53 protein-coding genes and 1 pseudogene (1 of these 54 running past the window's edge) are annotated in these 57,671 nt (G+C 73.5%); 37 read left to right on the forward strand and 17 right to left on the reverse strand.

From position 1 onward, the window contains the following. From ftsW to ABD358_RS25330, 9 genes and pseudogenes are all read left to right on the forward strand, one after another. Positions 1–1,375, forward strand: a 1,375-nt coding sequence (gene ftsW, locus ABD358_RS25290) for a putative lipid II flippase FtsW (protein WP_425576420.1), incomplete at its 5' end; no start/stop codon positions are given. 6 nt (positions 1,376–1,381) lie between these two features. Continuing rightward, positions 1,382–2,476, forward strand: a complete 1,095-nt coding sequence (gene murG, locus ABD358_RS25295; protein WP_344633461.1) for an undecaprenyldiphospho-muramoylpentapeptide beta-N-acetylglucosaminyltransferase — start codon at positions 1,382–1,384, stop codon at positions 2,474–2,476. A gap of 26 nt (positions 2,477–2,502) precedes the next feature. Further along, positions 2,503–3,324: a cell division protein FtsQ/DivIB gene (locus ABD358_RS25300; RefSeq protein ID WP_344633462.1), complete on the forward strand. Its 822-nt coding sequence runs from the start codon at positions 2,503–2,505 to the stop codon at positions 3,322–3,324. A gap of 276 nt (positions 3,325–3,600) precedes the next feature. After that, positions 3,601–4,860, forward strand: coding sequence for a cell division protein FtsZ (ftsZ, locus tag ABD358_RS25305; protein WP_344633463.1), 1,260 nt, complete (start codon positions 3,601–3,603; stop codon positions 4,858–4,860). Positions 4,861–4,872: 12 nt separating this feature from the next. Then, positions 4,873–5,598: pseudogene (pgeF, locus tag ABD358_RS25310) on the forward strand (peptidoglycan editing factor PgeF); the annotation flags it as partial. A 116-nt stretch (positions 5,599–5,714) separates the two neighbouring features. Beyond that, positions 5,715–6,434, forward strand: a complete 720-nt coding sequence (locus tag ABD358_RS25315) for a YggS family pyridoxal phosphate-dependent enzyme (protein ID WP_344633464.1) — start codon at positions 5,715–5,717, stop codon at positions 6,432–6,434. Positions 6,435–6,616: 182 nt separating this feature from the next. After that, positions 6,617–7,261, forward strand: a complete 645-nt coding sequence (locus tag ABD358_RS25320) for a cell division protein SepF (RefSeq protein WP_344633465.1) — start codon at positions 6,617–6,619, stop codon at positions 7,259–7,261. A gap of 70 nt (positions 7,262–7,331) precedes the next feature. Beyond that, positions 7,332–7,616 (forward strand): YggT family protein, encoded by a 285-nt coding sequence (locus tag ABD358_RS25325; protein WP_344633466.1) that lies wholly within the window; start codon positions 7,332–7,334, stop codon positions 7,614–7,616. A 48-nt stretch (positions 7,617–7,664) separates the two neighbouring features. Then, positions 7,665–8,750: a DivIVA domain-containing protein gene (locus ABD358_RS25330; RefSeq protein WP_344633467.1), complete on the forward strand. Its 1,086-nt coding sequence runs from the start codon at positions 7,665–7,667 to the stop codon at positions 8,748–8,750. 205 nt (positions 8,751–8,955) lie between these two features. On the opposite strand, the gene ileS is transcribed toward ABD358_RS25330, so the two are convergent. Beyond that, positions 8,956–12,105, reverse strand: a complete 3,150-nt coding sequence (gene ileS, locus ABD358_RS25335; RefSeq protein WP_344633468.1) for an isoleucine--tRNA ligase — start codon at positions 12,103–12,105, stop codon at positions 8,956–8,958. Positions 12,106–12,609: 504 nt separating this feature from the next. Between ileS and ABD358_RS25340 the strand changes: the two genes are divergently transcribed. The 3 genes from ABD358_RS25340 (at position 12,610) to ABD358_RS25350 (ending at position 14,904) form a co-directional block, all read left to right on the forward strand. Beyond that, a complete protein-coding gene (locus ABD358_RS25340; protein ID WP_425576421.1) occupies positions 12,610–13,227 on the forward strand; it encodes a TraR/DksA family transcriptional regulator in 618 nt (205 codons plus the stop codon). 33 nt (positions 13,228–13,260) lie between these two features. Then, complete coding sequence (gene lspA / locus ABD358_RS25345; protein ID WP_344633469.1) at positions 13,261–13,875, forward strand: signal peptidase II; 615 nt, start codon at positions 13,261–13,263, stop codon at positions 13,873–13,875. An 87-nt stretch (positions 13,876–13,962) separates the two neighbouring features. Further along, a complete protein-coding gene (locus tag ABD358_RS25350; protein ID WP_344633470.1) occupies positions 13,963–14,904 on the forward strand; it encodes an RluA family pseudouridine synthase in 942 nt (313 codons plus the stop codon). A gap of 46 nt (positions 14,905–14,950) precedes the next feature. Here ABD358_RS25350 and ABD358_RS25355 read toward each other — a convergent pair whose 3' ends face one another. Continuing rightward, positions 14,951–16,108 (reverse strand): mechanosensitive ion channel family protein, encoded by a 1,158-nt coding sequence (locus tag ABD358_RS25355; RefSeq protein WP_344633471.1) that lies wholly within the window; start codon positions 16,106–16,108, stop codon positions 14,951–14,953. Between the two features lie 137 nt (positions 16,109–16,245). Here ABD358_RS25355 and ABD358_RS25360 point away from each other — a divergent pair, with 137 nt between their 5' ends. Then, positions 16,246–16,836 carry a dienelactone hydrolase family protein gene (locus tag ABD358_RS25360; protein WP_344633472.1) on the forward strand — a complete coding sequence of 197 codons (591 nt, stop codon included), beginning with the start codon at positions 16,246–16,248 and terminating at the stop codon, positions 16,834–16,836. Positions 16,837–16,910: 74 nt separating this feature from the next. Here ABD358_RS25360 and ABD358_RS25365 read toward each other — a convergent pair whose 3' ends face one another. The 3 genes from ABD358_RS25365 to ABD358_RS25375 form a co-directional block, all read right to left on the reverse strand. Further along, the gene (locus ABD358_RS25365) at positions 16,911–18,578 is read right to left on the reverse strand and encodes an alkaline phosphatase D family protein (RefSeq protein WP_425576422.1); all 1,668 of its coding nucleotides are present in this window, start codon (positions 18,576–18,578) and stop codon (positions 16,911–16,913) included. Positions 18,579–18,794: 216 nt separating this feature from the next. Continuing rightward, positions 18,795–19,601 (reverse strand): thioredoxin domain-containing protein, encoded by an 807-nt coding sequence (locus ABD358_RS25370; protein WP_344633473.1) that lies wholly within the window; start codon positions 19,599–19,601, stop codon positions 18,795–18,797. Between the two features lie 46 nt (positions 19,602–19,647). Next, positions 19,648–20,343: a hypothetical protein gene (locus ABD358_RS25375; RefSeq protein WP_344633474.1), complete on the reverse strand. Its 696-nt coding sequence runs from the start codon at positions 20,341–20,343 to the stop codon at positions 19,648–19,650. Between the two features lie 239 nt (positions 20,344–20,582). On the opposite strand from ABD358_RS25375, the gene dnaE reads away from it, so the two are divergent. Then, positions 20,583–24,125, forward strand: coding sequence for a DNA polymerase III subunit alpha (gene dnaE, locus ABD358_RS25380; protein WP_344633475.1), 3,543 nt, complete (start codon positions 20,583–20,585; stop codon positions 24,123–24,125). Between the two features lie 107 nt (positions 24,126–24,232). On the opposite strand, the gene ABD358_RS25385 is transcribed toward dnaE, so the two are convergent. After that, positions 24,233–24,403 (reverse strand): hypothetical protein, encoded by a 171-nt coding sequence (locus tag ABD358_RS25385; protein WP_344633476.1) that lies wholly within the window; start codon positions 24,401–24,403, stop codon positions 24,233–24,235. A 291-nt stretch (positions 24,404–24,694) separates the two neighbouring features. Between ABD358_RS25385 and ABD358_RS25390 the strand changes: the two genes are divergently transcribed. From ABD358_RS25390 to ABD358_RS25405, 4 genes are all read left to right on the forward strand, one after another. Next, positions 24,695–25,966, forward strand: a complete 1,272-nt coding sequence (locus ABD358_RS25390; RefSeq protein ID WP_344633477.1) for an NYN domain-containing protein — start codon at positions 24,695–24,697, stop codon at positions 25,964–25,966. A 30-nt stretch (positions 25,967–25,996) separates the two neighbouring features. After that, positions 25,997–27,022, forward strand: a complete 1,026-nt coding sequence (locus ABD358_RS25395) for an ABC transporter ATP-binding protein (RefSeq protein WP_425576423.1) — start codon at positions 25,997–25,999, stop codon at positions 27,020–27,022. Continuing rightward, positions 27,019–27,954, forward strand: coding sequence for an ABC transporter permease (locus tag ABD358_RS25400; RefSeq protein ID WP_344633478.1), 936 nt, complete (start codon positions 27,019–27,021; stop codon positions 27,952–27,954). The genes ABD358_RS25395 and ABD358_RS25400 overlap by 4 nt, the downstream gene beginning before the upstream one ends. 67 nt (positions 27,955–28,021) lie before the next feature. Then, positions 28,022–28,723: a DUF2567 domain-containing protein gene (locus ABD358_RS25405; protein WP_344633479.1), complete on the forward strand. Its 702-nt coding sequence runs from the start codon at positions 28,022–28,024 to the stop codon at positions 28,721–28,723. A 65-nt stretch (positions 28,724–28,788) separates the two neighbouring features. Here ABD358_RS25405 and ybaK read toward each other — a convergent pair whose 3' ends face one another. The 3 genes from ybaK to ABD358_RS25420 all read right to left on the reverse strand — a co-directional run bounded on the left by ybaK (position 28,789) and on the right by ABD358_RS25420 (position 31,849). Next, positions 28,789–29,307 (reverse strand): Cys-tRNA(Pro) deacylase, encoded by a 519-nt coding sequence (gene ybaK, locus ABD358_RS25410; RefSeq protein ID WP_344633480.1) that lies wholly within the window; start codon positions 29,305–29,307, stop codon positions 28,789–28,791. A gap of 47 nt (positions 29,308–29,354) precedes the next feature. Next, on the reverse strand, positions 29,355–30,110 hold the full coding sequence (locus ABD358_RS25415; RefSeq protein WP_344633481.1) for an LON peptidase substrate-binding domain-containing protein: 756 nt from the start codon (positions 30,108–30,110) through the stop codon (positions 29,355–29,357). 119 nt (positions 30,111–30,229) lie between these two features. Next, complete coding sequence (locus ABD358_RS25420; protein ID WP_344633482.1) at positions 30,230–31,849, reverse strand: oxidoreductase; 1,620 nt, start codon at positions 31,847–31,849, stop codon at positions 30,230–30,232. Positions 31,850–32,018: 169 nt separating this feature from the next. On the opposite strand from ABD358_RS25420, the gene hisD reads away from it, so the two are divergent. The 7 genes from hisD to hisF all read left to right on the forward strand — a co-directional run bounded on the left by hisD (position 32,019) and on the right by hisF (position 37,454). After that, positions 32,019–33,338 carry a histidinol dehydrogenase gene (gene hisD / locus ABD358_RS25425; RefSeq protein WP_344633483.1) on the forward strand — a complete coding sequence of 440 codons (1,320 nt, stop codon included), beginning with the start codon at positions 32,019–32,021 and terminating at the stop codon, positions 33,336–33,338. Beyond that, positions 33,335–34,450 (forward strand): histidinol-phosphate transaminase, encoded by a 1,116-nt coding sequence (locus tag ABD358_RS25430; protein ID WP_344633484.1) that lies wholly within the window; start codon positions 33,335–33,337, stop codon positions 34,448–34,450. Before hisD ends, ABD358_RS25430 begins: the two co-directional genes overlap by 4 nt. Beyond that, positions 34,447–35,037, forward strand: a complete 591-nt coding sequence (gene hisB, locus ABD358_RS25435; RefSeq protein ID WP_344322846.1) for an imidazoleglycerol-phosphate dehydratase HisB — start codon at positions 34,447–34,449, stop codon at positions 35,035–35,037. Before ABD358_RS25430 ends, hisB begins: the two co-directional genes overlap by 4 nt. Further along, entirely contained in the window at positions 35,034–35,198 is a 165-nt protein-coding gene (locus tag ABD358_RS25440; protein ID WP_344633485.1) for a hypothetical protein, read from the forward strand. Before hisB ends, ABD358_RS25440 begins: the two co-directional genes overlap by 4 nt. Then, the gene (gene hisH, locus ABD358_RS25445; RefSeq protein WP_344633486.1) at positions 35,195–35,836 is read left to right on the forward strand and encodes an imidazole glycerol phosphate synthase subunit HisH; all 642 of its coding nucleotides are present in this window, start codon (positions 35,195–35,197) and stop codon (positions 35,834–35,836) included. Before ABD358_RS25440 ends, hisH begins: the two co-directional genes overlap by 4 nt. Positions 35,837–35,856: 20 nt before the next feature. Next, positions 35,857–36,588 (forward strand): bifunctional 1-(5-phosphoribosyl)-5-((5-phosphoribosylamino)methylideneamino)imidazole-4-carboxamide isomerase/phosphoribosylanthranilate isomerase PriA, encoded by a 732-nt coding sequence (gene priA / locus ABD358_RS25450; RefSeq protein ID WP_344633487.1) that lies wholly within the window; start codon positions 35,857–35,859, stop codon positions 36,586–36,588. 95 nt (positions 36,589–36,683) lie between these two features. Continuing rightward, a complete protein-coding gene (gene hisF / locus ABD358_RS25455; RefSeq protein WP_344633516.1) occupies positions 36,684–37,454 on the forward strand; it encodes an imidazole glycerol phosphate synthase subunit HisF in 771 nt (256 codons plus the stop codon). A 45-nt stretch (positions 37,455–37,499) separates the two neighbouring features. Here the strand turns inward: hisF and ABD358_RS25460 are convergent, their stop codons facing one another. Together ABD358_RS25460 and ABD358_RS25465 are read right to left on the reverse strand one after the other, a co-directional pair. Then, on the reverse strand, positions 37,500–38,192 hold the full coding sequence (locus ABD358_RS25460; RefSeq protein ID WP_344633488.1) for an MBL fold metallo-hydrolase: 693 nt from the start codon (positions 38,190–38,192) through the stop codon (positions 37,500–37,502). A gap of 345 nt (positions 38,193–38,537) precedes the next feature. Continuing rightward, entirely contained in the window at positions 38,538–39,176 is a 639-nt protein-coding gene (locus ABD358_RS25465; protein ID WP_344633489.1) for a TIGR03085 family metal-binding protein, read from the reverse strand. Positions 39,177–39,329: 153 nt separating this feature from the next. Here ABD358_RS25465 and hisI point away from each other — a divergent pair, with 153 nt between their 5' ends. From hisI to trpA, 8 genes are all read left to right on the forward strand, one after another. Then, positions 39,330–39,713, forward strand: a complete 384-nt coding sequence (gene hisI, locus ABD358_RS25470; RefSeq protein ID WP_344633490.1) for a phosphoribosyl-AMP cyclohydrolase — start codon at positions 39,330–39,332, stop codon at positions 39,711–39,713. Beyond that, positions 39,710–41,275: an anthranilate synthase component I gene (locus tag ABD358_RS25475; protein WP_344633491.1), complete on the forward strand. Its 1,566-nt coding sequence runs from the start codon at positions 39,710–39,712 to the stop codon at positions 41,273–41,275. The genes hisI and ABD358_RS25475 overlap by 4 nt, the downstream gene beginning before the upstream one ends. Further along, on the forward strand, positions 41,272–41,955 hold the full coding sequence (locus tag ABD358_RS25480) for a TIGR02234 family membrane protein (RefSeq protein WP_344633492.1): 684 nt from the start codon (positions 41,272–41,274) through the stop codon (positions 41,953–41,955). The genes ABD358_RS25475 and ABD358_RS25480 overlap by 4 nt, the downstream gene beginning before the upstream one ends. Positions 41,956–42,003: 48 nt before the next feature. Beyond that, positions 42,004–42,246, forward strand: coding sequence for an HGxxPAAW family protein (locus tag ABD358_RS25485; RefSeq protein ID WP_344633493.1), 243 nt, complete (start codon positions 42,004–42,006; stop codon positions 42,244–42,246). A gap of 278 nt (positions 42,247–42,524) precedes the next feature. Then, entirely contained in the window at positions 42,525–43,334 is an 810-nt protein-coding gene (gene trpC / locus ABD358_RS25490; protein WP_344633494.1) for an indole-3-glycerol phosphate synthase TrpC, read from the forward strand. 14 nt (positions 43,335–43,348) lie between these two features. After that, positions 43,349–43,501 (forward strand): tryptophan biosynthesis modulator TrpM, encoded by a 153-nt coding sequence (trpM, locus tag ABD358_RS28510; RefSeq protein ID WP_425576424.1) that lies wholly within the window; start codon positions 43,349–43,351, stop codon positions 43,499–43,501. A 225-nt stretch (positions 43,502–43,726) separates the two neighbouring features. Further along, positions 43,727–44,977 (forward strand): tryptophan synthase subunit beta, encoded by a 1,251-nt coding sequence (gene trpB / locus ABD358_RS25495; protein WP_344633495.1) that lies wholly within the window; start codon positions 43,727–43,729, stop codon positions 44,975–44,977. Beyond that, positions 44,977–45,798 carry a tryptophan synthase subunit alpha gene (trpA, locus tag ABD358_RS25500; RefSeq protein ID WP_344633496.1) on the forward strand — a complete coding sequence of 274 codons (822 nt, stop codon included), beginning with the start codon at positions 44,977–44,979 and terminating at the stop codon, positions 45,796–45,798. Before trpB ends, trpA begins: the two co-directional genes overlap by 1 nt. A gap of 56 nt (positions 45,799–45,854) precedes the next feature. On the opposite strand, the gene ABD358_RS25505 is transcribed toward trpA, so the two are convergent. The 6 genes from ABD358_RS25505 to ABD358_RS25530 all read right to left on the reverse strand — a co-directional run bounded on the left by ABD358_RS25505 (position 45,855) and on the right by ABD358_RS25530 (position 51,836). After that, the gene (locus tag ABD358_RS25505; RefSeq protein ID WP_344633497.1) at positions 45,855–47,336 is read right to left on the reverse strand and encodes a sodium/solute symporter; all 1,482 of its coding nucleotides are present in this window, start codon (positions 47,334–47,336) and stop codon (positions 45,855–45,857) included. Continuing rightward, positions 47,333–47,707, reverse strand: a complete 375-nt coding sequence (locus ABD358_RS25510) for a hypothetical protein (protein WP_344633498.1) — start codon at positions 47,705–47,707, stop codon at positions 47,333–47,335. The genes ABD358_RS25505 and ABD358_RS25510 overlap by 4 nt, the downstream gene beginning before the upstream one ends. Next, positions 47,704–48,486: a LytR/AlgR family response regulator transcription factor gene (locus ABD358_RS25515; RefSeq protein WP_344633499.1), complete on the reverse strand. Its 783-nt coding sequence runs from the start codon at positions 48,484–48,486 to the stop codon at positions 47,704–47,706. Before ABD358_RS25515 ends, ABD358_RS25510 begins: the two co-directional genes overlap by 4 nt. Continuing rightward, on the reverse strand, positions 48,483–49,589 hold the full coding sequence (locus ABD358_RS25520) for a sensor histidine kinase (protein WP_344633500.1): 1,107 nt from the start codon (positions 49,587–49,589) through the stop codon (positions 48,483–48,485). The genes ABD358_RS25515 and ABD358_RS25520 overlap by 4 nt, the downstream gene beginning before the upstream one ends. Positions 49,590–49,755: 166 nt before the next feature. After that, complete coding sequence (locus ABD358_RS25525) at positions 49,756–51,450, reverse strand: solute symporter family protein (RefSeq protein ID WP_344633501.1); 1,695 nt, start codon at positions 51,448–51,450, stop codon at positions 49,756–49,758. Continuing rightward, positions 51,447–51,836, reverse strand: a complete 390-nt coding sequence (locus ABD358_RS25530) for a DUF485 domain-containing protein (protein ID WP_344633502.1) — start codon at positions 51,834–51,836, stop codon at positions 51,447–51,449. Before ABD358_RS25530 ends, ABD358_RS25525 begins: the two co-directional genes overlap by 4 nt. A gap of 254 nt (positions 51,837–52,090) precedes the next feature. On the opposite strand from ABD358_RS25530, the gene ABD358_RS25535 reads away from it, so the two are divergent. The 4 genes from ABD358_RS25535 to gltB form a co-directional block, all read left to right on the forward strand. Continuing rightward, complete coding sequence (locus tag ABD358_RS25535; protein ID WP_344633503.1) at positions 52,091–52,819, forward strand: DsbA family protein; 729 nt, start codon at positions 52,091–52,093, stop codon at positions 52,817–52,819. A gap of 105 nt (positions 52,820–52,924) precedes the next feature. Next, the gene (gene lgt / locus ABD358_RS25540) at positions 52,925–53,911 is read left to right on the forward strand and encodes a prolipoprotein diacylglyceryl transferase (RefSeq protein WP_344633504.1); all 987 of its coding nucleotides are present in this window, start codon (positions 52,925–52,927) and stop codon (positions 53,909–53,911) included. Between the two features lie 230 nt (positions 53,912–54,141). Beyond that, positions 54,142–54,897, forward strand: coding sequence for a VIT1/CCC1 transporter family protein (locus tag ABD358_RS25545; RefSeq protein ID WP_344633505.1), 756 nt, complete (start codon positions 54,142–54,144; stop codon positions 54,895–54,897). Positions 54,898–55,229: 332 nt separating this feature from the next. Further along, positions 55,230–57,671: the 5' portion of a glutamate synthase large subunit gene (gltB, locus tag ABD358_RS25550; RefSeq protein ID WP_344633506.1), read on the forward strand. 2,118 nt of this gene lie beyond the right edge of the window; 2,442 of the gene's 4,560 nt are visible here — the first part of the coding sequence; the start codon lies at positions 55,230–55,232; its stop codon lies beyond the right edge, outside the window.

Below are 57,671 nucleotides of genomic sequence, written 5' to 3' on the forward strand. Positions count from 1 at the left end.
CCGCACCCCGCGCCCGGCCGCCTCCCCCGGGGCGCCGGGCGCCCCGGGCACCCCGTCGCGCTCCCCGGCCCCCGCTCCCCGCCCCCCGCGCCCCGCCCCGCGCGGCCCGCGCCGGGCGGTGGAGGGCGTACGACGGCCGTACCTGCGGGCGAAGCGGGCCTGGGACCGGCCGCTGACCGCGTACTACGTGATCCTCGGCGGCAGCCTGCTGATCATCGGCCTGGGCCTGGTGATGGTCTTCTCCGCCTCGCAGATCGAGGCGCTGCGCTCGGGCCTGCCCTCCACCTACTTCTTCCGCAAGCAGCTCCTGGCCGCCGCCCTGGGGGCCCTGCTGATGCTGGCCGCCGCCCGGATGCCCGTCGCCCTGCTGCGCGGACTGGCGTACCCGCTGCTGGCCGTCTCGGTCTTCCTGCTGTGCCTGGTCCAGGTGCCGGGGATCGGGCACGAGGTGAAGGGCAACCAGAACTGGATCCACCTCGGCGGCCCGTTCCAGTTCCAGCCCAGCGAGTTCGCCAAGCTCGCCCTGGTGCTGTGGGGGGCCGACCTGCTGGCGCGCAAGGGCGACAGGCGGCTGCTCGTCCACTGGAAGCACCTGCTGGTGCCGCTCGTCCCGGTGGCCTTCCTGCTGCTCGGCCTGATCATGCTGGGCAGGGACATGGGCACCGCGATCGTCCTGGCGGCGATCCTGACCGGCCTGCTGTGGCTGGCGGGGGCGCCCGTGCGGCTGTTCGGCGGAGTGCTGGCCCTCGTCGCCGTCATCGGGGCCGTCCTGGTCGGGACCAGCCCCAACCGGCTGGCCCGCTTCAACTGCCTCGGCGCCACCGAACCCGGCCCGAACGACGCGTGCTGGCAGGCGGTGCACGGCATCTACGCCCTGGCCTCGGGCGGCTGGTTCGGCTCCGGACTCGGGGCGAGCATGGAGAAATGGGGACAACTGCCCGAACCGCACACCGACTTCATCTTCGCCGTGACCGGGGAGGAACTCGGCCTGACGGGGACGCTGTCGGTGCTCGCTCTTTTCGCGGCTCTAGGCTATGCGGGTATCCGCGTGGCCGGACGCACGGAGGACCCCTTCGTGAGGTACGCGGCGGGAGGTGTGACCACCTGGATCATGGCGCAGGCCGTGATCAACATCGGCGCGGTGCTCGGTCTGCTGCCGATCGCCGGTGTTCCGCTCCCGCTGTTCTCCTACGGAGGTTCCGCCCTGCTGCCGGCGATGTTCGCCGTCGGACTGCTGATCGCGTCCGCGAGGACGGAGCCCGCCGCGAAGGCGGCACTGGCCATGCGGCAGCCTGCTGTGAGAAAGAAGCTGGCTGGGGTGAGACGGAAGACGATGCGACGGAGCGCCACACGGCGCCCGTCCGGAGAGCGGTGAATTTCGGTGCATGTCGTACTCGCCGGTGGGGGGACCGCCGGCCACATCGAGCCCGCGCTCGCCCTCGCGGACGCCCTGCGCAGGCAGGACCCGACCGTGGGGATCACGGCACTCGGCACGGAACGCGGACTTGAGACCCGGCTCGTCCCGGAGCGCGGCTACGACCTGGAACTGATCCCGGCCGTGCCGCTGCCGCGCAAGCCCACCCCTGAGCTGATCACCGTGCCGGGGCGGCTGCGCGGCACCATCAAGGCCGCCGAGCAGATCCTGGAGCGGGTCAAGGCGGACTGCGTGGTCGGCTTCGGCGGCTACGTGGCGCTGCCCGGCTACCTGGCGGCCAAGCGGCTCGGGGTTCCGATCGTCGTGCACGAGGCCAACGCCCGCCCGGGCCTGGCCAACAAGATCGGCTCCCGCTACACCCGCTTCGTCGCCGTCTCCACCCCGGACAGCAAGCTGCGGCACGCCCGCTACGTCGGCATCCCGCTGCGCCGGTCCATCGCCACCCTGGACCGGGCGGCGGCGCGCGCCGAGGCCCGGGCGGCCTTCGGACTCGACCAGGGCCTGCCGACCCTGCTGGTCTCCGGCGGCTCCCAGGGGGCGAGGCGGCTGAACGAGGTGGTCCAGGCCATCGCCCCGACCCTCCAGCGCTCCGGCATCCAGATCCTCCACGCGGTCGGCCCGAAGAACGAGCTGCCGCAGGTGGACAACATGCCGGGGATGCCCCCGTACATCCCGGTGCCGTACCTGGACCGCATGGACCTCGCCTACGCCGCGGCGGACATGATGCTCTGCCGGGCGGGCGCGATGACGGTCGCCGAACTGTCCGCCGTGGGGCTGCCGGCCGCCTACGTCCCGCTGCCGATCGGCAACGGCGAGCAGCGGCTGAACGCCCAGCCGGTGGTCAAGGCGGGCGGCGGTCTGCTGGTCGACGACGCCGAACTGTCGCCGCAGTGGATCCAGGACAACGTCCTGCCGGTGCTCACCGACCCGCACCGGCTGTACGACATGTCCCGCGCCGCCGCCGAGTTCGGCCGCCGCGACGCCGACGAACTGCTGGTCGGCATGGTGTACGAAGCGATCGCGGCGCGCGGCCGGGACTGACGCCGGGGCGCGGAAGGGCAGGGGACGTGGCCGGACGGACACCGACCGCCGAGCGCGGCGCCGGAGGCCCGGCGCGGCCGGGGCGGGGCGCCGCCCCGGCCCGGACCGCCCGGCCGGGCGACCGCAGGCGCCGCCGCCTGCTGCTGGTGCTCGCCCTCGCCCCCGCCCTGGTGCTCGGCGGCTTCGCGCTGTGGCTGCTCTACGGCTCCCCGTGGCTGAGGGTGGAGGGCGTCACGGTCGAGGGCGAGCGGGTGCTGACGGAGCGGCAGGTCCTGGAGACCGCCGCCGTCCCCGTCGGCGACCCGCTCGTCTCGGTCGACCCGGAGGAGGTGGAGCGGCGCCTGCGGGACGGGCTGCTCCGGATCGATTCGGTGGAGGTCGTGCGCTCCTGGCCGCACGGCATCGAGGTGAGGGTCGCCGAGCGCAGGCCCGTGGCCGTCATGGCGGAGGACGCGCATGACGGGGGTGATCGCGGGTACGCCGAGGTGGACGACGAAGGAGTGCGGTTCGGCACGGTCGCCGAACGGCCCGCGGGGGTCCCCCTGCTCGTGGTGGACCTCGCCGACTCGCCCAGCCGTCACCGCTTCGGCGCCGAGCGGATGCGCCGGGAGGCCGTGAAGGTCGCCTCGGCGCTTCCCGGCGGGGTGCGCGGGGACACCCGGACCATCCGGGTCCGTTCCTACGACTCCATCACCCTGGAGCTGACCGGCGGACGCACGGTGGTGTGGGGGAGCAGCGAGCGGAGCGCCGCGAAGGCCGATTCGCTCGTCCTGCTGATGAAGGCGGCGGACGGGGCGGAGCGGTTCGACGTGAGCGTTCCCGGCGCTCCGGCGGCGTCGGGGAGTTGACGCGCGCGCAGGCGGGCCAGCACCCTGGTTGGCTACCGCATTGCCTGATCACATAGGGTGAGAAGAAAAACGGGAGGTTCGGCGTGTTCGTTGAACGCGCACCGCAAGTCGACCTAGTGTCCGTTCCGAAGAACCCGAGGAACGACAGACATTGGTAACCCTAAACTTCACCCTTAGGGTTCGGGTCGGCGTCCGGACCGTCCCACTCGGCATAGGTCGGCGCACCGCAAGCACCGTGGAGCGGCGACACGTAACTCGAGGCGAGAGGCCTTCGACGTGGCAGCACCGCAGAACTACCTCGCAGTCATCAAGGTCGTCGGGATCGGCGGCGGTGGCGTCAATGCCATCAACCGGATGATCGAGGTCGGTCTCAAGGGCGTCGAGTTCATCGCGATCAACACTGACGCACAGGCCCTGCTGATGAGCGACGCCGACGTCAAGCTCGACGTCGGCCGCGAACTCACCCGCGGCCTCGGCGCAGGTGCCAACCCCGAGGTGGGCCGGAAGGCCGCCGAGGACCACCGCGAGGAGATCGAGGAGGTCCTCAAGGGGGCCGACATGGTCTTCGTCACGGCGGGCGAGGGCGGCGGCACCGGCACCGGCGGTGCGCCCGTCGTCGCGAACATCGCACGCTCCCTCGGCGCCCTCACCATCGGCGTCGTCACCCGTCCCTTCACCTTCGAGGGCCGCCGCCGCGCCAACCAGGCCGAGGACGGCATCGCGGCCCTGCGCGACGAGGTCGACACCCTCATCGTCATCCCCAACGACCGGCTGCTGTCCATCTCGGACCGCCAGGTGAGCGTGCTCGACGCGTTCAAGTCCGCGGACCAGGTGCTGCTCTCCGGTGTGCAGGGCATCACCGACCTGATCACCACCCCGGGCCTGATCAACCTCGACTTCGCGGACGTCAAGTCCGTGATGTCCGAGGCGGGCTCGGCGCTCATGGGCATCGGTTCGGCGCGCGGCGACGACCGCGCGGTGGCCGCCGCCGAGATGGCGATCTCCTCGCCGCTGCTGGAGGCGTCCATCGATGGCGCCCGCGGCGTCCTGCTCTCCATCTCCGGCGGCTCCGACCTCGGCCTGTTCGAGATCAACGAGGCCGCCCAGCTGGTGAGCGAGGCGGCGCACCCCGAGGCGAACATCATCTTCGGCGCGGTCATCGACGACGCCCTCGGCGACGAGGTCCGGGTCACCGTCATCGCGGCGGGCTTCGACGGGGGGCAGCCCCCGGCGAAGAACCGGGACAAGGTGCTCGGCTCCTACGGGAGCAAGGAGGAGAGCACGACGGGCACGCGCCCGGCGCCCTCCGACACCGACCGCCCGTCCTTCGGCGGGCTCGGCTCCGTCACCCCGCGCGAGGACGAGCCGTCCCCCGTGTCCCCGCTGAGCGACCCCTCGCCCGTCTTCGGCACGGGCGCCCCGTCCACGGGGACCGGCGAGACCGGACCGTCCACCGGGCCGCAGGTGCCCCCGGCCCGGCCGTACCCGGTGGAGGGACAGGCCGAGGAGCTCGACGTGCCGGACTTCCTCAAGTAAGCACCGTGTGACGTGATAGGACAGCACGACAGCGTGAGCGGCGCGCACTTCGCCTTCACCGACCGGTGGGGCGGGGTGAGCGCCGCTCCGTATGACGAACTCAACCTCGGCGGCGCGGTCGGGGACGACCCCGGCGCCGTACGGACCAACCGGGAGATGGCCGCGAAGGCGCTCGGCCTGGACCCGGCCTCGGTGGTCTGGATGAACCAGGTGCACGGCCGCGACGTGGCCGTCGTCCGGGGTCCCTGGGGGACCGGGGACGTGCCGTGCGTGGACGCGGTCGTCACCGACCGCCCCGGCCCGGTGCTCGCGGTCCTCACCGCCGACTGCGTCCCGGTCCTCCTCGCCGACCCGGTCGCCGGGATCGCGGGCGCCGCGCACGCCGGACGGCCCGGGCTGGTCGCCGGGGTGGTGCCGGCGGTGGTCGAGGCGATGGCCTCCCTGGGCGCCGACCCGGCGCGCGTCGTCGCCCGCATCGGCCCCTCGGTGTGCGGGCTCTGCTACGAGGTGCCGGAGCGGATGCGCGAGGAGGTCGCGGCCGTGGTGCCGGAGGCGTACGCCACCACGCGCCGGGGCACCCCGGCGGTCGACGTCGGAGCCGGGGTCCGCGCCCAGCTCGCCCGGCTCGGCGTCCCGGAGCCGCCGCGCCCCTCCGTGTGCACGCTGGAGTCGCGGGACCACTACTCGTACCGCCGGGAGAAGGTCACCGGACGGCTGGCGAGCTACGTCTGGCTGGACGGAACGGGAACCCGGCAGGGGCCGGATGAACCGGGCGCTCCGGGGAACCCGGGTCGTGGAGGAGGCCGGACGGCGTCCGCGGACGGTGCCGGAGCGGCGGACGGGGAGTGTGGGGAGTGACCGACCGCAAGGCCCAACTGGCCGCCAACCTCGCCCGGGTGGAGGAGCGCATCGCCCGCGCGTGTGTCGCGGCGGGGCGCGCGCCCGAGGACGTGACCCTGATCGTCGTCACCAAGACCTACCCCGCCGAGGATGTGCGGCTGCTGGCCGAACTCGGGGTGCGGCACGTGGCGGAGAACCGCGACCAGGAGGCGGCGCCCAAGGCCGAGGCCTGCGCGGACCTGCCGCTCACCTGGCACTTCGTGGGCCAGTTGCAGACGAACAAGGCCCGCTCCGTGGTGCGTTACGCCGACTTCGTGCACTCGGTGGACCGGCCCCGTCTGGTCGCGGCCCTCTCCTCGGCGGCCGAACGCGAGGGGCGGCGGATCGGCTGCCTCCTCCAGGTCGCGCTCGACCGGGAGTCGGGCGCCGCCGGACAGCGCGGAGGCGTCGCGCCCGACGGTGTGGAGGAGTTGGCGGCCGAGGTGGCCGCCGCGCCGGGCCTGCGGCTGGCCGGTGTGATGACGGTCGCACCTCTGTCCGGCCCGTACGCCGGGAGGCCGGGAGCGGCGTTCGGGAGACTGAGGGAAATCTCAACCCGCCTGCAGGCGGGGGATCCTGCTGCGAACATGGTGTCGGCGGGGATGAGCGCGGACCTCGAAGAGGCGGTGGCCGCCGGTGCGACACATGTGCGTATCGGCAGTGCGGTACTCGGAGACCGACCCGGGCTCCGGTAACGTCGCCAAGCAGGTCGGACCACAACAGAAAATATGGTCATTTCCGCACGGAGCGGATGGCCGCGTGGATCCAAGGCCGCCGGTGACGGGGCCTTGGGGCCTCCCGCCGGAGGCACCGGAGGCAGGCATGGGGCCTCCCCGCCGAAGGCAGGGGAACCACCACAGAGCGGAGGACGCAGAGAATGGCCGGCGCGATGCGCAAGATGGCGGTCTACCTCGGCCTCGTGGAGGACGATGGGTACGACGGCCCGGGGTTCGACCCCGATGACGAGTTCGAGCCCGAGCCGGAGCCCGAGAGGGACCGGCGTCATCAGGCACACCAGCCCCTGGGGGTCCCCGCGGCGAAGACCGGCGGGGAGGCCGAGCCCGAGGAGCCGGTGCGGGTCGTCCATCCTCCGGCTCACCGGGAGCGGGAGCAGCCTCCCGCGATCGTCACCGAAAGCGGCGGCCACGGCAGGATCGCGTCCGTGGCATCCATCACATCCGAACGCCAGAACCTGGAGAAGAACGCGCCGGTGATCATGCCCAAGGTCGTGTCCGAGCGAGAGCCCTACCGGATCACCACGCTCCACCCCCGGACGTACAACGAAGCCCGTACCATCGGGGAACACTTCCGCGAGGGCACCCCGGTGATCATGAACCTGACCGAGATGGACGACACGGACGCGAAGCGGCTCGTCGACTTCGCGGCCGGTCTGGTGTTCGGTCTCCATGGGAGTATCGAGCGGGTGACACAGAAGGTCTTCCTGCTGTCTCCTGCTAACGTCGATGTCACGGCGGAGGACAAGGCCCGCATCGCAGAGGGCGGGTTCTTCAACCAGAGCTGAGAGTCAGTACGTACGGACAGCCCGGTCGGCAGGCGGCCGGACACGACCGAAGGGGAGAGGGAAGCGCACGATGGGTGTGGCACAGCAGGTGGTCCTCATTGCGCTGCAATGCTTCCTCTTCGTGCTGATCTTCCGCCTGGTCATGGACTACGTCTTCATGTTCGCCCGCTCATGGCAGCCCGGCAAGGCGATGGTGGTCGTTCTGGAGGCCACCTACACTGTCACTGATCCGCCACTCAAGCTACTGCGGCGGTTCATACCGCCGCTGCGCTTCGGGGGTGTGGCGCTCGACCTGTCCTTCTTCGTGCTGATGATCATCGTCTACATCCTGATCAGTGTCGTGGCCGGGCTGTGAGCGATACGGTCTTGCCGATATGCCGATGACTTACGTTGAGGTGAAGAGATGCCGCTGACCCCCGAGGACGTGCGGAACAAGCAGTTCACGACCGTCCGCCTGCGAGAGGGCTACGACGAGGACGAGGTCGATGCCTTCCTCGACGAGGTCGAGGCCGAGCTGACCCGGCTGCTCCGGGAGAACGAGGACCTGCGCGCCAAGCTGGCCGCGGCGACGCGGGCCGCGGCGCAGAACCAGCAGCAGCAACAGCAGGGCATGCGCAAACCCGAACCCCAGGAGAGGCCGGGGGCTCCCGTCCCCGCCGCCATATCGGGTCCGCAGCCGGTCCCGCCGGGGCAGATGGGCGGCCCGCCCCAGCTGCCCGGCGGTGCGCCGCAGCTGCCGGCCGGTCCAGGCGGGCACGGGCCGCAGGGCGGCCCGCACGGTCCCGGGCCGATGGGCCCCGGGCCGATGGGTCCCGGGCCGATGGGCGGCCAGGCCCCGGGAGGCGACAGCGCGGCCCGCGTGCTGTCGCTGGCGCAGCAGACCGCCGACCAGGCGATCGCGGAGGCCCGTTCCGAGGCCAACAAGATCGTCGGCGAGGCGCGCAGCCGCGCCGAGGGCCTGGAGCGGGACGCCCGCGCCAAGGCCGACGCCCTGGAGCGGGACGCGCAGGAGAAGCACCGTGTCGCGATGGGCTCGCTGGAGTCCGCCCGCGCCACGCTGGAGCGCAAGGTCGAGGACCTGCGCGGCTTCGAGCGCGAGTACCGCACCCGCCTGAAGTCGTACCTGGAGAGCCAGCTCCGCCAGCTGGAGAGCCAGGCCGACGACTCCCTGGCCCCGCCGCGCACCCCGGCGACGGCCTCGCTGCCGCCGTCCCCGTCGATGGCCTCGGCCGGCGCCCCCGCCGGCGGTCCGATGGGCGGTGGGCACCAGACGATGGGCGGCGGCCAGCCGATGGGCGGTGGCCAGTCGATGGGTGGTCACAACCAGGGCGGGCACACCCAGGGCGGTGGTCAGACGTACGGCGGGCAGCAGCAGATGTCCCCGGCCATGACCCAGCCGATGGCTCCCGTCCGGCCGCAGGGACCGCAGCCGATGCAGCAGGCGCCGTCGCCGATGCGCGGCTTCCTCATCGACGAGGACGACAACTGACCGGCGGCTGACGGACGCCTCCGGAAGGCGGCAGGTCGGCATATCGCGAACGGGCCGGGCCCGGGATCCGCAGTGATCCCGGGCCCGGCCCGTTCGTGTGTCCGCTCCGGGGCCGTTCCCGGCCCGGCTCCCACCCGGCGCCGCAGGCCGGGAACGGCCCGGGGCGGGCGGCGCCCCCGCGGGGACGCCGCCCGCCCCGGCGGGGTCAGGCGCGGCGGAGCCGGAAGACCAGGGACAGCCCCTCGTCCGCGAACGGCTCGCCGAAGGAGCCGTCCCCCCTGCCCTCCGCGCAGTCGGTCGCCAGGACCTCGTCCGCGATCAGGGCCTGGTGCTCGGTGAGCGCCCGGGCGGTCTCCTCGTCGTCCGACCGCCACCGCAGGGCGATCCGGTCGGCGACGTCCAGGCCGCTCTTCTTGCGCGCCTCCTGGATGAGCCGGATCGCGTCACGGGCCAGCCCGGCCCGCCGCAGCTCCGGGGTGATCTCCAGGTCCAGGGCGACCGTGGCGCCCGCGTCGGAGGCCACCGACCATCCCTCGCGCGGGGTCTCGGTGATGATGACCTCCTCCGGCGACAGCGCGATCGTCTCGCCGTCCACCTCCACCGACGCCGTGCCGGCGCGCAGCGCCGCCGAGAGCTCCGCCGCGTCCGCCTCGGCGATGGCCTTGGCGACCGGCTGGGTGCGCTTGCCGAACCGGCGGCCCAGCGCGCGGAAGTTGGCCTTGGCCGTGGTGTCCACCAGGGAGCCGCCCACCTCCGACAGGGAGGCGAGCGAGGTGACGTTCAGCTCCTCGGCGATCTGCTCCCGCAGTTCGTCGCTGAGCAGCTCGAAGCCCTGCGCGGCCAGCAGCGCCCTCGACAGCGGCTGCCTGGTCTTGACGCCCGACTCGGCGCGCGTGGCCCGGCCGAGCTCCACCAGGCGCCGCACCAGCAGCATGTCGCGGGAGAGGTCCGGGTCGATGGCGTCCAGGTCGGCGGCCGGCCACGAGGCCATGTGCACCGAGGGCGACGCGTCCGGGGTGACGGGGACGACCAGGTCCTGCCAGACCCGCTCGGTGATGAACGGCGTCAGCGGGGCCATCAGGCGGGTGACCGTCTCCAGCACGTCGTGGAGGGTCCGCAGCGCAGCCGGGTCGCCCTGCCAGAAGCGGCGCCGGGAGCGGCGCACGTACCAGTTGGACAGGTCGTCCACGAAGGTGGAGAGCAGCTTGCCGGCGCGCTGGGTGTCGAACGCCTCCATGGCCTGGGTGCACTGGTCGACCAGGGCGTGGAGCTCGCTGAGGAGCCAGCGGTCCAGCAGCGGGCGGTCCGCCGGGGCCGGGTCGGACTCCGACGGCGCCCAGCCGGAGGTGCGGGCGTACAGCGCCTGGAAGGCGACCGTGTTCCAGTAGGTCAGCAGGACCTTGCGGACGACCTCCTGAATGGTGCCGTGGCCGACGCGCCGCGCGCTCCACGGGGAGCCGCCCGCCGCCATGAACCAGCGCACGGCGTCCGCGCCGTGCTGCTCCATGAGCGGGATCGGCTCCAGGATGTTGCCCAGGTGCTTGGACATCTTCCGGCCGTCCTCGGCGAGGATGTGGCCCAGGCAGACCACGTTCTCGTAGGAGGAGCGGCCGAAGACGAGCGTGCCGACCGCCATCAGCGTGTAGAACCAGCCGCGGGTCTGGTCGATGGCCTCGGAGATGAACTGCGCCGGGTAGCGCTTCTCGAAGACCTCCTTGTTCCGGTACGGGTAGCCCCACTGCGCGAAGGGCATCGACCCCGAGTCGTACCAGGCGTCGATGACCTCCGGGACGCGGGTGGCCCGGTGGGAGCAGCCCTCGGCGGGGCAGTCGAAGACGACCTCGTCGATGTAGGGCCGGTGCGGGTCCAGGCCGGACTGGTCGGTACCGGTCAGCTCGGTCAGCTCGGCCAGCGAGCCGACACAGGTGAGGTGGCCGTCCTCGCACCGCCAGATGGGCAGCGGGGTGCCCCAGTAGCGGTTGCGGGACAGGGCCCAGTCGATGTTGTTGTTCAGCCAGTCGCCGTAGCGGCCGTGCTTGACCGACTCCGGGAACCAGTTCGTCCGCTCGTTCTCCCGCAGCAGCTCGTCCTTGATCGCGGTGGTGCGGATGTACCAGGACGGCTGCGCGTAGTAGAGCAGCGCGGTGTGGCAGCGCCAGCAGTGCGGGTAGCTGTGCTCGTACGGCAGGTGGCGGAAGAGCAGGCCGCGCGCGTCGAGGTCGGCGACCAGCACCTCGTCGGCCTTCTTGAAGAACTGCCCGCCGACCAGCTCCAGGCCCTCCTCGAAGGTGCCGTCGGGCCGGACGGGGTTGACCACCGGCAGCCCGTAGGCCCGGCAGGTCAGCAGGTCGTCCTCGCCGAACGCGGGGGACTGGTGGACCAGGCCGGTGCCGTCCTCGGTGGTGACGTACTCCGCGTTGAGGACGAAGTGGGCGCCCTCGATCTCCACCAGGTCGAAGGGGCGGCGGTAGGACCAGCGCTCCATCTCGCGGCCGGTGAAGGTCTGCCCGGTGGCCATCCACCCCTCGCCCAGGGCCTTGGCCAGCAGCGGCTCGGCGACGACCAGCTTCTCGGTGCCGTCGGTGGCCACCGCGTAGGTGACGTCGGGGTGCGCGGCGACGGCGGTGTTGGACACCAGCGTCCAGGGGGTGGTCGTCCACACCAGCAGCGCCGCCTCGCCGGCCAGCGGGCCGGAGGTCAGCGGGAAGCGGACGTAGACCGAGGGGTCGACCACGGTCTCGTAGCCCTGCGCCAGCTCGTGGTCGGACAGGCCGGTGCCGCAGCGGGGGCACCAGGGCGCCACCCGGTGGTCCTGGACGAGCAGGCCCTTGCCGAAGATCTGCTTCAGGGACCACCAGACGGACTCGATGTACTGCGGGTCCATCGTCCGGTACGCGTCGTCCATGTCGACCCAGTAGCCCATCCGGGTCGTCAGCTCGGCGAAGGCGTCGGTGTGCCGGGTCACCGACTCGCGGCACCGGGCGTTGAACTCCGCGATGCCGTAGGACTCGATGTCCTGCTTGCCGGTGAAGCCCAGCTCCTTCTCCACCGCCAGCTCGACCGGCAGGCCGTGGCAGTCCCAGCCGGCCTTGCGCGCGACGTGGTAGCCGCGCATGGTGCGGAAGCGGGGGAAGACGTCCTTGAAGACGCGGGCCTCGATGTGGTGGGCGCCGGGCATGCCGTTCGCGGTCGGGGGACCCTCGTAGAAGACCCACTCGGGGCGGCCCTCGGACTGCTCCAGGCTGCGGGCGAAGATCTTGTTCTCGCGCCAGAAGTCGAGCACGGCGCGCTCCAGGGCGGGAAGGTCCACCTGGGCGGGCACCGGACGGTACTGGGGCGGGGACTGCTGGCTCACTGCGAGCTTCCTCCAACGGACGTCGTGACTTCCGCCGGAGGGACGAGACCACCGCCCGTCGGCGGGGTTCCCGCGGTACCACCCTCCTTGACGGCGGAAGCGCACCGGATACGCGTCCCACCGCCCACTCATTGGTGCTGCGATGCCGGTTCTACTCACCGCGCGCCCGACTCGGCCGCGCGGCTTTCTTCCGGCGGCTCCGGGGTGATCTTCACGCCGCGCTCGCCCCCGGGCTCACACCGTCCCCGGGTCGCTCGTGGCCGCGTACGGACGCTACTCGTCCCCTTCCACGCCTTTCGCTCTGCCCAGTGTACGGGTGTCCGCCAATGGCGGTGAGCCGGTTTTCGGGCCGCGCCGCGGGGCACAACGCTTCGCAGGGGCACGGGCCCGCCCCCGCGGAAGCGCGGACGGACCGGCGTGCCCCGTTGCCGCGTGATCGGGGCCGACTTATCGTTCCCGTCACGATTCGCGAGCAAGATCACACAATGTGAAGGGATCGCGGCCATGGTGGCGGGGAAGACCGCGGACGGGAGGACGGGAGCCGTGAGGGCGCCCGCCCCGGCCGCGGCCGGCCGGGACGTCGCCGCGGAGACGGCCGCCGCAGGAGCGGCCGGGGAGAAGACAGGAGCCAAGACGGTGGTTGCCAAGAAGACCACGACGGGAGCGCCGGCCGCCGACGAGGCGGCCGCGGTGCTCCCGGCACGTGTGGCCGCGACATCCGCTGCCCCCGACGAGCTGGCCGTACGGCCCGGGGAGAGCCCCTGGACGGCGGAGGAGGTGGAGGAGGCGCGGGCCGAGCTGTCCCGGGAGGCCGAACGGCTGCGCACCGAGATCCACGCCGCCGAGGAGGCCCTCAACGGCCTGATGCGCGACTCGGCCGACGCGGCCGGGGACGACCAGGCGGACACGGGCACCAAGAACATCACCCGGGAACACGAGATGGCCCTCGCGGAGAACGCCCGCGAGATGCTCTACCAGACCGAGCGCGCCCTGGGCCGCCTGGAGGCCGGCACGTACGGGGCCTGCGAGAACTGCGGCCGGGCGATCGGCAAGGCGCGGATGCAGGCCTTCCCCCGGGCCACGCTGTGCGTCGAGTGCAAGCAGCGGCAGGAACGCCGCTGACGGCCCCGCGCGGGTGTGACGTACCCTGCTCACGTGACTGAGGTGGAACGGGCCGACGACAAGCCCGAGAGGGCCGATGCCGAGACCGCGGGCACGGCGGAGGAGGGGACGGCGGTCGCCGCGGGGACCGGACCGGAGGAGGGCGGACGGCCGGGCGCCGGGCGCCGCCGGAGGGTCGTGGAGCTCGCCATCGTGGCGGCCGTGGCGTACGCCCTGGACCTGATCACCAAGATCCTCGTGGTCGAGAGGCTGGAGGGCCACGACCCGATCGAGGTGATCGGGACCTGGCTGAGGTTCCAGGCGGTGCGCAACCCGGGCGCCGCCTTCGGCATCGGCGAGGCCCTCACCATCGTCTTCACCGTCATCGCGGCGGCCGTGATCGTGGTGATCGTGCGGATCGCGCGCAAGCTCTACAGCACACCGTGGGCCGTGGCGCTCGGGCTGCTGCTGGGCGGGGCCCTGGGCAACCTCACCGACCGGGTCTTCCGCTCGCCCGGGGTGTTCCGGGGACACGTCGTGGACTTCATCGCGCCCGCGCACTTCGCCGTCTTCAACCTCGCCGACACGGCGATCGTCTGCGGCGGAGTGCTGATCGTGATCCTGTCCTTCCGCGGTCTGGACCCCGACGGCACCGTCCACCGCGACTGACCGCGGCTGACCGGGACCGGCCGCGCACATCCGCGCGCCCCCGCCCGCCGGGCGGGGGCGCGGCGCGCTTCCGGCATACTCGATCGGGTGAGTCAGCTTCCCGAGATCCGCACCCTGCCCGTACCCGACGGCCTGGAGGGCGAGCGCGTCGACGCCGCCCTGGCCAGGATGTTCGGCTTCTCCCGCACCAAGGCCGCCGAGCTGGCCGGCTCGGGAAAGGTCCGGCTGGACGGGGGCGAGGTCGGAAAGTCGGAGCGCGTGCGCGGCGGGGCCTGGCTGGAGGTGGAGATGCCCGCGCCGCCGGCCCCGGTGAGGGTCGTCGCCGAGCCGGTGGAGGGCATGGAGATCATCCACGACGACGAGGACGTCGTGGTGGTGGACAAGCCGGTCGGCGTGGCGGCCCACCCCAGCCCCGGCTGGAACGGGCCCACCGTGATCGGCGGGCTCGCCGCCGCGGGCTTCCGCATCTCCACCTCGGGCGCCGCGGAGCGCCAGGGCATCGTCCACCGGCTGGACGTGGGCACCTCCGGACTGATGGTGGTCGCCAAGTCCGAGCGGGCCTACACCCTGCTCAAGCAGCAGTTCCGCGAGCGCACGGTCGACAAGCGCTACCACGCGCTCGTCCAGGGCCACCCCGACCCGATGAGCGGCACGATCGACGCCCCCATCGGACGGCACCCCGTCCACGACTACAAGTGGGCGGTCACCGCCGACGGCAAGCCCTCGGTCACCCACTACGACCTCGTCGAGGCGTTCCGGGCCGCCAGCCTCCTCGACATCAAGCTGGAGACCGGCCGCACCCACCAGATCCGCGTCCACATGGCCGCCCACCGGCACCCCTGCGTCGGCGACACCACCTACGGCGCCGACCCGACGATGGCGAAGCGGCTCGGCCTGACGCGGCAGTGGCTGCACGCGGTCCGGCTCGGTTTCGAGCACCCGTCGGACGGCCGCTGGGCGGAGTTCTCCAGCGACTACCCGGACGACCTCCGGACCGCCCTGGACCGGGTCCGCGCCGAGAGCGCGTAGGAGGACCGGGGCGGCCCGGAGGAGGGCCCGGGAGGGGCCGGGTCCGTCAGGGCGCCCTCCGGGCGTCCGGGATGCCCGCCCGCCCCGGCTTCCCCGACCCGTTCGGCCCGCCGCCGTCCTCCCGGCCCGCCCCCGGCAGCTCCAGCCGCTCCCGCACCGGTTCGGGAGCGGGCGCCGGCGCCGCCTGCGCCGTGGTGACGCGGGGGAGGGCGTAGGGGTGCTCCCGGTGGAGCCAGGTGATCAGCTGCTCGCGGATCTCGCAGCGCAGCGTCCAGACGTCGTCGGACGTCCGTGCCGTCACCATCGCGCGGACCACGATCGTGGAGGGCGTGGTGTCGGTCACCACCAGGTTCCAGTCGCGGCCGTCCCAGGCGTCGCTGGCCCGCACGATCTCCTCGGTCTTCGCCCGGATCTCGGAGATCGGGGCCGAGTGGTCCAGGTGGAGGTAGACCGTGCCGGTCATCTGCGCGCCGTTGCGGGACCAGTTCTCGAAGGGCTTCCCGGCGAAGTACGACACCGGCATGGTGATCCGCCGCTCGTCCCAGGTGCGGATGACGATGTACGAGACGGTGATCTCCTCCACCGTCCCCAGCTCGCCCTCGACCACCACCGTGTCGCCGATGCGCACCATGTCGCCGAAGGCGATCTGCAGGCCGGCGAAGAGGTTGCCCAGCGTGGACTGGGCGGCGATGCCCGCGACGATGCCGAGCACACCGGCCGAGGCCAGCATGGACGCGCCCAGCTTCTCCATCGCGGGGAACTGCAGCAGCATCGCGGACGCGGCGATCACCGTGACCACCGCGGTGGCCAGCCGCCGGACCAGGGTCAGCTGGGTGCGCACGCGCCGCACCCGCGCCGCGTCGTGGGCCACCCCCGCGTAGCGGGAGAACGCGGTCTCCACGACGGCGGTGACCACCCGCAGGGCCAGCCACGCGGCGGCTCCGATCAGTATCAGGCTGAGCCACAGGTCGACGGCCCTCTGGTGGTCCCGGGTCAGGTGCGTCTCGTCGGAGAAGGCGTTGAGCAGGGCGACGAAGACGACCGCCTGCAGCGGCCACCTGCCGCTGCGCAGAAGTCCCCACATCGGGGTCTCCGGGTGCCGGGCGTCCATGCGCCGCAGGACGCGGTCCATGGCCCAGCCGACGACGAGGGCCAGTGCGATCGCGCCGCCGAAGACGATCAGCGGCCGCAGCACGTTCTCCATGGTCGTGTGAACTCCTCGGGGGCTCCGGGGGACGAAAAGGGCTCCATCGACCGTACCTGGCACCATGGGGGGAACTCCGCTCCCGGGCCGGGCGCCCGGGGCGGATCATGAGCCTGACCTGCGAAGGAAGTGACATCGTGCCCACCGTTGTGATGTTCCACTCCGCCTACGGGCTGCGTCCCGCCGTGCACGCCGCCGCCGAGCGGCTGCGGGAGGCCGGGCACGAGGTCCACACCCCCGACCTGTACGGCGGGCGGTCCGCGGACACCGTCGAGGACGGCATGGCGATCAAGGACGAGATCGGCCGCGACGAGCTGCTCAGGCGGGCCGTCGCCGCCACCGCGCCCCTGTCCGAGCGGGGAGTGGTGTACGCCGGGTTCTCGCTGGGCGCGGCGATCGCCCAGAACCTCGCGCTCGCCGACGTCCGCGCGCGGGGGCTGCTGCTCCTCCACGGCACCTCGGACATCGCGGAGAACGCCTCCGTGGACGAGCTGCCCGTCCAGCTCCACGTCGCCGACCCCGACCCCTTCGAGCCGCACGACTGGCTGAACGCCTGGTACCTGCGGATGCGCAGGGCGGGCGCGGAGGTCGAGGTCCACCGCTACGCCGGGGCCGGCCACCTCTACACCGACCCCGGCCTGCCCGACCACGACGAGGAGGCGGCCGAGCGGACCTGGCGGACCGCACTGGACTTCCTGGCGGACCTGGGGGACCCCGAGGACCGCTGAGACGGCCCCGCCCCGGGCCCGCACGCCGAAGGGCGCGCGGGCCCGGGGCTCGTCCGGACGCCTCGGCGCGCGGGTCAGCGCACGGGCTCCTCCGCGCGCTCCACGCGCTGCGTGCCCGACCGCGTGCGGTAGGAGCGCACGTGGCGGGAGGCCGCATCCGGGTCCGTCTTGTCCGACAGCGCGTAGTAGTCCATCTGCGCCCGCTCGGCGGTGACGTCCAGGACGCCGTAGCCGTGCGAGTCCATGTCCACCCACCGGGTGTGGCGGTTGGCGGCGCGGACGGCGGCCTCGGCCACGGAGGAGACGGTGTGCGGCGGGACCCGCAGGAAGTCGTCCAGGTTGTCCGAGGTGACAGAGGTGACCACGAACTCCGTGGCGACCGGCCGCTGGAGCGGGTACGCGGCGGCCCGGACGGGCACGTCGTTGGCGAAGGCCATGTGGATGTCGCCGGTGAGGAAGACGGTGTTGCCGATGCCGCGGTCGCGCAGGTGGGTCAGCAGCTCGCGGCGGTCGTCGGTGTAGCCGTCCCACTGGTCGGTGTTGAGGGCCAGGCCCTCGCGGGGGACGCCCAGCAGGTCGGCCAGCGGCCCCAGCAGGTGAGCGGGAACGGACCCGAAGGCCATCGGCGAGATCATCACCGAGGTGCCCACCAGGTGCCACCGCGCGCCGGAGGCCGCCAGGGAGGACTTCAGCCAGTCCAGCTGCGCCCGGCCGGTGATGGTGCGGTCGGGGTCGTCCACGTCGCCGCTGCCGAGGCCGGCCTGCCGGTCGCGGAAGGAGCGCAGGTCCAGCAGGTGGAGGTCGGCCAGGTCGCCGAAGCGCAGCCGCCGGTGGACGGTGCCCTCGGCGGAGGGCCGGACCGGCATCCACTCGAAGTACGCGCGCCGGGCGGCCCCCGTGCGCGCCGCCCAGTCGCCCTCGGTCTCCGGCGTGTGGTTCTCGGCCCCGCCGGACCAGGCGTCGTTGGCCGTCTCGTGGTCGTCCCATATCGCGATCAGCGGGTGGGCGGCGTGGAGGGCCTGGAGGTCCGGGTCGGCCTTGTAGTGGGCGTGGCGCTGCCGGTAGTCGGACAGGGTGACGGTCTCGTGGGCCGGCCGCATCTCCCGGACGATCCCGTCCTTCATCGGGAACCCGCCTCTGCCGTACTCGTAGATGTAGTCGCCGAGGTGGAGGACGGCGTCGAGGTCGGTCCGGGCGGCCAGGTGGCGGTACGCCGTGAAGTAGCCGCTCTCGTAGTGGGCGCAGGAGACCACCCCGAAGCGGACGCGGTCCGCCGTCGTGCCGTCGGCGGGCGCGGTGCGGGTGCGGCCGGTGGGGGAGTGGGCCCCGCCGGCGGTGAAGCGGTAGAAGTAGGCGGTGGCCGGGCGCAGCCCGCGGACGTCGGCCTTGACGGTGTGGTCGGCCGCGGCGGTGGCGGTGACGCTGCCGGAGGCGGCGACGGAGGTGAAGCCGCGGTCCTCGGCGACCTCCCAGCGGACCTCCACGGGGGCGCCCAGGCCGGAGCCGGGCGTCGCCTCGGGGGAGGGGGTGACGCGGGTCCACAGCAGGACGCCGTCGGGCAGCGGGTCGCCGGAGGCGACGCCGTGCGCGAAGACCGGGGCGCCGGCGGCGTCGCCGGCGCCTGCGGCGCGGGCGTGCCGGGGACCGGCCAGCGGCAGCAGCGCGGCGGCCCCGGCCACGGCCGCGACGACGCTGCGGCGCGTGGGGGATGCGGTGCGGGAAGCGATGTCGGTGTCGGTCACGGCCGCAGATGCTACGTGCCGGTAGGGGCGCCGGGAGGCAGGACGGAGGAAGTTCGCCGAAGTGTCGAACGGCGTTTCTCCCCGGGCCCGTCCGGGGCTTCCGGGACCCCGGCCCGGAGGCCCCGGACGGGCCCGGCCCGGTGGCCGCGCCGCCTCGGGCGGCGGGCCCACCGGGCCGGACGGAGTGCTCCGGACGGTCGGAGTCCGGCTCCTCGACTACTGGAGCTTGACGCCGAGCTTGTCGAGTTCGGCGGGCAGCTTGCTGATCTCGACGTCCTTGCCGTCGATGCGGACGGTCGGCGTGCCCTGGATCTTGGCGTCGTTGAAGCTCTCGACCATCTCCAGGGCCCACTTGTCGTAGGTGCCCTTCTCGACGGCCTGCTCGAACTTCTTGTTGCCCTTCAGCGCCTCGACGTTCTCCGCGACCTCCAGCAGGTAGTCGTTGTCGGCGAACTTGTCCTCGGGCTCGGCCGGGTGGTGCTCGGCGGAGTACAGCAGGGAGTGGTACTCGGTGAAGGCCTCGGTGCTCACGTTCAGCGCGGCGCCCAGCGCGCTGATGGCGTTCTTGGAGCCGTTGCCGCCCACGTTGCCGTCGATGATGGCGCCCAGGTGGACCTGGAGCTTGTACTTGCCGTCCTTGGCGCCCTGCTTGAGGGGCTCGCCGAGCTGCTGCTCGAAGTTGGCGCAGGCCGGGCAGCGCATGTCCTCGTAGACGTCGATGGTCGTCTTGGCGTCCTCGCCCCCGAGGACGACGACGGTGCCGTTCTCGCCCTGGGCGTTGACCGGCTTCACCAGCTTCCTGTCCGCCACCGTGGCCCAGGACTTCTCGGTGCCGCCGTCGCCGCCGCGCTCCAGGTTGGCGACGGCGAAGCCGATGCCGCCGACGACGGCGAGGAGGCCGACGACCGCGGCGGCGACGATCAGCTGGCGGCGCACCTTGTCCTTCCTGGCCTGCTTCTCGCGCTCGATCCGCAGCCGCTCGCGGGCGGCGCGCTTGGCTTCCTGGCTGTTGCGCTTGCTCATGGGGTGTGTTCTCCGTGTGTTCGCGTACGTGCGGGGACGGTGGTGCTCAGGCGGCGAGGGCCGCGGGGCACGGGGGTCCGCGTCGTACGACGGAGTGGGTCAGCAGCGGAAGCGCGCGGGGGGCGAGGGCCCGCGGGGCGGGGCGGACCCCCCGGCGGGACGGACCGGCGGCCACCCGGTGGCCGGCGACCGCCGGCAGCGGCCGGAGGACGGCCGCGGCGGCGCCGCGCAGCATCCGGGCGAGCGCCGCGTCGCCCCGGTGCAGCCAGGCGGCGGCGGTCAGCCCCACGGCCACGTGCGCGGCCAGCAGGAGCCAGGGCGCGGCGGGGTGGGTGGTGTGGGCGAGCGGGGGCGCGCCGGAGGCGGCCACCCGCGCCAGGGGCGTCCCGAAGTCGCCGCCCGCGCACAGCAGGTCCAGGCCCAGCGCGCGCAGCGGCCCGGCCACGGGGCCCCCGGCCTGCCCGTAGCAGGCGTCCTGCCCGGTGGTGAAGACGGTGTCCGCGGCCAGTTCGAGCGGCACCAGCAGCCCCGCGACCGACCGGTAGCCCCGTTCGCGCCCGGCGAGGGCGAAGGCGGCGGCGAACACCACCGCGGTGACCGCGATCAGCGGCGGGTACGGCAGGGGGTTTCCGGTGAGCAGCACGTGGGCACCCGCGGACAGGGTGACGCACAGCGCGGTGAAGACCGCGGCGCGCACCGCCCGTACTCCCATGCCCGCAATCGGGACTCCCGTCGTGCCCATCGCGGTCGAGTGTGCCACGGGCCGGGCTAAGACGTGCCTAAAGGGCACCCCGGAAAACGTTCCGGCCGCCGCGGAGGCCGAGGCGCAGGGAATCGTGCGCGGGTGCGCGGGGCACTCGCGGGGCGTGCGTCCGGAGGGGTCCCCTCCGGCGGTCCGCGGCCGCTCCCCGCCCTCCCCGGGTCGTAGACTTCGGAGCCGTTCAGGAACTGCCGCAAGACGCTCGCTGGAGGTCCCCCGCCGTGGCCAATCCGCCGTTCACACACCTGCACGTACACACTCAGTACTCACTGCTGGACGGTGCGGCGCGGCTCGGTGACATGTTCGAGGCCTGCCAGAAGATGGGCATGACGCACATCGCCATGACCGACCACGGCAACCTCCACGGGGCCTACGACTTCTTCCAGCACGCCACCAAGGCGGGCATCACGCCGATCATCGGCATCGAGGCGTACGTCGCCCCGCAGTCGCGCCGGTACAAGCGCCGCGTCCAGTGGGGCCAGCCGCACCAGAAGCGCGACGACGTCTCCGGCTCCGGCGGCTACACCCACAAGACGATCTGGGCGGCGGACAAGACCGGCCTGCACAACCTCTTCCGGCTCTCCTCGGACGCGTACATGGAGGGCTTCTTCGTCAAGTGGCCGCGCACCGACAAGGAGATGATCGCCGAGTTCTCCGAGGGGCTGATCGCCTCCACCGGCTGCCCCTCGGGCGAGGTGCAGACCCGGCTGAGGCTCGGCCAGTTCGACGAGGCGCTCAAGGCCGCCGCCGACTACCGGGACATCTTCGGCAAGGGCCGGTACTTCCTGGAGCTGATGGACCACGGCATCGACATCGAGCGCCGGGTCCGCGACGGGCTGCTGGAGATCGGGAAGAAGCTGGGCATCCCGCCCCTGGTCACCAACGACAGCCACTACACCTACGAGAGCGAGGCCGAGGCCCACGACGCGCTGCTGTGCGTCCAGACCGGCAAGAACCTCTCCGACCCCGACCGCTTCCGGTTCGACGGCGCGGGCTACTACCTGAAGTCCGCGGAGGAGATGTACGCCATCGACTCCTCCGACGCCTGGCAGGAGGGCTGCCGCAACACCCTCCTGGTCGCCGAGCAGGTCGACACCACCGGCTGGTTCGAGAAGCGGGACCTCATGCCCCGCTTCCCCGTCCCCGAGGGGCACACCGAGGAGTCCTGGTTCCGCGAGGAGGTCCGGCGCGGCATGGAGCGCCGGTACCCGGACGGCATCCCCGAGGACCGGCAGAAGCAGGCCGACTACGAGATGGACGTCATCGTCCAGATGGGGTTCCCCGGCTACTTCCTCGTCGTCGCCGACTTCATCATGTGGGCCAAGAACAACGGCATCGCCGTCGGCCCCGGCCGCGGCTCCGCGGCGGGCTCGATCGTGGCCTACGCCATGGGCATCACCGACCTCGACCCCATCGACCACGGCCTGATCTTCGAGCGGTTCCTCAACCCCGAGCGCGTCTCCATGCCCGACGTCGACATCGACTTCGACGAGCGCAGGCGCGGCGAGGTCATCCGCTACGTGACCGAGAAGTACGGCGCCGACAAGGTCGCCCAGATCGGCACCTACGGCACCATCAAGGCCAAGGCGGCGATCAAGGACTCCGCCCGCGTGCTGGGCTACCCGTACGCCATGGGCGACCGCATCACCAAGGCCATGCCCGCCGACGTCCTGGGCAAGGGCATCCCGCTGTCGGGCATCACCGACCCCAGCCACCCCCGCTACAGCGAGGCGGCCGAGGTGCGGTCGATGTACGAGAACGAGCCGGACGTGAAGAAGGTCATCGACACCGCCCGCGGCATCGAGGGCCTGGTGCGGCAGATGGGCGTGCACGCCGCGGGCGTGATCATGTCCAGCGAGCCGCTGGTGGACCACGTGCCCGTCTTCAGCCCCAAGAACGACGGCGCGGTGGTCACCCAGTGGGACTACCCCACCTGTGAGTCGCTCGGCCTGCTGAAGATGGACTTCCTGGGCCTGCGCAACCTCACGATCATGGACGACGCCGTCAAGCTGGTGAAGGCCAACAAGGGCGTCGACATCAAACTGCTCGACCTGCCGCTGGACGACCCCAAGACCTTCGAGCTGCTCCAGCGCGGCGAGACCCTGGGCGTCTTCCAGTTCGACGGCGGGCCCATGCGCTCCCTGCTGCGGATGATGAAGCCCGACAACTTCGAGGACATCTCCGCGGTCTCGGCCCTGTACCGGCCCGGCCCGATGGGCATGAACTCCCACATCAACTACGCGCTGCGCAAGAACGGGCAGCAGGAGATCACCCCCATCCACCCGGAGCTGGAGGAGCCCCTCAAGGACATCCTCGACGTCACCTACGGCCTGATCGTCTACCAGGAGCAGGTGCAGAAGGCCGCCCAGGTGCTCGCCGGGTACAGCCTCGGCCAGGCCGACCTGCTGCGCCGCGCGATGGGCAAGAAGAAGCCCGAGGTCCTGGAGAAGGAGTTCGTCAACTTCCAGAAGGGCGCCCGGGAGAAGGGCTACTCCGACGAGGCCATCCAGGCCGTGTGGGACGTGCTGGTGCCCTTCGCCGGATACGCCTTCAACAAGGCGCACTCCTCCGCCTACGGCCTGGTGTCGTACTGGACGGCCTACCTCAAGGCCAACTACCCGGCCGAGTACATGGCCGCGCTGCTGACCTCCGTCCGCGACGACAAGGACAAGTCGGCGGTCTACCTCAACGAGTGCCGCCGCATGGGCATCAGGGTGCTGCCGCCGGACGTCAACGAGTCCGAGGCGAACTTCACCCCGCGCGGGGACGACACGATCGTCTTCGGCCTGACGGCCGTGCGCAACGTCGGCCAGAACGTGGTGGACTCGATCGTCGCCTGCCGCAAGGCCAAGGGGAAGTACAGCTCCTTCCCGGACTTCCTCGACAAGGTCGACGCGGTGGTGTGCAACAAGCGCACGATCGAGTCGCTGATCAAGGCCGGCGCCTTCGACAACCTGGGCCACACCCGCAAGGGGCTGACGGCGCACTTCGAGTCGATGATCGACAACGTGGTCCAGGTCAAGCGCAAGGAGGCCGAGGGGCAGTTCGACCTCTTCGGCGGGCTGGGCGAGGACGACGCCGACAGCGGCCCCGGCTTCGGGATGGACGTGCAGTTCCCCACCGACGAGTGGGACAAGAGCTACCTGCTGGCCCAGGAGCGGGAGATGCTCGGCCTCTACGTCTCCGACCACCCCCTGTTCGGCCTGGAGCACGTACTGGCCGACAAGACCGACGCGGCGATCTCCCAGCTCAACGCGGGCGACTACACCGACGGGGCGATCGTGACCATCGGCGGCATCATCTCCGGCCTCCAGCGGAAGATGACCAAGCAGGGCAACGCCTGGGCGATCGCCACCGTGGAGGACCTGGCGGGCTCGATCGACTGCATGTTCTTCCCCGCCACCTACCAGCTCGTCTCCACCCAGCTGGTGGAGGACGCGGTGGTCTTCGTCAAGGGACGGCTGGACAAGCGCGAGGACATCCCGCGGCTGGTGGCCATGGAGCTGATGGTCCCCGACCTGTCGGACGCGGCCTCCGACGCGCCCGTCACCATCACCATCCCCACGGTCAAGGTCACGCCGCCGCTGGTGGAGAAGCTGGGCGAGGTGCTCACCCAGCACCGCGGCTCCACCGAGGTGCGGGTCAGGCTCCAGGGCGCCCGCAAGACGACCGTGCTCCGGCTCGACCGGCACCGCGTCACCGCCGACCCGGCGCTCTTCGGCGACCTGAAGGCCCTCCTCGGCCCCTCCTGCCTGGCGGGCTGACACGCACCGCACCCGCCCGGCACGGGTTCGGGCGGGTGCGGCGTCTGCCGCCCGGCGGGACGCGTCCGGCACAGAGAAGGACGCCCCGCCGGGCCGTGGACCGCGCCTCAGTTGTGGCCGAAGCGCCTGCGGTTCTTGCGCCCCGCGTCCCCGGAGCCGCCCTGCGGCGACCGGGCCTGTGCCATCTCCTCGGCGGGGGTGTTCGACTGCTCCTGCGTCCGGTCGGCGGCGCCGCGCCCGTGCTGCGGTTCGCGGTCGCCCTTCTTGCGCTTGCCCATGATCTCCTCCTGTGGCGGATCTCGGAACGATGGGCCGTGGCTCAGAGCCTCGCACGCATCCGCACCGTGCGCATGTCGGACAACTACCCTCAGTAACCGGCCTTCTTGGGCGGATGATCCGTCCCGTACCGTGGACACGGGCCCCCCGCCACGCCGAGGATCGAGTCCGGGCCGAACAAGCGCGCACGGTCGGGCAGACTCGAAACGGACCCGAAAGAAACGCACCGCGCGGCCGGACGGACACCGCCGGCCGCCGCCGATCGTGCCGGTCGTACCGAGAGTGGGTGGAGCGTGGACCGCTGCGTCGTCCTGGTGGACGCCGGATACCTTCTGGGCGCCGCCGCGAGCCTCCTGGCCGGGGAACCCGCGCGCTCCCGGATCACCGTGGACCACTCCGTCCTCATCCAGGGGCTGCGCGAACGCGCCGAGGAGGACACCGGCTGCCGGCTGCTGCGCATCTACTGGTTCGACGGCGCCCCGGACCGGGTCCCCCAGCCCGAGCACCGCCGCCTGCGGGTGATGCCGCGCGTGACCGTGCGGCTCGGCGCCCTCACGCGCAGCGAGGGACGGTGGGCGCAGAAGGGCGTGGACGCCGCCATGCACGCCGAACTCACCGAGCTGGCGCGCAACCGCGCCTGCTCCGACATCGTGCTGGTCACCGGCGACGGGGACCTGCTGCCCGGGCTGATGTCCGCCAAGGAGCACGGCGTCGCCGTCCACCTGTGGGCCGTCCAGGCCGCCGACGGCGACTACAACCAGTCCGAGGACCTGGTCGCCGAGGCCGACGAGCGGCGCGTCCTGGACCGCGCGTGGATCACCCGGGCCGTCCGGGCCAGGGACCTCGCCGGGGTCTGCCCGCCCCGGCCCGACACCCGTCCCGAGATCGCCGCCATCCTCTCCGCCCCCCTGCCGGAGGCGCCCCCCTCCTCCGGAGGGGAGACCCCCGTCGCGGCCGGCGCCGGCACGGGCACGCCGCCCGGCGGACGGGTGGAGACCGCTGGCGCCCCGGCCGCCGCCCCCGGCCGGAACGGCGCCTCGCCCGCCGCGGACGAACGCCACGCCGACAGCGGCCCCGGCAGGAGCGTGCCCACCCCCAAGGACCTGGCCGGGCTCGGCCGTCCCGCCGCGCACGCCCCCTCCCCGGCCGGGGCGACCCTGCGCTGGTCCTCCGACCGGGGCTGGGTCGACCGCACCCCCGGCGAGTCCCCCGAGGCCGCCGCCCTCCCGATGCTCGCCCAGCTCACCACCGCCGAGCAGCGCTGGGCCGACCGCGAAGAGGACATCACCACGGTCAGCGGCGACCCCTACGAGGTCGGCCAGGTCTTCGCCCGCCGCTGGATCGACCGCCTCGCCACCCCCGCCCACCTGAGGACCCTCTCCGCGGAGTACCCCCGCATCCCCCACCGCATCGACGGCGAACTGCTGCGCTACGCCGCGCGTTTCGGCCTGCTGGCCCACAAGGACGACCAGATCGACGAGCGGGACCGCTACGCGATCCGCGCGGGCTTCTGGCGGGAGGTCGACGCCCGCACGGCCGGCGAACACGTACCCGCCGGAGAGTGAGGCGAACGCGGGCGCGTACCCTCGTAGCTCGTGAGGACGGGCACTCGGCAGGCGGTGGACGGAGTGGAAGCACCGGCGCGGGCCGCCGTACGCGTCCACGACCTGGTCAAGACCTACCCGGCCCGGCGCGGCCGGCGCGGCGTCCCCGGCACCCCCGCCGTACGGGCCAGCGACGGCGTCACCCTGGAGGTGCGGCACGGGGAGGTCTTCGGCCTGCTCGGCCCGAACGGCGCGGGGAAGTCCACCCTGGTCCGGCAGCTCACCGGGCTGCTGCGGCCGGACTCGGGCCGCGTCGAGGTCCTCGGCCACGACCTGGTCCGCCACCCGCGGCGGGCGGCCCGGCTGCTCGCCTACCTCGGGCAGGAGTCCACCGCGCTGGACGAGCTGACCGTGGCGCTGGCCGCGGAGACCACCGGGCGGCTGCGCGGCCTGGACGCCGCCGGGGCGCGGCGCGAGCGCGACGCCGTCCTGGAGGAGCTGGGCCTGGCGGACCTCGCCGACCGCCCGCTGAAGCGGCTCTCCGGCGGCCAGCGGCGACTGGCCTGCGTGGCGGCGGCCCTGGTGGGGGAGCGCCCCCTGCTGGTGCTGGACGAGCCGACGACCGGCATGGACCCCGTCGCGCGGCGCGCGGTGTGGGCCGCGATCGACCGGCGGCGGGCCGAGCGCGGCGTCACGGTGATCCTGGTGACCCACAACGTCATCGAGGCCGAACTGGTCCTGGACCGGGTGGCGGTCATGGACCGTGGCCGGGCGGTCGCCTGCGACACCCCCGCCGGGCTGAAGGCCATGGTCGGCGAGGACGTACGGCTGGACCTGGTGTGGCGCGACCGGCCGCCGCTGGAGGTGCCCGAGATCGCCGCCCTCCACCGGACCGCCACGGCCGCCGGCCGCCGCTGGACGCTGCGGATGCCGCCGGCGGAGGCGCGCGCGGCGGTCGCCGCCGTCACCGGCGGCCCGGCGTTCGCCGCGCTGGACGACTTCACGCTGGCCACCCCGAGCCTGGAGGACGTGTACCTGGCGCTGGGAGGACACACGGAAGGACTGGTGAAGGCGTGAGCACGGCCGCGTCGGCGACCCCGGAGGAGACCGCGGCGGAGACCGAGTCGGCGACCCCGGAGGAGACCGCGGCGGAGACCGAGTCGGCGACCCCGGAGGAGACCGCGGCGGAGGACGGGGGTGCCCGGGAACCCGTACCGGCCCCCGCGCCGCGGCACGGCCGGCCGGAGGCGGCCCCGCTCGCGCCCGGCGCGGGCCTGTGGCCCGCCACGGCGGCCGTCTACCGGGCGCAGCTCTCCCGGGCGCGGGTGGCGCGCATCCCCCTGCTGTTCGTGGCGACCTTCCAGTCCCTGGGCATCATGATCCTGATGCGCGGGGTCGTGGACGGCGGCCCCGGCGACGAGGCGCGGGCCGTGGTGGCCGGATCGAGCGTGCTGGTGGTCGCCTTCGTCGCGCTGAACCTCCTCGCCCAGTACTTCGGCCAGCTGAGGGCCTCCGGCGGACTCGACCACTACGCCACCCTGCCGGTGCCGCCCGCCGCGGTGGTGCTGGGGGCGGCGGGCGCCTACGCCTCTTTCACGGTGCCCGGCGTGGCGGTCACCGCCGTGACCGGCGCCGCGCTCTACCGGCTCCCGCTGGACGGGCTGTGGGTGCTGCCGGCGGTGGTGCCGCTGGCCGGCGCGGCCCTCGCCGGGCTCGGCGCGGCCCTGGGACTGCTCGCGCCGCGGCAGGAACTCGCCACGCTCTGCGGCCAGCTGGGCATGTCCGCCGCCCTGCTGCTGGGCGTGCTCCCGGCCGGCGGGATGCCGGAACCGGTGCGCTGGGTGCGGGACCTGCTGCCCTCGACGTACGGCGTGGAGGCGCTGGCGGCCGCCTTCGAACCCGACCCCCGCTGGGCCTCGGTCGCCGCCGACCTGGGGGTGTGCGCGGCGGTCGGGGCCGTCGCGCTGACCGCCGCCACCTGGGCGTACCGCCGCGCCGCCGTCCGCTGACGGCCCCTCCGGCGCCGAGACGGGTCCTGCCCGGCGGCCCGGTGGCCGGACCTGGCACGATGGCAGGGTGACCGCACCGACACCTCCCTCCCCGCACGACGGACCGTCCCGGTCGGCCCACTCCTACGACCCGTGGGGACCGCCGCCCGACGACGGAACCGGGACGTCCGGGGCGTCCGCGCCGGAGGAGGACGGCGGGGCCCGAGTGCGCCGGGAGGTGCGCGAGGCCGCGCTGACGGCGGTCGCCGTGGCGGTCGCCGGAGTGGCGCTCGGACTGCTGTGGCTGTGGCTGGCCCCGCGGGTGCCGCTGATCTCCGACGGCACGGCCGTCTACCTCAACGACGCCGAGGGCGAGGAGTCCGCCGGAGTCGACGGCACGTTCGCACTGCTGGCACTGGGCATCGGCGTGCTGACGGGCGCGGCCGTCTTCCTCGCACGCCGCCGGGGCGGCATCGGCGTGGTGGTCGGACTGGCGGCCGGCGCGCTGCTGGGCTCGGTGCTGGCCTGGCGGCTGGGTGTCTGGCTCGGCCCGGAGCAGGACGTGGCCGCCCACGCCAGGGCGGTGGGCGAGGGGAAGGTCTTCGACGCCCCGCTGGAGCTGAAGGCGAAGGGGGCCCTGCTGGCCTGGCCGTTCGCCGCGCTGGCGGCGCACCTGGGACTCACGGCGCTGTTCGGCCCCCGCGACCCTGAACCCGCCCCCGCCCTCCACCCAGGATGGGGACCGCCCCCGCCCGCGGCGGAGGACGGGGACGGCCGGAAGGACGCCTGACACCGGGACGCGCCCGCGCACCCGTACGGCACCGCCCGGGCCCGGGGACGGGCTCGGGACCGGACTCAGGGACGGGCGATCGGCGCCGTGACGGCGCCGGTGAGCTTCACCAGGTCCGCGGGCGCCAGTTCGATCTCCAGCCCGCGGCGCCCGGCCGAGACGCAGACCGTGCCGTGCCGCCCGGCGGAGGAGTCCACGACGGTCGGCAGCGCCTTGCGCTGGCCCAGCGGGGAGATCCCGCCGCGCACATAGCCCGTGGCGCGCTCGGCCGCGGCCGGATCCGCCATCGCGGCCCGCTTGCCGCCGACCGCCGCCGCCAGCGCCTTGAGGTCCAGCGAGCCGGAGACGGGGACGACCGCCACGGTCAGCGCGCCGTCGACGTCCGCGACGAGCGTCTTGAACACCCGCTCGGGAGCCACCCCGAGCGCCTCGGCGGCCTCCTCGCCGTAGGAGGCCGCCGCCGGGTCGTGCTCGTAGGAGTGGAGCGTGAACTCCACGCCCGCCCTGGTGGCGGCCACCGTCGCCGGGGTGCCGCCGGATGCCGGTCTCTGCTTCTTCCTGGCCACGCCCTGCACGCCTCGCATCGCTGTGGGGACCGCTCCCGGCCGGACTCGCGTCCGCCGGGGCGGCGTCAGTTCGGACTGGTCGGCAGGCGGGTGAGGTCCGCCGCCGGAACCGACGGGAGCCTACCGATCAGCGTCGTCTCGCGCCGCAGGATTCTCAGCTCGTCCGCCAGCCGGGTGGCGGTGTCCGGGGCCTGGAGGAGCCGCTGCTTGGTCGGGGTGTCCAGGACGGTCGCGGCGGCGACCAGGTACGACACCACGGAGGGCTCGTCCGGCAGTTCCTGGCCCCCGGCCAGGGTCCGCTCCCGCGCGCCGGCGAGCTGCTTCTGGTAGGCGCGGAACGCCCGCAGCACCCCGGAGGCGAGCGCGCCCGCCCCCTCGCCGTCGTCCTCCGGCAGCTCCTCCACCTCGCCGACCAGGTACGGGCCCGAGGCGTCGACCGACAGCAGCCGGAAGCGGATGGTGCCGGTGGCGAGCACCTCGTAGCCGCCGTCGCCGCCGTCCTCGCCGGGGCGCTCGCGGATGGTCGCGACGTCGGCGGCGCAGCCCACCGTGTGGAAGGCCCGTATCGGGTCGGGGCCGAACCCCGCCGCCGGACCGGCCTGGGAGAGCGCCGTCCGGTCCGGCATCCCGATCGCGGTGGGCGCCACCTCGCGGCCGTCCCGGATGGCGACCACCCCGAAGCGGCGCGGCGCGTCCTCCGGGACCTCCAGCAGGTCGCGCACCAGCGCGCGGTAGCGCTGCTCGAAGACGTTCAGCGGCAGCACCAGTCCCGGGAACAGCACGGTGTTGAGGGGGAAGAGCGGCAGTCGGGTGGTGGTCACAGTCCGCAGCCTAAGCCCTCGCCGCGGCGCGCACCGCGCCGCCGCCCGCCCGTCCCGGCCGCTCCACGCCCGCGCCGCCGGGGCCCCTCGCGCCCCGCCGCGTCCCGCCGCGCCCGCCGTCACTGCCGCCGCAGGAGCCGCGTGGCCCCGGCGGCGACCGTGGTGGCCAGCACCCAGCCGAGGAGGATCATCGCCGCGGCGGCCCACTGGTAGGCCCCCTCCGGCTTCCAGTGGGCGGCGTGGCCCAGGTCCATCACCGGCAGCAGCAGGTCCAGGACGTACAGCGGGGCGTTCCACGGCGGGGACTCCCCGGGCTTGAGGGGCTCCGGAGGGGTCCGGGCGAAGTACAGCGTCCCCGAGGCCCACAGGACCGCCATCCACAGGGCGGCCTGTCCCGGCCGGTAGCCGTAGGCGACCGTCCAGTCCTGCAGGTAGCCCCACAGCTTCGCGGCCGGCGGGAGCGTCTCGCGGCGGCGGCGCTGCTTGGCCAGCAGGACGGCGCGGGCGTCCGCGTCCTCCCCGCTGTTGCGCATCACCGCCGCCAGCTGCTCGTACGGCTCCGGCGCGTACTCCGGGGTGGCCGTCGCCAGCCACTCCAGGCGCTGGGCGAGGGTGAACGGCCCGCGGGGTATCAGGTTCTGGTAGGTGAACCCGGCCATCCACAGGCCCTCGCCCACCGGCCAGCTCTCCACCCTGTCCACCAGGTTGTCCACCGTCGCCCCCGCCAGCACCACCCGGCCCCTGGCGGGCCGCTCCGGGGTGAAGCACAGCTCCGCGGTCTGGATCCGGCGCAGCGACAGCTCCTGGTCGCGCTCCAGGTTGAAACGGGCGTCGTCCAGCACCAGGGAGTCCCCGAACTTCCCGTCGTCCAGCTTCATCCCGCCCGTGCACTCGAAGCGCTTGACGCGCCGCGCCATGTGGCTGTCGTCCCCCGGGGGCGGCCAGGCGGTGCCGTCCGGCGGGGTGGCGCCGTGGACGACCGGCAGGTGGTGCGGGCCGGAGGTGGCGAAGTGCGCGAAGTGCTCCACGGTCATCTGCGGGGCGTACAGCGCGTACTGCCCGTCGCGGTTGCGCAGGACGCTGCCGTACATGAACAGCGAGCCGCCGATCTCCGCGCCGCGCAGGCTCACCTCCCCGGAGGCCAGCATCAGACTGGCCTGGAGGTCCTGGGCGACCTGGATCCCGTCGGCGGAGAACGACCGCGTGCGGCTGCCGCTGCCGACCGTGATCTCGTTCAGCAGCAGGTCCGTGCCGATGGAGGCGTCGGTGAGCCGGACACCGCCGGGGATGGTGCAGCGCGGCAGGTGGAGGTCCCCCTCGGTGCTCATCCGGGCGGCCTCCAGCCGGGGTATGTGGCAGTCGACCAGCCGGGCCGTCACCAGGCGGCACTCGTGCAGCAGCACCTCCTCCTCGAAGCGGCACTGCTTGAACTCGACGTACGGCTCGACCGTCCCCCCGGACAGGTCCAGCCTCCCGGTGACGTACGCGCCGGTCAGCTGGAGGGAGGCGACACGCCCGAGCAGGGGAGGCGGCCCGTGCAGCAGCAGCAGGGCGACGACCCTGGCCCGCACCGTCCGCTGGGGCCCCCACTCGTGGTCGCCGTTCGGGTCGTCCAGCTCCGGCTCGCCCGAGCGCAGATCGTGTTCGCTGCCGTTGCGGAAGGCCTGCCACATGCCCCACTCCGCGGTGGTCAGCCGCAGTCCGGGAGGCGGATCCCCGCCGGTGAGAGACTCGCTCACGACGCACTTCCCCCAAGTCGCAGACGGCACCGGGTGACGCTCCGGACACTACCGGTCGCCACCGACAACAGGATTCCCCCCGGGTGCGCCCGCGTATCACGCACTGATACGGCGGACCGGCCACCCGATCACGTCTGAGACACTGGGACACGTGCTTCGATCCGTATCCATGACCCGAGTCGACCTGCGCGGCCGCGACCTCGCCGCGGACGGGGTCGACCGGGACCTGCTGCCCCGAGCCGAACTCGACGTCGAGGCCGCCCTGGAGAAGGTGCGGCCGATCTGCGACGCCGTGCACCATCGCGGCACGGCGGCGGTGATCGAGTACAACGAGCGCTTCGACGGCGTGCGGCTGGAGCGCCTCCGGGTCCCCGCCGAGGCCCTGGAGAAGGCCCTGGAGGAACTCGACCCGGCGGTGCGCGAGGCCCTGGAGGAGTCCGTCCGCCGCGCCCGGACCGTCCACCGCGACCAGCGGCGCACCGACTCCACCGTCCGCGTCGTCCCCGGCGGCACCGTCACCGAGCGGTGGGTGCCGGTCGAGCGCGTGGGCCTGTACGTGCCCGGCGGCCGGGCCGTCTACCCGTCGTCCGTGGTGATGAACGTGGTGCCCGCGCAGGAGGCCGGGGTCGGCTCGCTGGCCGTCGCCTCGCCCCCGCAGAAGGAGTTCGGCGGGCTGCCGCACCCCACGATCCTGGCCGCCTGCGCCCTGCTGGGCGTCGACGAGGTGTACGCCGCCGGCGGCGCCCAGGCCGTCGCCATGTTCGCCTACGGCACCGAGGAGTGCCGCCCCGTCCAGCTCGTCACCGGACCGGGCAACATCTGGGTCGCCGCCGCCAAGCGCCTGCTCAAGGGCCGCATCGGCATCGACTCCGAGGCCGGCCCCACCGAGATCGCGATCCTCGCCGACGACACCGCCGACGCCCGCCACGTCGCCGCCGACCTGATCAGCCAGGCCGAGCACGACCCGCTGGCCGCGGCCGTCCTGGTCACGCCCTCCGAGGCGCTGGCCGACGCGGTCGACGCCGAACTCGCCTCCCAGGTGGCCGCCACCAAGCACGCCGAGCGCATCACCGAGGCCCTGACCGGACGGCAGTCCGCCACCGTCCTGGTCGACGACCTGGACCAGGGCCTGGCGGTGGTGGACGCCTACGCCGCCGAACACCTGGAGATCCAGACCGAGGACGCGGCCTCCGTCGCCGCCCGGGTCCGCAACGCCGGCGCGGTCTTCGTCGGCCCCTGGTCCCCGGTCTCGCTCGGCGACTACTGCGCCGGCTCCAACCACGTGCTGCCCACCGGCGGCTGCGCCTGCCACTCCTCCGGCCTGTCCGTGCAGTCGTTCCTGCGCGGCATCCACGTCGTGGACTACACCCGCGACGCGCTGGCCGACGTGGCCCGTCACGTGGTCACCCTGGCGGAGGCCGAGGATCTGCCCGCGCACGGGGCGGCCCTCAAGGCGAGGTTCGACTGGAAGGTGCCCGAGGGAAAGTGACCGGCATCGACGACCTGCCCATCCGGGACGAGCTGCGCGGCCAGTCCCCCTACGGGGCGCCGCAGCTCGACGTCCCCGTCCGCCTGAACACCAACGAGAACCCCCACCCGCTGCCCGAGCCGCTGGTGGCCCGCATCGCCGAACGCGTCGCCGAGGCCGCCCGCGAACTCAACCGCTACCCCGACCGCGACGCCGTCGAGCTCCGCACCGGGCTGGCCCGCTACCTGACCCGCACCACCGGGTACGAGGTCGGCACGGAGAACGTGTGGGCCGCCAACGGCTCCAACGAGGTGCTCCAGCAGCTCCTCCAGGCGTTCGGCGGACCGGGCCGCACCGCGATCGGCTTCGAGCCCTCGTACTCGATGCACGCCCTGATCGCCCGCGGCACCGGCACCGGCTGGATCTCCGGACCGCGCCACGACGACTTCCGCCTCGACGTGGACGCGGCGCGGGCGGTCATCGCCGAGCGGCGCCCGCACGTGGTCTTCGTCTGCTCGCCCAACAACCCCACCGGCACGGCCGTCGACGCCGACACCGTGCTGGCCCTGTACGAGGCGGCGCAGGCGGCGAGGCCCTCGCTGGTGATCGTCGACGAGGCGTACGGCGAGTTCAGCCACCGCCCCTCGCTGCTGCCCCTGATCGACGGCCGCCCGCACCTGGTGGTCTCGCGGACCATGTCCAAGGCGTTCGGCGCCGCCGGGCTGCGGCTGGGCTACCTCGCCGCCCACCCGGCCGTCGTCGACGCCGTGCAGCTGGTCCGCCTGCCGTACCACCTGTCCGCCGTCACCCAGGCCACCGCGCTCGCCGCGCTGGAACACACCGACACGCTGCTCGGTTATGTCGAGCAGCTCAAGACCGAGCGGGACCGCCTGGTGGCCGAGCTGCGCGCCATGGGCTGCGAGGTCACCGAATCCGACGCCAATTTCGTGCAGTTCGGACGCTTCGACGGTCCCGGCGGGGCCCGTGCCGTATGGCAGGCCCTGCTGGACCGGGGCGTCCTGGTCAGGGACAACGGAGTGCCGGGCCGGCTGCGGGTCACCGCGGGCACCCCGGCGGAGAACGACGCGTTCCTCGACGCGATGCGCGCAGTACTGAAGGAGAACGACCGATGAGCCGCGTGGGCCGCGTGGAGCGCACCACCAAGGAGACGTCCGTCCTCGTCGAGATCGACCTCGACGGCACCGGGAAGGTCGACGTGTCGACCGGGGTCGGTTTCTACGACCACATGCTCGACCAGCTCGGCCGCCACGGCCTGTTCGACCTCACGGTCAAGACCGAGGGCGACCTCCACATCGACAGCCACCACACCATCGAGGACAGCGCGCTGGCCCTGGGCGCCGCCTTCCGGCAGGCCCTCGGCGACAAGCGCGGCATCGTCCGCTTCGCCAACGCCTCGGTACCGCTGGACGAGTCCCTCGCCCAGGTGACCGTGGACCTGTCGGGACGCCCCTACCTGGTGCACACCGAGCCGGAGAACATGGCGCCGATGATCGGCTCCTACGACACCACGATGACCCGGCACATCCTGGAGTCGTTCGTCGCCCAGGCGCAGATCGCGCTGCACGTCCACGTCCCCTACGGGCGCAACGCGCACCACATCGTGGAGTGCCAGTTCAAGGCGCTCGCCCGCGCCCTGCGCTACGCGAGCGAGATCGACCCGCGGCAGAGCGGGATCCCCTCCACCAAGGGCGCGCTGTGAACGGCGTCTCCACGCTGCTGATCTTCGTGGGGCTCTTCCTGCTCGGCGGCGCGATCTCCTTCCGGAAGCAGGGGATGCCCACGGGGGTCGTCGCGCTGCTCGGCATCGGATCCGCCCTGTCCCTGGTCGCCGGAGCCCTGCGCCTGGAGGTGTGGTCATGACGGAGAAGAAGAGGGTCGTCGTCTTCGACTACGGCTTCGGCAACGTGCGGTCGGCCGAACGGGCCCTGGCCCGGGTCGGCGCGGAGGTGGAGATCACCCGCGACTACGACGCCGCGATGAACGCCGACGGCCTGCTCGTGCCCGGCGTCGGCGCCTTCGCCGCCTGCATGACGGGCCTGCGCCGGGCCCGCGGCGACTGGGTCGTCGAACGCCGCCTCGCCGGGGGACGCCCGGTGATGGGCATCTGCGTGGGCATGCAGATCCTCTTCGCCCGCGGCATCGAGCACGGGGTCGAGGCCGAGGGCCTGAGCGAATGGCCCGGCACGGTCGGCCCGCTCAAGGCGGACGTCGTGCCGCACATGGGCTGGAACACCGTCGAGGCCCCCGGCGACTCCAGGCTGTTCGCGGGCCTGCCCGCCGACACCCGCTACTACTTCGTGCACTCCTACGCCGTGCGCGAGTGGGAGCTGAAGGCCACCCACGCCGCCATGCCCGCCCCCAAGGTCACCTGGGCCACCCACGGAGAGCGGTTCGTCGCCGCCGTGGAGAACGGCCCGCTGTGGGCCACCCAGTTCCACCCCGAGAAGTCCGGCGACGCCGGCGCTCAGCTGCTGACCAACTGGATCGACACCCTCTAGGACTTGAGGACCGCCACCCGATGAGCACCCACCGTCTCGAACTCCTTCCCGCCGTCGACGTCCGTGACGGACAGGCGGTCCGCCTCGTCCACGGCGAGTCCGGCACCGAGACCTCCTACGGCGACCCGATGGAGGCCGCCCTGACCTGGCAGCGGGCGGGCGCCGAGTGGCTGCACCTGGTGGACCTCGACGCGGCGTTCGGCACCGGCAGCAACCGCGAGCAGATCGCCGAGGTCGTCCGCGCGATGGACATCAAGGTGGAGCTCTCCGGCGGCATCCGCGACGACGAGACGCTGGCTGCCGCGCTGGCCACCGGCTGCACACGGGTCAACCTGGGCACCGCCGCCCTGGAGAGCCCCGAGTGGGTGGCCAAGGCGATCGCCGAGCACGGCGAGCGGATCGCGGTCGGCCTGGACGTCCGCGGCACCACCCTGCGCGGACGCGGCTGGACCCGCGACGGCGGCGACCTCTACGAGACGCTGGAGCGGCTGAACTCCGAGGGCTGCGCCCGCTACGTCGTCACCGACATCGCCAAGGACGGCACCCTCCAGGGCCCCAACCTGGAGCTGCTGAGGAACGTCTGCGCCGCCACCGACCGCCCGGTCGTCGCCTCCGGAGGCGTTTCCTCCCTCGACGACCTGAGGGCGATCGCCTCCCTGGTGCCGCAGGGCGTCGAGGGCGCCATCGTCGGCAAGGCCCTCTACGCCAAGGCGTTCACCCTGGAGGAGGCGCTGGAGGCGGTGTCCCGGTGACGGACCCCGCAGCGGCCGTGCCCGGCCCCGCCGGCCCGCGCCCGCCGGCCGAGGCGCGGACCGGTGCCTCCCGCGACGTGAAGGAGCGTCCCCCGATGTCCCTGGCCGTACGAGTCATCCCCTGCCTGGACGTGGACGGCGGCCGGGTCGTCAAGGGGGTCAACTTCCAGAACCTGCGCGACGCGGGCGACCCGGTCGAGATGGCCAAGGTGTACGACGCGGAAGGCGCCGACGAGCTGACCTTCCTCGACATCACCGCCTCCTCCGGCAACCGCGAGACCACCTACGACGTGGTGCGGCGCACCGCCGAGCAGGTCTTCATCCCGCTGACCGTGGGCGGCGGCGTGCGCACCGCCGAGGACGTGGACCGGCTGCTGCGCGCGGGCGCCGACAAGGTGGGCGTCAACACCGCCGCCATCGCCCGCCCGGAGCTGATCCGGGAGATCGCCGAACGCTTCGGCAGCCAGGTGCTGGTGCTCTCGGTGGACGCCCGCCGCTGCCCGGAGGGGACGTCGACGCCGTCGGGCTACGAGGTCACCACGCACGGCGGCCGGCGCGGCACGGGCATCGACGCGGTGGAGTGGGCGCACCGGGCGGCCGAGCTGGGCGCCGGGGAGATCCTGCTCAACTCCATGGACGCCGACGGCACCAAGGACGGCTACGACATCGCCATGATCGGCGCCGTCCGCAGGCACGTCACCATCCCCGTGATCGCCTCCGGCGGCGCGGGCCGGCTCGCCGACTTCCCCCCGGCGGTGGAGGCGGGCGCCGACGCGGTGCTGGCCGCGAGCGTCTTCCACTTCGGCGACCTGCGCATCGGCCAGGTCAAGGAGACCCTGCGCGAGGCGGGCCACCCGGTGCGCTGACGCGGCGCCCCGGCCGCCGCCCGCACCGGGCGGCGGCCGGGGACGTCAGCCCGCGGCCCTCCGCAGCGCCTCCCCCGCGCCGCCGGTGATCGGGTCGCCGTGGCCGAAGCAGGCGGTGTCCGTCTCCAGCGCGGCCAGGCGGCGGAAGGACTCCAGCATCCGGGCGCGGTCGAGGTTGAACACCCCCGGCATGGTGTTCCCCCCGACGTTGGCGGCGGTGTCGCCCGTGAACAGCACGCCGGGGCCGGGCAGGTGGAGCGCGATGCTGCCGTCGGTGTGCCCCGGCACGGCCACCACCCGGGCGCCGCCGCCGAAGTCCAGCACGTCGCCGTCCTCCAGCTCGCGGTCGACGCGGCACGGCGGGGCCGGGGGGAGGTCGGGCAGCCCCTCGTACAGGGCCCGCTCCCAGTCGGGCGCGTCGGTGAAGTCCGGCGGCGGGCCGGGCACCTCGCCCCGGACGACGGGGGCCTCCAGCCGGTGCGCCATGACGGTCACCCCGGGCAGGGCCGCGAGTTCGGCGGCGCCGCCGGTGTGGTCCTCGTGGAAGTGGGTCAGCACCACGCGGTCGATGTCGCCCGGTTCGTGCCCCAGCTCCCGGACGGCCGCGACGATGTCCGCCCCGGCTCCGGCGGGACCGGTGTCGATCAGCGTCAGCGAACCGTGCTCGTGCCAGAGGTACGCCTGCCCCACGGGGAAGGCGAACATGTGCAGTCCGGGCCGTACAGGGGTCGTCTCCATGCGGCCAACCTACGCGCGGCGCGGGCCGCCCCCGCCCCGCCGTCCGCCGTCGGCGCAACCCGCCCGGCGCACCGGACGGGCGGACGCACCCCTTCCGGGGGCCGCGGCCGTACCGGTCTCCGGAGCCCGGAAGAATCGGGGAGCCTCCCGCGGCGCCGCGAGGCGGAACCGGGCGCGTCACCGGACCGGGACGCGGACCGGATTCCCGGACGGCGGGACGGGAACACGCGACGGGGCGAGCCCGTGCCGCGAACGCCCGGGACGCAGCCGGCCGGCATGTCCGCGACCGTCACCGCGGGCATGCCGGCCGCCCGGGGCGTCACCGCGGCGCCGACGGCCCCGGACTCACAGCTCCAGGCCGAGCCGCGCCCCCCGGAGACGCTCGACGTCCTTCTCGCCGCCCTCCAGCTCCACCCGCGCCGCGTCCTGCCGGCCGGAGACGAAGACCAGCAGCTCCGAGGGCTCGCCCGTGACGGTGACGACGGGCGTGCCCCTGTGCGCCACCGTCACCTGGCCGTTGGGGCGGCGCAGCACCAGACCGACCGGGGACCGGCGGCCGTAGAGACGGGCGGCGGTCTCCAGCCGCCTCCACAGGGCGTCGGCGAAGACCGGATCGATCTCCCTGGGGGTCCAGTCCGGCTGCGCGCGCCGGACGTCCTCGCCGTGGAGGAAGAACTCGACGGTGTTGGCCGCCTCGTCGACCTGCTTGAGGGTGAAGGGCGACATCCTCGGCGGCCCGGTGCGGATGAGCTGGATCAGCTCCTCGTAGGGCTTGGCGGCGAACTCGGACCGCACACGCTCCGTCCGGGACTGGAGCGCCTTGACCAGCATGCCCCCGACCGCGTCCGCGCGGCGCTCGCGCACCACGACGTGGGCCGCCAGGTCCCGGGTCCGCCAGCCCTCGCACAGGGTGGGCGCCTCGGGCCCGGCGCTCTCCAACAGATCGGCCAGCAGAAGGCGTTCGCGCCTGGCGTGGGTCGACATGTGATCAGCCTACGACCGCGCCCCGGCCCGCGCCACGGCACCGCGCCGCCGCCGGACCGTCCGGCGGCACGCCCGCCCCCTCGCCCCCGCCGGGCCCGTCCGCGGACCGGAAGGCCGTCGCGGCGCGCGGACGTCCGGCGGCACAATGGCCCCATGCCCCGATCACCACTCGACCCAGCCGTGGCCGCCCGCCTCAAGCGCAACCCCGACGGCCTGGTGCCCGCCATCGCCCAGCAGTACGACACCGGAGAGGTGCTGATGCTGGGATGGATGGACGACGAGGCGCTGCACCGCACCCTCACCACCGGCCGCTGCACCTACTGGAGCCGCAGCCGCCGCGAGTACTGGGTCAAGGGCGACACCTCGGGGCACGTCCAGTACGTGAAGTCCGTGGCCCTGGACTGCGACGGGGACACCCTCCTGGTCAAGGTCGACCAGGTGGGCGCCGCCTGCCACACCGGCGACCGGACCTGCTTCGACGCCGGCGAGCTCCCGCTGGGCGGCTCCGGGAACGGCCGGGAGGGCGCCCCGGCATGACCGCCACGCACACCGGCACCGGCACCGCCCCCGACCCGGACACCTTCCGCACGCTCGCCAAGGACCGCCGCGTCATCCCGGTCACCCGCCGCCTGCTGGCCGACGGCGACACCCCCATCGGCCTCTACCGCAAGCTCGCCGCCGAACGCCCCGGCACCTTCCTGCTGGAGTCGGCGGCCGGGGGCGCCTCCCACGCCGTGGGCGGCGGGGGAGGGCACACCTGGTCGCGCTACTCCTTCGTGGGCGTGCGCACCTCCGCCACGCTCACCGTCCGCGACGGGCAGGCCCACTGGCTGGGCGCCCCGCCGGTCGGCGTCCCCACCGGCGGCGACCCCCTGGCGGCGCTGCGCGCCACGGTCGAGGCCCTCCACACCCCCCGCGACCTGCACCGCGACACCGACCTGCCGCCCTTCACCGGCGGCATGGTCGGCTACCTCGGCTACGACATCGTGCGCCGCCTGGAGCGCATCGGCGACAGCGCCCGCGACGACCTGGGGCTGCCCGAGCTGACCATGATGCTCACCTCGGACCTCGCGGTCCTCGACCACCGCGACGGCACCGTGCTGCTGATCGCCAACGCCGTCAACCACAACGCCCTCGACACCGGCGTGGACGAGGCGTACGCCGACGCGGTGCGGCGCCTGGACGCCATGACCGCCGACCTCGGCCGTCCCGTGCCCGCCGAAGCCGCCCCCCTGCCGCCGTCCGAGCTGCCCGAGTACACCGCCCTGTGGGGCGGGCGGGCCTACCAGGAGGCGGTGGAGGACATCAAGGAGCGCATCCGCGCGGGCGAGGCGTTCCAGGTGGTGCCCTCGCAGCGGTTCGAGGCGCCCTGCCCGGCGAGCGCGCTCGACGTCTACCGCGTGCTCCGCGCGACCAACCCCAGCCCGTACATGTACCTGCTGCGCTTCGACGGCTTCGACGTGGTCGGCTCCAGCCCCGAGGCGCTGGTGAAGGTCGAGGACGGGCACGCCATGATGCACCCCATCGCCGGCACGCGCCCGCGCGGCGCGACCCCCCGGGAGGACGCCGCGCTCGCCGAGGAGCTGCTGGCCGACCCCAAGGAGCGCGCCGAGCACCTGATGCTCGTCGACCTGGGACGCAACGACCTGGGCCGGGTCTGCGAACCCGGCAGCGTCGAGGTCGTCGACTTCATGTCGGTCGAGCGCTACAGCCATGTGATGCACATCGTCTCCACGGTGACCGGGCGGCTGGCGCCGGGCCGCACCGCCTTCGACGCCCTCACCGCCTGCTTCCCGGCCGGCACGCTCTCCGGAGCGCCCAAGCCGCGCGCGATGCAGATCATCGAGGAGCTGGAGCCCACCCGCCGCGGCCTGTACGGCGGCTGCGTCGGCTACCTGGACTTCGCGGGCGACGCCGACACCGCCATCGCCATCCGCACCGCCCTGCTGCGGGACGGGAAGGCCTACGTCCAGGCGGGCGCCGGCGTCGTCGCCGACTCCGACCCGGCGGCGGAGGACGCCGAGTGCCGCAACAAGGCCGCGGCCGTGCTCAGGGCGGTGCGCGCCGCCGGACGGCTCGGCGGTAGCGTGGGGGAGTGACATCCCCGCCTCCCCCCGACACCCCTTCCGCGTCCCCCGCGTCCCCGGCCCGGGCGGCCTCCGCCGGACCCCGGCGCGCGCTCGCCGCCGCGCTGGCCTGCGGCGTGCTCGGCGCCGCCGCGGTCCTGGCGTCCTCGGGAGGGGTGTGGGGCGAGGGCACCGCGGTCCTGGCGCAGGGCGGGCTGCCGGTCGAGGTCACGGGCGGCGAGGTGACCGGGCTGCCCGCCGCCCTGGCCCTGGTCGCCCTGGCCTCGCTGGTCGCCGTCTTCGCCGTCCGCCGCACCGGCCGGACGCTCGTCGCCGGGCTGCTGGCCCTGTGCGGCGCGGGCACCGCCGCGGCCGTCCCCCTGGCCCTCGCGGGCGGGCGGGGGAGGGCCGCGCTGGAGGACGAGGCGGCCGAGGTCACCGGTCTGACCCACGGCGCGGTCGAGTCCGTCTCCTTCGGCCCGTGGCCGTGGGCGGCCGCCGCCGGAGGCGTCCTGCTGCTGGCCGCCGGGGTGCTGGCGCTGCGCCACGGGCGCGCCTGGCCCGCCATGTCGGGACGCCACGAGCGCGCCGGAGCCTCCCGCCCGGCGCGGGGACGGCGGCCGGCCGCCGACCCGGACCGCCCCGAGGAGCTGTGGAAGGCCCTCGACCGGGGCGAGGACCCCACCGCCGGAAGCGGCGGAAACACTCCCTGACACAATGGCCGGTGAGCGACCCCAGATCGGACCTACGAGGAGCACTCAATGGCGGGCAACAACCACGGACACACTCCTGCCGCCTGGACCGGCGTCACCATTTCGTTCATCGGCTTCTGCGTCGCCTCGGTCTTCACCGTGACGGCCGATCCGGTGGGATTCTGGGCCGGAGTGGCGATCATCCTCCTCGGTGCCCTCGCCGGACTGGTGATGCGCTCGATGGGGCTGGGCCAGCCGGAGCACGAGCAGGGCCGGCTGACCGAGACCAAGGAGCGGGCGCAGCAGTCGTAGCGGGGCCGCCCGGGGCGGCTCGTCCGGCGCGGTGCCGTCGCGTGCGGCGCCGCGCCTTCCGCGTACCCGCCTTCTCCGTGTCCGTCCGGGCCGTGTCCCGCCGCTGTGTCCCGCCTCCGTGTCCCGCCCTCCGCGGCGGGGGCGCCGTCCGGCATGCGGGATCCCGGCGGACCGGATGCGGGCCCACCCCGCGGAGACGGATACCATCGCAGTGCGGTGACAGACCAGCCCCGCGCCCGGCGCAGGGACCCGAGCCAGCCAGGAAGGGGGCCGCTCGCGTGAGTGTGCTCGACGAGATCATCGACGGGGTCCGGGCCGACCTCGCCGAGCGGCAGGCGCGCGTCAGCCTGGACGAGCTCAAGGAGCGCGCCGCCCGGGCGCCGCGGGCGCGCGACGGCGCGGCCGCGCTGAGGGGCGACGGCGTCCGGGTGATCTGCGAGGTCAAGCGCTCCAGCCCGTCGAAGGGCGCGCTGGCCGCCATCGCGGACCCGGCCGGGCTCGCCGCGGACTACGAGGCGGGCGGCGCGGCGGTCATCTCGGTGCTGACCGAGCAGCGCCGGTTCGGCGGCTCGCTGGCCGACCTGGAGGCCGTGCGCGCCAGGGTGGACCTCCCCATCCTCCGCAAGGACTTCATCGTCACCTCCTACCAGCTGTGGGAGGCGCGCGCGTACGGCGCGGACCTCGCCCTGCTGATCGTGGCGGCCCTCGACCAGCCGGCGCTGGTGTCGCTGGTGGAGCGGGCCGAGTCCATCGGCCTCACCCCCCTGGTCGAGGTGCACGACGAGGAGGAGGCCGAGCGGGCCGTGGACGCCGGGGCGAAGATCATCGGCGTGAACGCCCGCAACCTCAAGACCCTGGAGGTGGACCGCGGCACCTTCGCCCGGGTCGCCCCCGAGATCCCCGAGGGCATCGTCAAGGTCGCCGAGTCGGGCGTACGCGGCCCGCACGACCTGATCGCATATGCCAACGAGGGCGCCGACGCGGTGCTCGTCGGCGAGTCGCTGGTCACCGGCAAGGACCCGAAGACCGCCGTCGCCGACCTGGTCGCGGCCGGCGCCCACCCCGCCCTGCGGCACGGCGGGAACTGAGCGGAGCCGCCCCGATGACCCTGAACGCACGCCTCGCACGCGGCTGCCGGCCGCGCGGCTGCCGCGCGCCCGCGCGCCGGGTGCTGGGGCGGCGCGTGCGCTACCACATCGGCTGCGAGCCGGGTCAGATCAACGGAAGGCGATGGCGCGCGGCAGCCGCGCGCTGAGACCGGGCCCCTCCGCCGTCTCCCGACGGCGCGGACGCGGGCGTTCCCGGTCCCCGGCCTCCCCGGTGGGCGCGCGGCACCACCGCGCGCCCACCGCGCGCCCGCGCACCGCCCCCTGAACCGCCGTCACGCCCGCTCCGCCGGGCCCGCGGCCGGGGAGGCGGACGGGCACCTTCCTTCTGACCGCGTTCTCTGGGGCACACGCCCCGGCAAGGAGCATGTCGGATGTCCACCGACTTCTTCGTTCCCGACCCCGAGGGCCGGGTGCCGACCGCCGAGGGGTACTTCGGCGCGTTCGGCGGCAAATTCATCCCGGAGGCGCTCGTCGCCGCCGTGGACGAGGTGGCGGCCGAGTACGAGAAGGCGAAGGCCGACCCGGCCTTCGCCGCCGAACTGGAGGACCTCCTCGTCAACTACACGGGCCGGCCCAGCGCGCTGACCGAGGTGCGGCGGTTCGCCGAGCACGCGGGCGGCGCCCGGGTCTTCCTCAAGCGGGAGGACCTCAACCACACCGGCTCACACAAGATCAACAACGTGCTGGGGCAGGCGCTGCTGACCAAGCGCATGGGCAAGACCCGCGTCATCGCCGAGACCGGCGCGGGCCAGCACGGCGTCGCCACGGCCACGGCCTGCGCCCTGTTCGGCCTGGAGTGCACCGTCTACATGGGCGAGATCGACACCCAGCGCCAGGCGCTCAACGTCGCCCGGATGCGGATGCTGGGCGCCGAGGTCGTCCCCGTCACCTCCGGCAGCCGCACCCTGAAGGACGCCATCAACGAGGCGTTCCGCGACTGGGTCGCCAACGTGGACCACACCCACTACCTGTTCGGCACGGTCGCCGGCCCCCACCCCTTCCCGGCACTGGTGCGGGACTTCCACCGCGTCATCGGCGTCGAGGCCAGGCGGCAGATCCTGGAACGCGCCGGACGGCTGCCGGACGCGGTGCTGGCCTGCGTCGGCGGCGGCTCCAACGCCATCGGCCTGTTCCACGCCTTCATCCCCGACACCTCCGTCCGCCTGATCGGCCTGGAGGCCGCCGGGCACGGAGTGGACTCCGGCGAGCACGCGGCGACGCTGACCGCGGGCGAACCGGGCATCCTCCACGGCTCGCGCTCCTACGTCCTCCAGGACGACGAGGGGCAGATCACCGAGCCGTACTCGATCTCCGCCGGCCTGGACTACCCCGGCATCGGCCCCGAGCACGCCTACCTGAAGGACACCGGCCGCGGCGAGTACCGCCCGGTGACCGACGACGAGGCGATGCGGGCCCTGCGCCTGCTGTCGGAGACCGAGGGCATCATCCCGGCCATCGAGAGCGCGCACGCGCTCGCCGGAGCCCTGGAAGTGGGCCGCGAACTGGGACCGGACGCGCTGCTGCTGGTGAACCTCTCCGGACGCGGCGACAAGGACATGGACACCGCCGCCCGCTACTTCGGGCTCTACGACGGTGCGGACACCGCGAAGGGGGCCGAGTGATGGCGGGGCAGGCGGAGCTGCTGGGACGCGTCCTGGCGGCGGCGAAGGACGAGGGACGGGCCGCGCTGGTGGGCTACCTGCCCGCCGGTTTCCCCACCGTGGACGGCGGCATCGCCGCCTGCACGGCCCTGCTGGAGAGCGGCTGCGACATCGTCGAGGTCGGCCTGCCGCACAGCGACCCCGTGATGGACGGGCCGGTCATCCAGACCGCCGACGACATCGCCCTGCGCGGAGGCGTGCGGATCGCCGACGTGATGCGGACCGTGCGCGAGACGCACACCGCCACCGGAGCGCCGGTGCTGTGCATGACCTACTGGAACCCGGTGGACCGCTACGGCCCCGAGCGGTTCGCCGCCGAGCTGGCCGAGGCGGGCGGCGCGGGCTGCATCCTGCCCGACCTGCCCGTGGAGGAGTCCGAGGCCTGGCGGAAGGCGGCCGAGCAGCACGGCCTGGCGACCGTCTTCGTGGTCGCCCCCAGCAGCCGCGACGAGCGGCTGGCGAAGATCACCGCGGCGGGCAGCGGCTTCGTCTACGCCGCCTCCCTGATGGGCGTCACCGGCACCCGCGAATCGGTGGGGCAGGAGGCGGAGGCGCTGGTGGGCCGCGTCCGCGCCACCACCGACCTGCCGGTGTGCGTCGGCATCGGCGTCTCCAGCGCCGCCCACGCCGCCCACGTCGCCTCCTTCGCGGACGGCGTGATCGTCGGCTCGGCCTTCGTCAAGCGCCTGCTGGACCACACGGGCGACCCGGACGCCGGCCTGGCCGCGGTCCGGGAGCTGGCCGCCGAACTCGCCGAGGGCGTCCGCGGCGGACGCCGGTAGCCCGCGGCCGCCGCTTCCCGGCGACGCGCCCTGGGACGCCCCGGCACCGGGGCGCCTCAGGGCGCGTGCAGCCGCAGGACGGCCCGCTCGGCCCAGTCGGCCGGAGTGCCGCGCAGCGACACGGCGATCATGGTGAGGAAGGCCAGCGGGACGGTCCAGGCCGCGGGCTGGGCGAGCAGCACCGTCAGCCAGGCCGACGACGGCTGCGTGACGGCCGACAGCACCGCCGCCCCCGTCGCCGTGACCGCACCGGCGGCCAGCCCGCACACCGCGCCCGCCACCGTCAGCCGGGTCCACCAGATGCCCAGCACCAGCAGCGGGCAGAACGTGGAGGCCGCCACCGCGAACGCCCAGCCCACCACGACGTTGATGTCCAGGTGCCCGGCCGGCAGCGACAGCAGCACCGCCACCAGCGCCCCCACCACCACCGCCGCCCGCAGCCTGGACACGCCCCCGCCGAACAGGTCGTGGGAGAGCCCGCCGGCCAGGGCCAGCAGCAGCCCGGAGGAGGTGGACAGGAACGCCGCGAACGCGCCGGTCGCCACCAGGGCCGTCAGCACGCTGCCCAGCGCCCCCGGCACCGCCTCCCCCGGCAGGACGACCGAGACGGTGTCGGTGGCGTTGCTGTACACCAGGTGCGGGGTGAAGACCCGCCCCAGCAGCCCGTAGACCGCCGGGAACAGGTAGAAGACGCCCAGCAGGCCGATCACCACCACGGCGACCCGGCGGGCGGCCCGGGCCGTGGGACTGGTGTGGAAACGCATGATCACATGGGGCAGCCCGATCGCGCCCAGCGTGGTCGCCAGCAGCACCGACCAGGTGGACAGCAGCGGCAGCCCCGCCCCCTGGAGGTCGATCAGCGGGCGGTTCCAGTGCTCGGAGACCAGGTCCCCGGCGGGGACCGGGCGCAGCGCCTCCGCCCGGGTCTCCGCACCGACGTGCACCAGCAGGTAGACCGCCGGCACGGCGATGAACAGCAGCTTGACCAGGTAGTGGAAGGCCTGGACGTAGGTGGCCGACCGCATGCCGCCCACCGCGATCGACGCGCTCACCACCAGCCCGGCCAGCACCACGCCCACCCAGTACGGGGTGCCGCTGACCAGGTGGAGGACCATCCCGGCGCCCTTGAACTGCGGCACCAGATAGAGCCACATGATCACCAGGACGATCAGCCCGCACAGCTTGCGGACCGCGGGCGACCCCAGCCGGTACTCCGCGAAGTCCGGCACGGTGAACGCGCCCGAGCGCCGCATGGGCCCGGCCACCAGCGCGACCACCGCCACGTACCCGGCCGTGAACCCGACCGCGTACCACATCGCGCCCAGCCCGTCCTTGAGCGTCATCCCGGCCAGCCCGAGCACCGAGGCGGCCGAGACGTACTCCCCGGCGATCGCCATGGCGTTCCAGCCGGGCGCGATGCGCCGGGAGGCGACGAGGAAGTCCGGGCTGGTGCGGGCGGCGTGCACCCCGTACAGGCCGATGGCCAGACTGGCCGCCAGGACCAGGCCGATCGCCGCCACGGCGGCCGAGGCGGTCACGGGCCGCCCGCCCGGCCGGCGCCGCCGCGGTCCTCCGCCCGCTCGGCGCGCCGCACGTGGCACAGGGCGAGCAGCAGCAGCACCGGATAGGTGGCGAAGGCCAGCACCAGCCAGGACAGCGGCAGACCCCACACCGAGACCCGGTCCAGCGCCGGCAGGGCCGCCACCGCACCGCTGGACCCGAACAGCACCACCCCCAGCAGGGCCACGGTCCGCAGGGCGGTCCGGCGCTGCGCGGCGAACACCGCCCGCGCGGCCTCGGCGTCGGCGGGGGCGGGCAGCGGCAGCAGCTGCGGATGCCGCCGGTGGCCGCGGGCCAGGGCGATACGGGTCTGCGGGCTGGTGACCTTCACCCGGCGCGCGCCGCTCACCTGGCCGCCCTGCCCAGCTGTCCCCTGCGGGCCGCCTCCAGCAACTGCTCCTTCAGCCCCCGGGCGTGCCGGCGGCTGACCGGCACGTCACCCGCCGGAGTGCACGCCACCAGCCCCGACGAGCTGGTGACCCGCAGGTCGTGGACCCAGCCGACGGCCACCAGGTAGCCGCGGTGCACCCGCACGAACCCGGCCGGGGCCCAGATCTCCTCCAGGTAGGACAGCGGCAGCCGGATGAGGTGCGTGCCCTGGGCGGTGTGCAGCCGTATGTAGTCGCCGTGCGCCTCCACGAACTGGACGTCGTCGCGCCGCACGAACACCGTCCGGCGGCCGTGGTCGATCTGGACGACCGCCAGCTCGTCGCGGGGCTCCTCCCGCGCGCCGCCGTTCGCCGCGGCCCGGCGGGCGGCGCACACCCGGGACACCGACTCGGCCAGCCGCTCGGGCCGGATGGGCTTGAGGAGGTAGTCCACCGCGCCGATGCCGAACGCCTCGATGGCGTGGGACTCCGAGGCGGTGACGAAGACGATGGAGGGCGGGGACGAGAGCTGGCTGATCACCCGCGCCACGTCCATCCCGTCCAGGCCGGGCATGGAGATGTCCAGGAAGACGGCGTCGAAGGCGTGCGCGCCCAGCAGCTGGACGGCGCGGGCGCCGCTCTCGGCCGCGTGGACCTCGCCCGTCTCGGGGATGTCGGTGAGGAGGTCGGCGAGTTCCTCGCGGGTGGAGGTCTCGTCCTCGACGACGAGGACCCTAAGAGCCCGTGCAGAGCTGCTCAATCCGTAACCACTCCTCGCATGAATCGCGGCACCCTGATGGTCACCTTGGTGCCGTTGCCGGGCGCGGTCTCGATGACGAGGCCGTACTCCGGTCCGTAGACGGTGCGCAGCCGCCGGTCGACGTTGGCCAGACCGACGCCCCTGGCGGGAGGGCCGACTCCGGCGAGGATCGCTCGTGCGAGTTCCGGCTCCATGCCCACCCCGTCGTCCTCGATCTCGATGACGCACAGGGGGCCCTCGCCGAACCCCGAGACGCTGATGTGTCCGGGCCCGGCCTTCTTCTCCAGCCCGTGGCGCACGGCATTTTCCACTATGGGCTGGACGACGAGGAAGGGGATGGCGACGGGCAGGATCTCCGGGGCCATCCGCACGGTGATCTCCATCCGGTCGTCGAACCGGGCCCGCTGCAGCTCCAGGTAGGTCTGGGTGGCCTGGAGTTCGGCGGCGACCGTCACGTAGTCGCCCACGGTGGAGAAGCTGTAGCGCAGGTAGTCGGCGAAGTCGGTGAGCAGCCGGCGGGCGCGGCCGGGATCGGTGCGGATGTGCGCGGCGATGGCGGCCAGGGCGTTGTGCATGAAGTGCGGGGATATCTGGGCCCGCAGGGTCCGCAGGTCCGCCGCCGCGATCCGGGCGCGGGCACTGCGCAGCTCGGTGTGGTCCAGCGCCTGCGACACCAGCTCGGCCACCTCGGCCAGCTCCCGCTCCTCCGGCACCCCGCCGTCGGAGGCGGAGCAGACCACCAGGCACCCCGTGAGCTCGTCCGCCACCAGCAGCGGGGCGGCGCACAGCGGCGGCTTGCGGAAGGTGGTGCCGTGCTCGTAGACCTGGGCGAGCACCGCGTCCAGGTCGGTTCCCGCGGGCAGCGCGCCGTGCCGGGCCACGGGCCCGTCCAGGTCGGCCAGGACGACGGCGTCCACCCCCAGCAGCCGCCGGATGCGGCGGGCGGCCGAGACGGACCGGTTGCCGTGCAGCCCCTCCTGGAGGTCGGCGCCGATCAGCCGGACCTCCCGCAGCACGCCCACGGCGGCACGCGGGCCGGCCCCGGGCGGGCCGCCGCGCCCCGCCCGGCGGCGCCGGACGCCGATCCACGCTCTCCTTGCCACGGGCCGACCGTAACGCACCCGGAGGCGCAGTGGAGCCCCCCGGACACAAGCCGGGGGGCTCCACTGGAACCCGGTGGCGGACCCGGCGCCGAAGGTGGGGGGTCGCGCCGGTGAGAAGCGCCCGCCACCGGGGGTCTTCCCGCCCCGCGGGGCCGCGGGCCGCCGGTCAGTGCTGGGAGGCGCCCTCCGCACCGGCCCCGGTCAGCGCCCGCACCTGGAGCTCCGCGAAGCGCCGGGGGTTGTTCTCGCCCGACATCAGCGTGCCGACGACCGCGCACAGCAGGCCGAGCGGGATGGAGACGATGCCCGGGTTCGACAGCGGGAACCAGGCGATGTCGATGCCCGGGACGAGCGCCTTCTCGTTGCCGGAGAACACCGGCGAGAAGATCACCAGGCCGACGGCGCTGACCAGACCGCCGTAGATGCCCGCGACCGCGCCCTGGGTGTTGAAGCGCTTCCAGAACAGGCTGAGCAGCAGCGTCGGCAGGTTGGCCGAGGCGGCGATGGCGAACGCCAGGGCCACCAGGAACGCCACGTTCAGACCCTGCGCGAAGATCGCCAGGATGATCGCCACGGCGCCGATGCCGAAGGCCGAGAACCGGGCGACCCTGATCTCCTCGTTCTCCGACGCCCGCCCCTTGCGCAGCACGCTGTTGTAGAAGTCGTGCGCCAGGGACGAGGAGGAGGCGATGGACAGGCCGGCCACCGTGGACAGGATGGTCGCGAAGGCCACCGCGGCGATCACGGCCAGCAGCACGGCGCCCACGGTGTCGCCGCCGACGTTCTCGCCCAGCACCTGCGCGAGCTGCGGGGCCGCGGTGTTGCCCGCCGCGTCCTGGGCGGTGATGGCGTCCTTGCCGACCAGGGCGGCGGCGCCGAAGCCCAGGACCAGGGTCAGCAGGTAGAAGCTGCCGATCAGGCCGATGCCCCAGTTGACGGACTTCCGGGCGGCCTTGGAGTCCGGGACGGTGTAGAAGCGGATCAGGATGTGCGGCAGGCCCGCGGTGCCCAGCACCAGGGCGAGGCCGAGGCTGATCAGGTCCAGCTTGTTCCACAGCGTCTGCAGGGCGTCGCCGGGCACCTCCACGCCGTACCGCAGCCCGGGCTCCAAGAACGCCTGGCCGGCGCCGCTGGCCTGCGCGGCGTCCGACATCAGGGCGCCGAAGCTGAACCCGTACTCGGCCAGCACCATGACGGTCAGCAGCGCGGCGCCGCCCATCAGCATGACGGCCTTGACGATCTGCACCCAGGTGGTGCCCTTCATACCGCCGAAGCTGACGTAGACGGTCATCAGGACGCCCACGACGACGATGCCCATGATCTTCGCGGTGTCGGCGTCCATGCCCAGGAACGTCTCGCCCGGCTGGATGCCCAGCAGCAGCGCGATCAGCGCACCGGCGCCCACCATCTGGGCCAGCAGGTAGAAGATCGACACCACGATGGTGGAGACGGCCGCCGCGGTGCGCACCGGACGCTGCTGCATCCGGTAGGAGAGCACGTCGGCCATGGTGAACCGGCCGGAGTTGCGCAGCAGCTCGGCCACCAGCAGCAGCGCCACCAGCCAGGCGACGAGGAAGCCGATGGAGTACAGGAAACCGTCGTAGCCGAACAGCGCGATCATGCCCGCGATGCCGAGGAACGACGCGGCGGACATGTAGTCGCCGCCGATGGCGAAGCCGTTCTGGATGCCGGAGAAGGACCGGCCGCCGGAGTGGAAGTCGGCGGCGGTCTTGGTCTGCCGGCTGGCCCAGATGGTGATGCCGAGCGTCGCGGCGATCATCACCGTGAACAGCAGCATGGTGATGACGCGGCTGCTGGAGCTGACCTCGGCGGCCAGAAGCGTCGCGGAGGAGCTGGTCATGCCCGGCCTCCCCAGAGGTCGTGGTTGTCGCGGGCGGGCGGGGCGGTCAGCTCGGCGCGCAGGGCGTCGGCGACCGGGTCGAGCCTCCGGTCGGCGTAGCGCGAGTACAGGATCGCGATGCCGAAGGTGGTGACGAACTGCAGGACCCCGAAGAGCAGGGCCACGTTGACGTCACCGAAGAGGACGGTGGACATCACTCCGCGGGCGTAGACCGACATCACCACGTACAGCAGGTACCAGGCGAGGAAGGCGATGCTCGCGGGGAAGACGAACTTGGTCAGCCTGCGCTTGAGATCCAGGAAGCGCGGATCGCTGTGCATGGCCACCATGCGGTCCTCCGCGTCCCCGGCGGGGTCCAGGGTTTGGTGCGGATGTTCTGCGGACACTGCCGCCTCCTTCATCGACACGACGCGAAACGACACGACGTACGGGAGCGGAAAAGGAATGCGGGGAACGTAAGCGGCGTCACACCCAGGGTGAAGACGAAGTTCCCGGTGTGCGGCGAACGCCGTGTGCGCGCGCCGAACGGTGGATCGTCGTGCGCCGACCGGTCGATATCCGCGACGAACGGTCACGCCTTCGGGGGAAGACGGCGGCGGCGGACGTGCGGCGGCCCGGTCCCGGTCCGTTGGATCGGAGCATGACGAACCGGAACGTTCCCCAGGACGGCGGCGGCGCACGCGAGCGGCGGCGGAGGAAGAGGCGGAGGGCGGCCGGGCGGCGCGCCGGGACGCCGGGGACGGCACTCGCCGTCCTCGCCGTGCTCGGCGCCGTGGGACTGGCCGGAGCCGTGGCGGCCGGCCGGGGCGGCCCGGAGGCCGCGCCGATCACCGACGGCAGCCGACGGGCCCCGGTCACCCTCACCCTCTACGAGGACTTCCGCTGCCCGGGCTGCGCCCACTTCGAGCACGGCTTCGGCCGGACGCTCCGCCGGCTCCAGGACGGCGGGCGGCTGAGGGTGGAGCACCGCCTCGTCGCCGTCGTCGACGGCAACGTGGGGGGCCGCGGCTCGGCGTACGCCGCCAACGCCGCCGCCTGCGCCCGCGACGAGGGGAGGTTCCGGGAGTACCGCGGCGTCCTCTTCGCCGGCCGGCCGCAGGAACCCGACGACGCCTTCGGCGACAGCGACCGGCTCCTGGAGCTGGCGGAGGAGGTGGAGGGGCTGAGCGGTCCGGACTTCACCCGCTGCGTCCGCGAGGGCACCCACCTGGAGTGGGTGGAGCGCTCCACCGAGGCGTTCCTCCGGGCCGGCCACGACTCCACGCCCACCGTCCTGCTGGACGGCGAGGACCTCTTCGCCGACCCCGCCGCGCTCCCGGGCCCGCGGGAGCTGGAGGAGAGGGTCGAGGCGGCGGCGCGGACGGCGTGAACCGGCCGTGCGGGCGTCCCGGCGCGCGCCGCGCGGGTGCGTTACGGACCCGTTGCCGGGCGGGCTGCCGCCCGCCGGGCCCGGCACGGTAGCGTTCGTGGGGCCATGGACACCCTTGCCTTCATCCCCAGCCCATCGTCCGGCGAGATCCTCCTCGGACCGGTCCCGCTGCGGGGCTACGCGTTCTGCATCATCCTGGGCGTCTTCATCGCCGTCTGGCTCGGCGGGAAGCGCTGGACCGCCCGCGGCGGGCAGCCCGGGACGGTCGCCGACATCGCCGTGTGGGCGGTGCCGTTCGGCCTGGCCGGCGGCCGTCTGTACCACGTCGTCACCGACTACCAGCTCTACTTCGGCGAGGGCCGGAACTGGGTGGACGCCTTCAAGATCTGGGAGGGCGGCCTCGGCATCTGGGGGGCGATCTCGCTCGGCGCGGTGGGCGCCTGGATCGGCTGCCGCAGGCGGGGCATCCCGCTGCCCGCGTACGCGGACGCCATCGCGCCCGGCATCGCGCTCGCCCAGGCCGTCGGACGCTGGGGCAACTGGTTCAACCAGGAGCTGTTCGGACGCCCCACCGACCTGCCGTGGGCCGTCCGGATCGATCCGGAGAACCGACCCCCCGAGAGCCTGGACCTGGCCACGTACCACCCCACCTTCCTGTACGAGTCGCTGTGGTGCGTGGGGGTCGCCCTGCTGGTGATCTGGGCGGACCGCCGCTTCCGGCTGGGCCACGGCCGGGCGTTCGCCCTGTACGTCGCGGCGTACACGGTGGGCCGCTTCTGGATCGAGTACATGAGGGTCGACGAGGCCCACGAGATCTGGGGCCTGCGCCTGAACAACTGGACCTCGATCGCGGTCTTCCTGGGCGCGGTGGTCTACATCGTGCTCTCGGCCAGGCTCCGTCCGGGCCGTGAGGACGTCGTGGAGCCGAGGGCGGAGAAGACCGCCGGGGACGGCGGCACGGGAGACGACGGCACAGGGGACGACGACGGCACAGGCGACGCCGGGGACGGCGGCTCCGGGAAGGGCGAGGACGCCGCGAAGGACGAGTCCGCGGGGAACGGCGGCGGAAGGCCCGCGTCCGCCGGGCGCTGAGCACCCCGCCCCGCTCTGGCCCCGCCCCGCCCCGCCCCGCTCTGGCCCGGCCCCGGTTCCGCTTCCCGCGGGGCCGGGGCCGTCCGCATGCCGGGAGAGGACGACCGAGGAGAAACCGCAGGTCAGGCAGGTAAGTACGGCCTTCCTTGCTGGCGCGTGCCGAGCCGCGGGCGTACGGTCGGGAGGGTCCGGACGAACCCGGAGACGCGGAACGAGGAGGGGTGGAGCGGATGTCGCCCAGGGCCGGGGACGAGACAGAGGTCACGCTGCGGCCCGGAGCGCCGAACTCGGCGCACGCCGCGAACCACACCCACCGCGACGTCAGCGGGGGCTGGCTGCGCCCGGCCGTCTTCGGCGCCATGGACGGCCTGGTGTCCAACCTCGCCCTGATGACGGGCGTCGCGGGCGGCGACGTGGCACGGCAGGTGATCGTCATCACCGGCCTGGCCGGACTCGCCTCCGGCGCGTTCTCCATGGCCGCCGGCGAGTACACCTCGGTGGCCTCCCAGCGCGACCTGGTCCTGGCCGAGCTGGAGGTCGAGCGGCGCGAGCTGATGCACAACCCCGAGGCCGAGCGGCGCGAGCTGGTCGCCCTGTACCGGGGCCGGGGGCTGCCGCCCGAGCTGGCGGAGGAGGTCGCCGAGCACCTGTCCAGGAACCCCGAGCAGGCCCTGGAGATCCACGCCCGCGAGGAGCTGGGAGTGGACCCGGGCGAACTGCCGTCGCCGATGCTCGCCGCCGTCTCCTCCTTCGCCTCCTTCGCGGTGGGCGCCCTGCTGCCCGTCCTGCCCTACCTGCTGGGAGCCGTCGAGCTGTGGCCGGCCGTGGCGGTCGCCCTGCTGGGGCTGTTCCTGTGCGGCGCGGCCGTGGCGAAGGTGACCACGCGGCCGTGGTGGTACAGCGGACTGCGGCAGCTCTTCCTGGGCGGCGCGGCGGCCGCGGTCACCTACGGGCTCGGCACCCTGTTCGGCGTGGCCGTGGGATGACCCGTGGACGCCGGGAGCGGCCGGGGAGAGGACTGTGACCCGCTTCACTCCCGAACGGGGGATTTCCGTGTTACCCGGTGGTTTCAGACGCGTCACGGCTGGGGATGAGACCGGAGCGCTTCCGGCAGTGACGCCGGCGTCCCCCCCGACTCCCGCACCGGTACCGAACCGTATGAGCGGGGGCGAACCCCCATTCACGTCCGCATGATGGACTCGGCCATCCACGTGCCGGAAAAACCCTCCATCATGTAACCTGCACGAAAATTTGTACGCAGAGGGCCAACGTCGTCCCTCGGCATCAGGAAACTGCCACGACGACGACGGGAGAGCCGATGCGTGCTGCGCCCCTGACGGCCCACCCTGCCAAGCAGGGAATGTACGACCCGCGCGACGAGCACGACGCCTGCGGTGTCGGCTTCGTGGCCACCCTCACCGGGGAGGCGAGCCACCGCCTGGTCGAACAGGCCCTGACCGTCCTGCGCAACCTGGAGCACCGGGGCGCCACCGGAGCCGAGGCCGACTCCGGGGACGGCGCGGGCATCCTCGTCCAGATCCCGGACGCGTTCTTCCGCGAGACCGCCGGTCTCGACCTCCCCGAGGCGGGCGCCTACGCCGTGGGCACCGCCTTCCTCCCGGTGGACACCGCGCAGGCGGCCGACGCCGTCTCACGCATCGAGACGATCGCCGCCGAGGAGGAGCTGACCGTCCTGGGCTGGCGCGAGGTCCCCACCGCCCCCGACCTGCTCGGCGCGACCGCCCGCTCCACCATGCCCGCCTTCCGCCAGCTCTTCGTCGCCGACCGCGCCAGCACCGGCCTCGCCCTGGACCGCAAGGCGTTCGTGCTGCGCAAGCGCGCCGAGCGCGAGGCCGGCGTCTACTTCCCCTCGCTGTCCGCGCGGACCATCGTCTACAAGGGCATGCTCACCACCGGGCAGCTCGAACCCTTCTTCCCCGACCTGTCGGACCGCCGCTTCGCCAGCGCCATCGCGCTGGTCCACTCCCGGTTCTCCACCAACACCTTCCCCTCCTGGCCGCTGGCCCACCCCTACCGCTTCGTCGCGCACAACGGCGAGATCAACACCGTCCGGGGCAACCGCAACTGGATGCGGGCCCGGGAGTCCCAGCTGGCCTCCGACCTGTTCGGCGACCGCGACCTCTCGCGGCTCTTCCCCGTCTGCACCCCGGACGCCTCCGACTCGGCCTCCTTCGACGAGGTGCTGGAACTGCTCCACCTCGGCGGCCGGTCCCTGCCGCACGCGGTGCTGATGATGGTCCCCGAGGCGTGGGAGAACCACCCCTCCATGGACCCGGCCCGCCGCGCCTTCTACCAGTACCACTCCACGATGATGGAGCCCTGGGACGGCCCCGCCTGCGTCACCTTCACCGACGGCGTCCAGGTCGGCGCCGTCCTCGACCGCAACGGCCTGCGCCCGGGACGCTACTGGGTCACCGACGACGGGCTGGTCGTCCTCTCCTCCGAGGTCGGCGTCCTCGACATCGACCAGGCCAGGGTCGTCCGCAAGGGCCGCCTCCAGCCCGGCCGCATGTTCCTGGTGGACACCGCCGAGCACCGCATCATCGAGGACGACGAGATCAAGGACAGGCTCGCCTCCGAGCACCCCTACCAGGAGTGGCTGGACGCGGGGATCATCGAACTCGGCGACCTCCCCGAGCGCGAGCACGTCGTCCACACCCACGCCTCGGTCACCCGCCGCCAGCAGACCTTCGGCTACACCGAGGAGGAACTGCGCGTCCTCCTCGCCCCGATGGCCCGCACCGGCGCCGAACCCATCGGCTCCATGGGCACCGACTCGCCCATCGCCGCGCTCTCCGAGCGGCCCCGGCTGATCTTCGACTACTTCACCCAGCTCTTCGCGCAGGTCACCAACCCGCCGCTGGACGCCATCCGCGAGGAACTCGTCACCTCCCTGCAGTCCTCGCTCGGCCCCCAGGGCAACCTGCTGGAGCCCACCGCGGCCTCCTGCCGCAGCGTCACCCTGCCCTTCCCGGTGATCGACAACGACGAACTGGCCAAGCTCGTCCACATCAACGCCGACGGCGACATGCCCGGCATGAAGGCCGTCACCCTCTCCGGCCTCTACCGCGTGACCGGAGGCGGAAAGGCCCTGGCCGACCGGCTCGAGGAGATCTGCGCCGAGGCCGACGCCGCCATCGCCGACGGCGCCCGGCTGATCGTCCTGTCCGACCGCCACTCCGACGCCGAGCACGCCCCCATCCCCTCGCTGCTGCTCACCTCCGCGGTGCACCACCACCTCATCCGCACCAGGCAGCGCACCCAGGTGGGCCTGCTGGTCGAGGCCGGCGACGTCCGCGAGGTCCACCACGTCGCCCTGCTCATCGGCTACGGCGCCGCGGCCGTCAACCCCTACCTGGCCATGGAGTCCGTCGAGGACCTCGTCCGCGCGGGCACCTTCCTCCCCGCCGGCACGGACCCCGGCACCGCCATCCGGAACCTGATCAAGGCACTCGGCAAGGGCGTGCTGAAGGTGATGTCCAAGATGGGCATCTCCACCGTCGCCTCCTACCGCGGCGCCCAGGTCTTCGAGGCCGTCGGCCTGGACGAGGAGTTCGTCGACACCTACTTCCACGGCACCGCCACCAAGATCGGCGGAGCCGGCCTCGACGTCATCGCCGCCGAGGTCGCCGCCCGCCACGCCAAGGCCTACCCGCCCTCGGGCATCGCCCCCGCCCACCGCAGGCTGGAGATCGGCGGCGAGTACCAGTGGCGCCGCGAGGGCGAACCGCACCTGTTC

It is taken from the genome of Streptomyces glaucosporus, from assembly GCF_039533345.1.
GTDB classification, from domain to species: domain Bacteria; phylum Actinomycetota; class Actinomycetes; order Streptomycetales; family Streptomycetaceae; genus Streptomyces; species Streptomyces glaucosporus.

Bases quoted from the DNA above. Each gene is read 5' to 3' on its own strand.
- ABD358_RS25535 (WP_344633503.1), top strand. From the start codon at position 52,091: ATGACGAACCGGAACGTTCCCCAGGACGGCGGCGGCGCACGCGAGCGG.
- hisI (WP_344633490.1), top strand. From the start codon at position 39,330: ATGCCCCGATCACCACTCGACCCAGCCGTGGCCGCCCGCCTCAAGCGC.
- ybaK (WP_344633480.1), bottom strand. From the start codon at position 29,307: ATGCGAGGCGTGCAGGGCGTGGCCAGGAAGAAGCAGAGACCGGCATCC.
- trpM (WP_425576424.1), top strand. From the start codon at position 43,349: ATGACCCTGAACGCACGCCTCGCACGCGGCTGCCGGCCGCGCGGCTGC.
- priA (WP_344633487.1), top strand. From the start codon at position 35,857: ATGAGCACCCACCGTCTCGAACTCCTTCCCGCCGTCGACGTCCGTGAC.
- ABD358_RS25475 (WP_344633491.1), top strand. From the start codon at position 39,710: ATGACCGCCACGCACACCGGCACCGGCACCGCCCCCGACCCGGACACC.
- ABD358_RS25460 (WP_344633488.1), bottom strand. From the start codon at position 38,192: ATGGAGACGACCCCTGTACGGCCCGGACTGCACATGTTCGCCTTCCCC.
- hisH (WP_344633486.1), top strand. From the start codon at position 35,195: ATGACGGAGAAGAAGAGGGTCGTCGTCTTCGACTACGGCTTCGGCAAC.
- ABD358_RS25385 (WP_344633476.1), bottom strand. From the start codon at position 24,403: ATGGGCAAGCGCAAGAAGGGCGACCGCGAACCGCAGCACGGGCGCGGC.
- ABD358_RS25485 (WP_344633493.1), top strand. From the start codon at position 42,004: ATGGCGGGCAACAACCACGGACACACTCCTGCCGCCTGGACCGGCGTC.
- ABD358_RS25325 (WP_344633466.1), top strand. From the start codon at position 7,332: ATGGGTGTGGCACAGCAGGTGGTCCTCATTGCGCTGCAATGCTTCCTC.
- ABD358_RS25375 (WP_344633474.1), bottom strand. From the start codon at position 20,343: ATGGGCACGACGGGAGTCCCGATTGCGGGCATGGGAGTACGGGCGGTG.
- ABD358_RS25355 (WP_344633471.1), bottom strand. From the start codon at position 16,108: ATGGAGAACGTGCTGCGGCCGCTGATCGTCTTCGGCGGCGCGATCGCA.
- ABD358_RS25525 (WP_344633501.1), bottom strand. From the start codon at position 51,450: ATGACCAGCTCCTCCGCGACGCTTCTGGCCGCCGAGGTCAGCTCCAGC.
- trpA (WP_344633496.1), top strand. From the start codon at position 44,977: ATGGCGGGGCAGGCGGAGCTGCTGGGACGCGTCCTGGCGGCGGCGAAG.
- ABD358_RS25330 (WP_344633467.1), top strand. From the start codon at position 7,665: ATGCCGCTGACCCCCGAGGACGTGCGGAACAAGCAGTTCACGACCGTC.
- ABD358_RS25545 (WP_344633505.1), top strand. From the start codon at position 54,142: ATGTCGCCCAGGGCCGGGGACGAGACAGAGGTCACGCTGCGGCCCGGA.
- hisD (WP_344633483.1), top strand. From the start codon at position 32,019: ATGACCCGAGTCGACCTGCGCGGCCGCGACCTCGCCGCGGACGGGGTC.
- ABD358_RS25340 (WP_425576421.1), top strand. From the start codon at position 12,610: ATGGTGGCGGGGAAGACCGCGGACGGGAGGACGGGAGCCGTGAGGGCG.
- ABD358_RS25370 (WP_344633473.1), bottom strand. From the start codon at position 19,601: ATGAGCAAGCGCAACAGCCAGGAAGCCAAGCGCGCCGCCCGCGAGCGG.
- hisF (WP_344633516.1), top strand. From the start codon at position 36,684: ATGTCCCTGGCCGTACGAGTCATCCCCTGCCTGGACGTGGACGGCGGC.
- ABD358_RS25320 (WP_344633465.1), top strand. From the start codon at position 6,617: ATGGCCGGCGCGATGCGCAAGATGGCGGTCTACCTCGGCCTCGTGGAG.
- ABD358_RS25465 (WP_344633489.1), bottom strand. From the start codon at position 39,176: ATGTCGACCCACGCCAGGCGCGAACGCCTTCTGCTGGCCGATCTGTTG.
- lgt (WP_344633504.1), top strand. From the start codon at position 52,925: ATGGACACCCTTGCCTTCATCCCCAGCCCATCGTCCGGCGAGATCCTC.
- trpB (WP_344633495.1), top strand. From the start codon at position 43,727: ATGTCCACCGACTTCTTCGTTCCCGACCCCGAGGGCCGGGTGCCGACC.
- hisB (WP_344322846.1), top strand. From the start codon at position 34,447: ATGAGCCGCGTGGGCCGCGTGGAGCGCACCACCAAGGAGACGTCCGTC.